Source organism: Soehngenia sp., from assembly GCF_055108775.1.
This window is the reverse complement of sequence record NZ_JBSQIL010000004.1, coordinates 1-55,046: the sequence shown is the minus strand read 5'-3', so window position 1 is coordinate 55,046 and position 55,046 is coordinate 1. Positions and strand designations below refer to the sequence as shown.

Sequence of the window (55,046 nt, the reverse complement as noted above, 5' to 3'; positions counted from 1 at the left end):
ATTGCAAAATCTATTGAATTTTTAATTTTAGCTGTGGATAACTCTATATATTTTTAATTTTGTATTCTGCAACTATCTATATTTATAATAACGTTTGCTTAAATTATATCACATTTTTAAAAAAATAGTAGTCAAATTGATAAAATTATCAATAATTTAACAAAGTGTTATTCTAATCAAAAAGCTTATCAAGGTAAGGCCTTACAATTCGGATAAGAGAGGTTGCGACAACTAGGCCACAAGCTATAGCAATTGCAACAAAAATAGATTCTAAGCCTGTACTTAAAGCATTTGAAATATCGTTATTTAGAATATGAAACATTGTATAATATATTCCGTATCCAGGTACAAATGGGATAATCGCTGGAATTATAAATAAAGTAGCAGGTTGTTTATTATAAACTGCAAGCATCTCTCCCAATAAACCTACAAATAAAGACCCTATTAGTGGGGGAAGCACGAAATTAGAATTTAAGTTTTGGATAAAGTAAAATATCAACCAGCCTAACATTCCATTTATGCTTGCTAATAGAATTAAACGTTTAGGAGTATTGAATATTACAGCAAACCCAAACACACTGAAGAAAGAAAGCAAAATTTGTATTAAAAAGTTCATGAATGGCCTCCTATATAAAAGCAAATGAAATTTGTAATGCTATACCTACACCAAATGCCAGAGCTATAGCTATAAAAATTGCTTCAAGGATTTTTGCTCCACCTGCTACTAATTCACCTGAAATCAAGTCTCTAATGCCATTAGTTAAAGCTACTCCAGGAACTAACGGCATTAATGGACCAATAATTATTCTGTTATATTCTAAATTCAGCCCCAATTTACTGAATATATAATAAGATAAAACTCCCATGCTCGCAACTAAAAAGCCGCCTATTATATTTCTGATAAAGAAGTTAGGATTGAACTTTGATAATCTTTTTAAAATAAAACCTACAAACAAAGATATTGAAAAAGCTAAAAAAATCTCTAAAAATGTTCCTCCAGTTAAACCTGTAAATAGACCCCCAGCTAAACCTGTGAAAAACAAAGTCGTTTTATTTGAAAATTGAGGAATATCTGTAAGGCTTGTTATAAGGATATCTAACTCTTCATCGCTTAAATCATTTTGAGTATATATTCGTGAAAAAGAGTTTGCTCTTGATATAGCTTCTAAGTTTAGTTTATAGGAACGAACTCTTTCTAAATGGGTTATTGATTTGACACTAGATTTTGTACTAACAATTATTCCTGTTGGCAATACAAAGACATCAACTTTAGAATCTATTTTAGAAGAAATCATTCTTTCTATAGTCTCTTCAACTCGATATATCTCAGCCCCACTTTCAAGCATCAATTTACCTACATTTATAGCAAGATTTATTATAAAATTTTCATCATGAGAATTCATATTAAACACCTTTCTAAAAATTATATTGATATTTTATCACAACATATTTAATTTGATAATAAAGTAAGTTTATTTTTATAATAGGTTAAAAAAATGCAATTATCTCCGATATTAAACTTAGGCTATTATAGTTATCTTAAGGGGGATTAAAATGGGGGTTTTTAACAGATCAATTAGAACAAGAATAATAAGTGGATTTTTATTAATTTCATTTTTTACTATTATTGTTGGTTCGGTAGCATTATATAGCATCAATGAAATTCAGAAGAATGATGATAGACTTTATAATGATAACACAGTTCCCCTTGGTGAATTGGTAATCATGGTAGAATCGTTTTTAACTATGCAAAGTGAAGTAAAAGACATTTTAATTGTAGGACAAATGGCTGTAATAGATGAAAAATCTATTCAAAGTAAAAATGATCAATTTAATAAATTACTTGAAAATTATGCAAAATCTGCTGACACAACTGAAGAAATTGAAGCTATCAATCAATTAAGATCTTATAAAGCTCAATATGATGAGGTGATAAATAAAATAATTAACTTTTCAAAAGCAAACAAACCAAATGAAGCTAAAATTTTAATGTTTGGAGAAGCAAAGGAATTAGAAAAAAAAATTACAGATACATACACTTATTTAATGACAACAAAGATAACTCAAGCAAGAATTGCATCTGAAACCAACAAAGAAATTGCTAATAGAGATCTTTTAATCACTTCAATCATACTGGTAGCATCAATTATTTGTTCGGTATTTTTAGGATTTATGATTTCATCTAACATAGTAAAGCCTATCAAGTCATTGCAAAAAGCTACCAATTTAATGGCTGACGGAGATTTTAGTTTTCAATTTGAGGATAATTATGGATTGAGAAAAGATGAAATAGGAATTTTAGTTAACAATTTTAAAACAATGACACAGAAAATAAATATGTTAATTGAAGAGATTGAATTATCAGTTGAAAAGACTACGGATGCTAGTGAGCTTTTATCTAAGGAAATAGGGTTGGTTTCTGAACAAGGAGTTAATATAAATAATTCTATAAATCAAATAGCTGCTGGTATGGAGGAAACAAGTGCTTCAGTTGAACAGATAGCTTCATCTTCTGACATGATATCAGAAAAAACAAAGGAATTATTAACAAATGCTCAACTAGGAGAAGAAAAAGGCAAAGAAATTGAAGAAAGAGCAAAAGAAATGTTGGAAACAGCTATAAAATCCAAAAAAAATGCTAGAGAAATCTATTTAGAAAAGCAAAAAATGATAATGGAATCAGTAGAAGAATCAAAGGTAGTTGAAGAGATAGCTAAAATGACAGATATTATTTCTGAAATAGCTAATCAAACGGATCTTTTGGCATTAAATGCAGCTATAGAAGCAGCAAGAGCAGGAGAAGCTGGAAGAGGATTTTCGGTAGTAGCTGATGAGATAAGAAAATTGGCAGAGAACTCAGAGCAAACCACATCGAAAATAAAACAAATCATCGATAAGGTAAATAAATCTGTAGAAAGTTTGGCACATAATGCAGAAGAAGTACTAAAATTCATTGATGAAGATGTTACAAACGATTATGACAAATTAGAGAACACAGGCAATTTATATTTTGAAGATGCGCAGTTTGTAAAAGAACTGACAAAAGATTTTTCACAAAAAACTTCAGATATTTCATTTTCTGTAGAGGAAATTGGAGCATCTATTGATTCAGTAGCAGCGGTTATAGAAGAAGCAAATGCATCAAGTCAGGAAATTAGCTTAGGAAGTGAAGAAACTGCAAATTCGCTATTAAAAATCAAACAGAAAGCAGAAGAACAAAGAGAAATGGCTAATAAATTGAGTAAACTCCTTAAGCAATTTAAAATTTAAAATGGAGATGAAATAATTTATGAAGAAAAGAGAAAGAAAGGCATCGGATAAAAAAGAAAAAGCTTCTAAATCAATCAGTAGAAAAATATCAACTGTAATGATCTTAATTACAATTCTTTCTATTGTATTGGTTGGGGGAATAAACTACTATAATTCATATAATCTATATGAAGAAAAATTATTGGATTCAAGCTACCAAACTCTTGAGTATATTGAGTTAAGCATAGACAACTATCTCATAGACATAGAAAAGCAACTCAAAGTATTAGCTAAAGACGATAAAGTCGTGGGATATTTCAATGGTGAATTAACTGAAGAAGAATTCATGAATAAACTTAAGGATTACAAAGACTTAGATAAAAATACATTAACTGTCTATTTTGGAACTTCAGATAAAAGGATGGCACTTTTTCCCAAAGTTCCACTTACTAATTATGACCCAACTATAAGAGAATGGTATACTACAGCAGAAGCTAATAGAGACAATGTAATATGGGTAAACCCATATGTAGATGCGGGAACTGGTAAAATAGTAATATCTGCGGCTAAAGCGGTACTAGATAACAATAACCTGATAGGGGTTGTTGGAATAGATATTGATTTATCAGTATTGTCTAATCAATTAACTAATCTTGTTATAGGTAATTCTGGGAATATTATAATAACAGATCCAAACGGAGTAAATTTGATAGCAAAAGATCAAGAATCAATTGGTAAACAGACTATTTTGGATTTGAAACTATGGGAAGATATGAAAGTTAAGGCTGATGGGTTTTCTAACTATAAAGATCCTTCAGGAGAAAATTTCTATGGCGTGTTTAGCACAAATCAGAGGACTGGCTGGAGAATAGCAGCTCTCATACCAGAAACCGAATTGACATCTAAAATGAGCGTATTATTAATAAATACTTTAATAGTAGCAATATTAACCATATTAATAGCTAGCATTACAACTTATATTATTAGCAAAGATATAAGCAAAAAAGTAAAACATTTACAAAAATCTTTTGAAACAGTAGCAGAAGGCAATTTAAATGCAGATGTTAAAATAGAATCTAAAGACGAATTTGGCATAATTTCAATCAGTTTTGAGAATATGCTAAAAAATATAAGAGAAGCATTAAAAAAAGTATCGGATTCATCTGAGGATGTAGTAGAAGCATCAGATATGATTTTGGATATGACAAAAGAATCAAATTCTGCTCTTAACGAAGTATCTCAAACTATATACGAGATTGCAAAGGGGAGTCAGGAACAAGCTGAGGATATAGAAAAAAATTCTCAAAACATCTTAGAGTTTTCAAAAGTCCTCGATGGTGTTTCTGAATCAATAGAAGCAGTAAATGAGCTCTCAAAGCAGACAAATGAGTATAGCAACTTAGGCTTGATGAAAGTAGAAGAATTAACAGATAAAGCTAAGAAAACTGAGGAATCAACAAAATTAACTAATGAAATAATAACTGATGTAAAAAATAACGCTAATGAAATAAATATAATAACTGATACAATAAATCAAATTGCTGAACAAACAAATCTATTAGCTTTAAATGCGGCAATTGAAGCAGCTAGAGCAGGAGAAGCAGGAAGAGGGTTTTCTGTGGTAGCCGAAGAGATAAGAAAACTTGCAGAAAAATCACAAAATGCTACAAAAGATATTGCTAATTTGATAAAATCAATGAATGACAGATCTGATGAAGCTGTAGTAGCTATGGCAAAAGCAAAAGAAGTGGTAAATGAACAAGTGGATACTGTAGAAAGCACAAAAGATGCCTTTATCCGTATACTTGATTCTATAAATTCATTAAGCGAAAAGGTTAGTGGCATAGCTGATCTTGTTGTAGATTTAAAGAATAGAAAAAATGAAATTTTAGAAAACACTCAAAATATTTCAGCAGTATCAGAAGAAATTAGTGCAAGCACACAAGAAGTATCGGCATCTGCTGAGGAGATAACTGCAACCACTGCAAGTTTTGTTGAATATGCAGAGAAGCTTAAAGAAATATCGAATCAGCTTAAAAAATTGATTTCAAACTTTCAAATTTAAAAAATAATTACTGGAGGGACATATGGAACAGTATATAGTTTTCATTTTAAACAATCAGAGATATGCAATAGACATATCGAATATAGATAGAATAATTGATTTTTCAGAACCCAAAAAAATCCCTGAAACATATGATTATGTTCTTGGTGTCATTAATTATGATGATAAGATCTTACCAATAATTGATTTAACTAAAAAATTATATGGGATTAATATTAGATTTAGCTTAAAAAACAAAGTTATAGTGACAATGTGGAAATCAAGGATGCTAGGTTTTTTAGTGGAGGATATCGAAGGGATAGAAAGATTTGATTCAAAACAAGTTGAATTAAATCATGAACAGTATGAGATATCTAAAAAATATATCAATGGATTTATAAAAACAGAGGATGACATCATAATTATTTTAAACATTCAAAAATTGTTTGACTATGAGCAAGAGATTGAACTATTAGATATTGAAGAAAAAATTGATGAGCTCAAATAATTGAAAGAGGATTAATAGATGGTTGAAACTATAAAAGTAGGAATTTCTGATTATAAAATATCTACATCACCCAATATTTTGATGACATTAGGACTTGGCTCGTGTGTTGGGATTGCAATATATGATAGCATAAACAAAGTAGGCGGGCTAAGTCATATACTTTTACCCGATAGCACTAGTTTTAGTAGAAATGTAAAAGATGAGAAATTTGCAAATTTAGCTATCCCGAAAATGGTAAAAGAATTAAAAACTAAATATGCAAGCACAAACCTTACAGCAAAAATAGCGGGTGGTGCAAGCATGTTTGAGTTTACTTTTAAAGGCATAGAAAATGGGATAGGCGAACAGAATGTTATAGCTGTTAAGAGGATACTAAATGAACTAGGGATTCCTATAATTGCAGCACATACTGGAGGTAGTTCAGGAAGAACCATGATTGTAGATTTAAGAGATTTCACAGTGACAATAAAGTCTGCAAACAGTGAAACAATAACTATATAGATAGGAGTAAAATATGGCGATAAAGCTTTTAATTGTTGATGATTCAGCTTTTATGAGAAAAATCATCTCAGATATGCTAAGGGATATAAATGAAATAACTATAGTTGGAACAGCTAGGAATGGAAAAGATGCACTAGAACTCATTCCACAATTAAGACCTGATGTAGTAAGCCTTGATGTAGAAATGCCAATATTGAATGGACTAAAAACTCTAGAGATTATAAAGGAAAAATATGATATTCCTGTAATAATGCTAAGTTCTAATACAAACTCTGAAGTAACAATAGAGGCTCTAGAAAAGGGTGCATTTGATTTTATAGAAAAGCCTAAGAACTTAAATGAGAACTTAGAAGACTTAAGAAATGACTTAGCAAGTAAAATTTTAGCAAGTGTTTTAAAGAAAAAACAAGGAAAAGAGATAAATGTTTTTCAGGAATATAATAAAAAGAAAATTTCTAAAAATAAAAGTAATATTCTGATTAAAGCTATTGCTATAGGGGCTTCTACTGGAGGACCTAAAGCTTTGGTGAGTCTGGTTAGAGCGTTGCCAGGAGATATGGGAGTACCAATATTTATTGTACAACATATGCCTGCTGGTTTTACTACATCTTTAGCTGCACGAATGGATATGGAGTCAAAATTAAAAGTAATTGAAAGCAAAGATGGTATGGATATTGAAAAAAACATAGTTTATTTAGCGCCGGGGGATTTTCATATGACAATAGAAAATAAGAAAATCAGACTGGATAAACGCGAAAGACTAAATGGGGTTAGACCTTCGGTAGATTATCTTTTTGAATCAGCAGCAGAAAGTTATAAAGAAAATTTGCTCGGCATTATATTAACCGGGATGGGTAAAGATGGATCTACGGGAATGAAAAGGATAAAAGATTTAAATGGTTATACAATAGCTCAAGATAAAGAGAGCAGCACTATTTTCGGTATGCCACAAAGTGCAATAAAATTGGGAGTAGTAGACGAGATATTAAGCCTAGACGAAATTCCCAACAGAATAATAGAATTATTGAGGTGAAACCATGGAAAATGAATTCGATTATTTTTATGATTTTGTGTACAGGGAACTCAACATAAATTTGCGCTATTATAAGGATACACAAATGCAAAGAAGAATACTCTCTGTGATGCGAAAATCAGGAGCTACTAACATGATAGAATATTCTAAACTAATCAACAAAGATGAAAAAATAAGAAAAGAGTTTATTGACCAAGTGACAATAAATGTTACGGAATTTTTTAGAAATAAAGATATGTTTGAACAACTTGAAAACTTAATTGTAAAAGAACTAAGTTTAAAATTTAGCAAATTAAAGATCTGGAGTGCAGCGTGTTCTAATGGTTCAGAACCTTACAGCATTTGTATCATGTTGGATAGAAACAATTTATTAAACAAGGCTGAAATATTAGCCACAGATATAGACAATGAAATGCTGTCTAAAGCAAAAAAAGGGATATACAAAGAAAGTGAACTTAAGGGGCTTGATGATAGTCAAAAGAAAAAGTATCTTACTAAAGAAGGAGAGGATTATAGAATATCAGATATCTTTTCAAAGAAAGTAATTTTCAAAAAGCATGATTTGTTATTAGATAAGTACGAAAAAGATTGCCATTTAATAATCTGTAGAAATGTAACTATCTATTTTAAACCAGATGTAAAAGATGAAGTATATAAAAAATTTAGTGAATCTTTAGTAAGTGGTGGATTATTGTTCATCGGAGCCACAGAAGGAATTTACAACCCAAGAGAGTTTGGACTTAAAAAGGTAGCAACTTGTATATACGAAAAAATGTGATATAGAGGTGAGAGTAGAAGTGGATGACAACAGCAAATACAAAGAGTTGTTTTTTGAAGAAACTGAGGAGTATTTACAGCTGCTTAATGATAATATGCTAAGAATTGAACAAGACATAAATGACATAGCTTCTTTGGAGGAAATGTTTAGAGCAGCTCATAGTTTAAAAGGGATGGCTGCAACTATGGGTTATAAATCGATGACGGATTTAACTCATAGAATGGAAAGCTTGTTAGGTTTATTAAAAAGTGGGGAAAGCTTTGAAGAAAACAATATTATCAATTTAATTTTCAGGTGTTTAGATAAACTTACTGAAATCGTTGAAGACTTGAAAAATGACAAAGATAATACTTATGTACAAGATATAATCGAAGAATTAGAACAAGTAATCTCAAAAGACAATACACCTAAGAATGTAAAAAAAGAAGAATTGGAAGATTTTACATTATCGGATACAGACGATAATGTAATAAAGAGTGCTTATGAAAGAGGATACAATGCATACGCAATAGATGTAACTGTAGATGATGGCTGTGTATTAAAAGGACCAAGAGCATATCTTGTAATAAATAATTTAGAAAAAACAGGCGATGTTATATATACTTATCCAGATGCTCAAAGTTTAGAGAATGGGGAATACAATAAAACATTTAGACTTATACTGTTGACTAAGGAAACGATTGAGGACATTAAAGAAAAAATAGAAAATATTTCAGAAATAGAAAATGTAGAAATAATTGAAATTCAACCCAATTATTCTATAGAAGAAAATAATATTAAGAAAAATATCAAAGAAAACAAGAAAGTAGAAACTAAACTATCTAATAGCACTAATTTAAATCAATCAATAAGAGTAGATATTCAGAAATTAGACAGTTTTATGAACCTTGTTTCTGAATTAGTAATCTATAGAACTAGACTTGAAGATGTCAGCAAGAGAACAGATATAAATGAAATAGATGAACCTTTAAGTCATGTGGCAAGAATTACATCAGAGCTTCAAGACTTGGTTTTAAAAATAAGAATGCAGCCTGTTAGCGTTGTTTTCAATAGATTTCCAAGGATGATAAGAGATTTATCAAAAGAATTGAATAAAAAAATCAATTTAATTATAGAAGGTGAAGAAACAGAACTCGATAGAACAGTAGTTTCTGAGCTTAGCGAACCACTTATCCATTTAATTAGAAATGCTGCAGATCATGGAATTGAACCTGTTGAGACAAGGAGAAAATTAAATAAGCCGGAAGAAGGAGAAATCAAATTAAATGCTTATCAGGAAGGGAATCGAGTTATAATTGTCGTTTCTGATGATGGAGCAGGCATAAATACTCAAGCAATAAAGGAAACAGCAGAAAGAAGAGGAATTAATACAGAAAATTTAACTGAAGAAGATTTACTACAACTTATATTTGATCAAGGTTTTTCGACAGCTAAGGTAGTTACAGACGTATCGGGTAGAGGAGTAGGGATGGATGTTGTCAAACAAAAGATAAGCTCACTTGGAGGTACAATCGAAGTAATAAGTGAATTGAATAAAGGGACATCATTTATCATAAAATTACCTTTAACATTATCTATAATTCAAGCTTTGTTAGTAAAAATAGGAGGAGAAACTTTTGCTATTCCTTTGGGTATTATAGAAAAGGTTGTAAAAATAGAAGAAAAGGAAATATTAAAATCTCAGCTTAGCGAGCTTTATATGTATAGAGATATGGCTGTTCCAGTAGTAAGGATAAATAAGAAATTAGGATTAGAAAAATCCGGAGAAAATCAGCATTTAATTCTAACGCTTTTAGGAGATCAATATTATGGGTTGTTAGTCGATGAATTAATAGGCCAGCAAGAAATCGTTATAAAGAAACTAAATGGAATACTTGGAAAGATGAAAGAATATCTAGGGGCAACAATACTTGGAAATGGCGATATTACTTTGATTTTGGATGTCGGAAGTATATGCATGAGATTGTAAAATCTAAAAATTATTTTAGGAAGGAAGATATATAAATGGCAAAAAGAGTTTTAGTTGTTGATGATGCAATTTTTATGAGAATGAAATTAAAAGATATTTTAGAAAAAAATGGGTTTGAAGTAGTTGCTGAAGCTCAGAATGGTATTGAAGCTATAGAAAAATACAAAGCAGAAAAACCGGATTTAGTGACTATGGATATAACTATGCCTGAAATGGATGGAATATCAGCACTAAAAGAAATAAAAAAAATAGATCCAAACGCAAAAGTTATAATGTGTTCAGCAATGGGGCAACAATCAATGGTCATGGAAGCAATACAATCAGGAGCAATAGATTTTATAGTTAAACCTTTTGATGTAGATAGAGTATCGCAATCTTTGACCAAAATTTAAGATAGAGGTGATGAAATGCAAGTTATTGTCTTTAGTCTTAATGATAAATTATTTGCTATTCCTACAAACAAGATAATAGAGATAACAAAATCTATGGACTCAATTAAAGTACCTAATGCCCCAGAATTTATTGAAGGGCTTATTAACTTAAGAGGCAATGTAGTTACTCTACTAAATTTAGGCAAAATTCTTTCTATAGATGATAATATATGTTATAATAACATTATTATTTTAAATTATGAAGAAGATATGCTTGGATTACTAGTTGATGAAGTTGAACAGGTAATGGAGATTGACGAGCAAGACATACAAGTTTTAAAGAAAGAAGAAAATCAAAATATAGTTGGAATTGTTGAAATAAATGGGAAAATTGTTGACATTCTTGATATAGAAAAACTTATTGAACAGATTGAAGATAAAGTAAAATGATATTAACAGTAAATGAGGGATTTACTTGAAACAAGTGCTTTCACAAGAAGAAATAGATTCTTTACTCAATGCCTTAAGCAGTGGAGAGATAACACCAGAAAATGTGACGGTAGAAGAGGAAAAAAACAAAATAAAACCATATGATTTCAGACGTCCATTTAAGCTGTCTAAGGAGCATATTAATTCATTGTACATGATATTTGAAAATTTCTCCAAGATAGCTGGAAATACGATATCGAATTTAATCAGAAATAATGTCGAGATAAAAATAGTTGCAGTCGAACAGATTAGTTTTGATGAGTTCACTAGATCTGTTCCGAACCCTACTATGCTGAGTATTTTTAAATCAAAACCATTAAATGGCAATTTGCTATTTGAAATAAGTCCTCAAGCATGTTATCAAGTAATAGAATTGATGTGCGGAGGCTTTGAAATAAAAGATGCTCCAGTATTTAAGAAAAAGGAAAATTTCACAGAAATTGAATTATCAATTCTTGAAGAACTTTCCGCAGTTGTTTTGAAGGCTTTTGATATCGCATGGAATGATATAGTAGAGGTTGAATCTGAGTTAGAATTTATAGAAAGCAATCCTCAAATTGTTCAAATTGCTTCTCCAAATGAACCAGTTATACTAATAAGTTTTACTTTTGAGTTACTCGAACATAAAAACTTTATAAATATATGCATCCCATATATATCTTTAGATGCAATCATAGAGAGATTGAACTTTAAAAACTGGTTCGAGTCTGATAATGAGCAAACTGATGATTATAGAGCAATAGTGGAAAAAAGAGTTTTAGGAGTTCCTGTAAATTTAGAGGTGGAGTTAGGTAGAACTTATATTAGCATCAGAGACTTTCTAAATTTAGAAGAGGGCGATTGTATAAGGCTTGATAATAGGATTGATGAACCACTTAGCATGCTTGTCGAAGGAAAACCTCATTTTTTGGTAAGACCCGGTAAGTTAAACAGCAAATTGGCAGTAGAAGTTTTACAATTTATAGAAGAGGATGTTATAGAATGAGTGATAATTTTATATCTCAAGAAGAAATAGATGCTTTGTTAAAGAAAAGCCAGAATAATACATCTGATGATTTTACCTTGACTGAAGAAGACAAAGATATAATCGGTGAAGTGGGCAATATATCGATGTCTACTGCAGCGACTACTCTCTCTACTTTACTCAACAAAAGGGTTTTGATAACTACACCAAGAGTCTCTTGGATACCATTTAAACAAGTTATAGAGGATTGTAACGTTCCTAAGGTAGTTGCAAATGTTAGATTTAAGAAAGGTCCTAAGGGTAATAATTTGTTAATGGTTGATGTTGAGGACGCATCTATAATAGCTGATTTAATGATGGGTGGAGATGGTAGCAATGCAAAGAAAGAATTGTCAGAATTTGAAATGAGTGCTGTAGCTGAAGCTATGAATCAAATGATAGGTTCTGCTTCAACATCAATGGCTACTATGCTCGGAATGGAAATAGATATTCTGCCACCTGAGGTTACACTTTGGGATACAAATGAAGCTAAGAGTTTTGGTGGCTTAGATCCTGAGATGAACATATGTAAAATTGCATTTAAACTTGATGTAGAAGGCAGTATTGAAAGTGAGATAATGCAACTATACACAAGAGAAACGGTAGAAGAAATAGTAAAAAAGATGAAAGGTGAAAATTCATCTGAAAATACTAATAATGAATCTAAAGTTAGGAACGAAAAAAATATTGAATATAGCAATGTTAGGAATGCTGAAACCAATCCAACAGAAAATATTAAAAAAGAAAAAGTAAATGTTCAAAAGCCTGCTTTCGAGGAATTAACAGTATCACTAGATGACAAGAAAGGTCCAAAGAATTTAGATTTAATATTGGATGTTCCACTTGAATTTAGTGTCGTATTAGGAAAATCGAAAAAGACCATTAAAGAAGTATTGTCATTTGGGAATGGTTCAGTCATAGAATTAGATAAACAGGCTGACGAGCCTTTGGAAATATATGTAAATGGAAAATTGATAGCTCAAGGGGAAGTAGTTGTAATAAATGAAAATTTCGGTATAAGAATCACCAACATAATGAGCAAAGAACAACGTCTAAAAGAGTTAAAATAAGTCATAGTATATACTATGACTTATTTTTTAAATAACTATTAAATTATGTTTAATTTATCCGATTATACTTACAAGAGGAGGAATTTTTATGAAGATAAGTAGAATACAAAACCAAAATATTGTAAATAACATATACAAAGAAAATGAGAGAAAAATAGACTCTAAGGATGATAAAAATGGATATAAAAACTCTAAAAGCGTAAATATAGAAATTTCAGACTCTGCAAAGAAGTTGACAAGCAGAATAAATAGTGCACCAAATGTAGATTACAGTGAAAAAGTAGAGAAGATAAGAAAGCAAATTTTGGATGGAACATATAAAGTAGAGCCTGAAAAAATTGCAGACAAGATAATTTCTATGTTGAATATGCAGAAAGAAAGTGAAACTGATGGGAAATAAGAAAGATTTAATAAAGACTTTAGATAAGCTTAAAAATATATTGAATATAGAAAAAGATGCTTTGATAAACAACAAAACCGAAATTATTGAAACTATTTTAGAGGAAAAGGTGAAAGTGATAGATAACTTAAATTCCTTTGATTTAAATACTATAGAGATAGATGAAGACATAAAGAAAAGTTTTTCAGAGTCAATAGAGATGCAAAAAACCAATCAAATGTTAACAGAACAAGCAATAAGTTATCAAAAGAATTTAATGGAAAGTATAGCTAAAGTGCTTTCTAAAGGAAACACTTATAAGAAAAACGGAATTGAGAACAATGATGTTTCTACATTCATAGATCAAAATGCGTAGGAGGATAATATGTCTGGTATATTTGGAACTTTAAATACTGCAACAAAAGGGCTTTTAGCACAGCAAACAGCACTACATACTGCTAGCCACAATATTTCAAATGCTAACACTGAAGGATTTTCTAGACAAAGAGTACAAATGCAAGCAGATCTTTCTTATACACTAGCAGGTGTTGGGCAACTTGGAACAGGCGTCAAAATGGCAAGCGTCGTAAGGATGGTTGATGACTATGTCAATAAACAGATAAGAAATGAGAATAGTGCATATGAACAATACAATGCAAAATCCCAGACTCTTGATCAATTAGAAATAATTTTAAACGAGCCATCTACTACAGGTATTAATTTTACCTTAAATGAAATGTTTAATGCATGGCAAGAGTTGAGCAAAAATCCAGAAAACTTAAGCTCAAAAACAATTGTTGTTGAAAAAACTAAAGCTCTGGTTGAAACAATAAATCATATTTCTAATCAAATAGAATCATTAAAATTTGAGACGAATGATCAGATAGATAAAAATATATTAGATTTTAATTCAACCGTCGAAAAAATAGAAGCTTTAAACAAACAAATATTCAACATAACTGTAAAAGGAGAAGTGCCAAATGATTTGCTTGATCAGAGGGATCTATTACTAAAAGATTTATCAAGCATAGCAAAAGTAGATGTAAGTTATGACGAATACGGTAGAGCTAAAATAGAGCTTGATGGGAAAACTGTCTTAAATGCTGAAGTAAGGAATGAACTTAAAAGAAATTCAGACGGCAAGTTTACCATAGGTGCGGATGAAATAAAGATATCTACTGGAAGAATAAAAGGATATTTAGAAAGCATCGATATTTTAGATGATGTAGAAAAGAAACTAGATGATTTTGCAAAGGAAATGGCTACTCAAGTGAATTCCGTGCATAATCCAGGACCACCTCATGATGGTTATGATATTTTTGTAGATATAGATTCCTCGAAAAGTATTAGTATTAATAAAGATATAGACGAAGACAACTCGTTGATTTCAGCAGGAGGTACTTCGGAAATAGGTGACGGGGACAGAGCGTTAGAAATATCAAAGTTGAGAAATAAAGTACTTTCAGATGGCTCTACTATACCTAGAAAATACAACGACATAGTTACTAGGGTTGGTATATCTAAACAACAGTCAGATAACATTGTGGCTAATCAAGAGGTTCTTTTAAATCAGTTAATTTTAAAAAGAGAATCAACATCGGGAGTTTCCATAGATGAAGAAGTAACAAATGTATTAAAATATCAAAGAGCATATGAAGCAAATGCGAGAGTTATATCAGTGCTAAACGAAATGCTAGATGTACTCATTAATAGAACTGGGGTGTAAAAATTGAGAATAACAAATTCAACTTTAACTACTAACTATCTTAGAAATCTAAATAGAAATTTAGCATCAATGCAAAAGCTCCAGAATCAGTTATCCTCAGGGAAAGTAGTATCTAGACCTTCGGAAGATCCGCTTTTAGTTTCAAAGATAATGGATTTGAGAAATACTATTTCGATAAATGAACAATATAATACAAACATAAGGGATTCAATTGGATGGGTAGATACCCAAGATGGAGCTTTACTAGGGGCAACGACAACATTACAAAGGATTAGAGAACTTGTGATATACGGAGCTAATGACACATTGTCAAATGATGATAGAAATGCTATTGCACAAGAGGTAAATGTCAAAGTAGGAGAACTAGCAGATGTTTTAAATACCAACTTTGATGGTAGATATATTTTTTCGGGAACTAAAACCACTGAAAAACCTTTCGATTCTTCATTAGTATATCAAGGCAATGACGAAAATATAAAAAGAGAAATTTCTACCGGGGTTGTAATTGAGCTAGCAGTAAATGGAAAAGAATTTACCACTATAAATAAAGTTCAACCTGATGGACATATCTATGAACAAGAACTTAGTGAATTATTACAAGAGATAATAACTGCATTAGAAAATAGCGAAACTGACTCTTTATCAGGGGATCTTCTTGGAGATTTAGATAAGCATATTGATAATCTTCTGGGTTTTAGGACTAAAATAGGAGCTATTTCTAATAGATTAGAAGCAGCCAAGGAAAGAAACGAATCTGAAAACTTGAATCTTAAAAATCTTCTATCTGAAAGAGAAGATATTGACTTAGCGCAAAAGTACACAGAAGCAAATATTCTAAACTCTGTATATCTAGCTTCATTGTCAATAGGCGCAAGGATATTGCAACCAAGTTTGCTTGATTATTTGAGGTGAATAAATATGGAGAAAATAATATCAACTAAATATTTAGGCAATATTTCGATAGAAGATGAGAATATAATAAATTTCCCGAATGGAATATTAGGTTTCGAAAACAGCAAACGTTTTGTGATGATAGATTTTCCTAACAACACTTTATTTAAATTTCTTCAAGATATTGATAATGAAAATGTGTCTTTTATTTTAATAAATCCATGGGATTTCTTCGAGGATTATGAAATTGACATACCAGATAAAGAACTAGATACAATTGACTTAAATCCTCAAATTGAGAACACTTTAGAAATTTACTCAATAGTAACACTTGGAAGCAGTTTAAAAGAAAGCACTGCAAATCTACTTGCTCCGATAATTATTAATATAAAATCAAAACTAGGGAAACAATATGTATTAACATATACATCTTATACAACAAAACATAAGTTGATAGCTGAAGGAGCTGGTGAATAATGCTAGTGCTAAACAGAAAAATCGGAGAAGGAATAGTTATCGGAAATAATATAGAAATAAAAGTACTTGAAGTCCAAGAAAATAGAGTAAAGATAGGGATAGAAGCTCCAAGACAAATCAACATATTAAGAAAAGAAGTCTATGATGAGATAGTAAACGAAAACATTAAATCATTAGAAATACAAATAGATCTAGAGGAATTGCTAAAAAATAATTTTAAGATGGAGTGATTCTGATGGTAAATTCAATTAGACAAGTAGCAGGGATTAAAGAAATAAGCAAAATCAACAGAGTAGAAGAAAAAGAAAGTGCTATTAAGGGAAATTCTATAATTGACAACACTTCTTACAATAAGGAGATCAAAATAAAAACAGATATAGAAGCAAATTTAGATAACTCTAAAGGTTATGATAAAGATAGACTTTATGAAGCGGTAAAAGAAGCTAATAAATATTTATTTAAAAATGAAGGGCACTTTGAATTTGAAGTGCATGAAAGAACAGGCAGAATAATGGTTAGACTAATTGATAATGAATCAAAAGAGGTAATAAAAGAAATTCCACCAGAAAAAATTCTTGATTTGGTTGCTAGCATTTGGGATCTGGTCGGAATATTAGTTGATGAAAGGGGTTGAAAAAAATGCCATCACCTATAAATTTTATTGGAACTTATTCAGGGATAGACCAAACTTCTATAGATAAACTCATGCAGGCAGAAAGAATCCCACTAAATAAGCTTAATGACAAAAAAACTGTAATAACAAATAAACAGAATGCATGGAAAGACATAAACACTAGATTAAATTCTCTATTTGAAAAAATAAAAGTTTTACAAGATTTAAATACTTTTACAGCTAAAAAATCCACTTCAACAAATGAAAACATCGTTACAATGTCTGCAAACTCAAAAGCTATAGCTGGAACATATAAAATAAATGTTAATTCTTTAGCAACATCTACCAATATAATTGGAGGCAAAGTATTAGCTGAAGGACAAAAGATAAATGATCAACTTGGATTAACAGGAGACTTAAAGATTATTAATCATAATGGAGAAGAGTTCCAAATTTCAATAGAAAGCAGTGATAGTTTAAAGACAATCACAAACAAAATTAATGATAAGACAAATACAACAGGAATTAGTTCCAGCATAATAGACGGAAGGATTGTTTTGAGTGACAATAAAACTGGAGATAGGAATATTGAGGTTACTGGAAGTCTAGTTGAAGATCTTAAACTAGGAACGGAAAAAACTATAAATTCAGGAACGAATGCTAAATTCACTGTTAATGGGATTGAGGTTGAAAGAGATACAAACGAAATAAATGATGTAATTGAAAATGTTAATATCAGTTTAAAAAAGACTCATCAAACTGCAACTGATTATGAGGTAATAAATATAACTAATGACAATGATAAAGTAGTTAAAGCTGTAAAAGATTTTGTGGACCAATATAATTCAACTATGCAATTTATTGAAGAAAAATTAGCTGCTGGGAATCCTGATGTGGAGGGTTCGAGAGGTGTGTTAGCTGGTGATTCATCACTACAAATACTTCATTCTACACTTAGAAGGCTAGTGACATCCCCAATTCAAAACCCTAATTCCGAGTTAAAGGATATATCTCAGTTGGGGATAACGACAAAAGATAGATCTGGAATATTGACATTCGATGAAACGAAACTTATAGAAAATCTAAATAAAAATCCTGAAGATGTAATTAACTTTTTTTCAACAGAAGTTAATGGCAATAAAGTAGGATTTGGAGTAAAACTAAATAGTTATATTGACTCGTATATATCTAAGTCAAATGGAGTTATCAAGAATAAAACTGAAAGTCTAGAGAGATCCCTTAAGGAGATAAATAGGCAAATAGAAGTATTTAACAGAAGAATGGAAAAGAAACAAGAGTATTATATAAACATGTTCTCTAAATTAGATACAGCAATGATGCAGGCAGAAGATCAGATGAACTGGCTCGTTATGCAATTAAACACGTTTAATTATAGCAAATAGCAAATGAGGTGTTAAAATGAATCAATCTCAAGCGTATAATGCTTATAAACAAAATGAGGTTTATACGGCTTCAAAAGTAAAACTAGTAATTATGCTTTATGATGGAGCAATAAAAAACCTTAAATTAGCAGAAATCGCAATAAATGAAAATAAAATAGAAAAAGCTAATGAATGTATAAAAAAAGCACAGGATATAATCATAGAGTTTATGAATACATTAAATTTTGAACAAGGTGGTCAAATAGCAACAGATTTATATAAATTATATGATTATCTATATTTTAGATTAGTAAGAGCAAATGTTGATAAAGATATCGCGGGGGTTAAAGAAGTTAAGAGATTTTTGGAAGAACTTAGAGATGCGTGGGCTCAAATATGATAAATAATAATAATCTAAGAATAGAGTTATTAAATAAGATAATAGAAAATATAAATAATTGGGATGGAGAACTTGAATCTGCTATCGAACTGATTAGTCTAAACAACAATATATTAGAGCAATTAAAGTCAATGAGCTCTGAAAATAATGAAAACTCTATTTATGAAGCAAAGTTGCAAGAAGCAATAAAGTTGCTGGATGATTTTTTATTAAAATTAAAAGATGAGAGAACACTTTTATTGGATAAAAACAAACAACTAGGACAAAAAGATAAGATTTTAAAGAATTATTTTACACAAATTGATGAATCTATTTTCATAGATAAAGATATTTTGTAAAGCCAAGATTAAATTCTTGGTATTTTTTTTAAAAATTTATTGCATTATTGAATTTACAATGGTATTATTAAATCAATCTAGATACTGTAATGAAAATGTAACAATTTTAATTTTAACTTTTTTTCGAAATGGCACACCTATCGAAAGGTAGGGTCGCAAAGCTATAGGGCCTTTTTATGAGGCAGCCAGTTATCGAAGAAAAAAGTTTTTTGTTTATTTAAAATAACCTAGGACGGGGGAGTGTTAAATGAGTGATCTAACTTATGAGCTTATCAAAAAAGGATTAGATGTTTCATCTCTTAGACAGAAAGCCATTTCTAGTAATATATCAAATATAAATACCCCAAATTACAAAGTTAATAAGGTTGAGTTTGAAGAACATCTACAAAAGGCTATAAAAGGAGTTTCCTTAAGGAAAACTAATGAGCTTCACATAGGGTTTAGCAAAATTAGCGATTTTGATCCTGTTATGAAAAAGAGAACCAATACTTCATACAATGACAATGGGAATAATGTAGACATAGATCTAGAAATGACAGAATTAGCAGCAAATGAGATATATTATAGCGCACTAACACAAATAATAAATGCTAAACTATCAAATTTAAATTATGTTATAAACAGATAAAGGAGAATTATTATGAGTGTATTTAGATCAATGCAAATTAGTGCTAGTGGGTTGTCGTTGGAAAGACTTAAAATGGATGTAATATCAACTAACATAGCGAATATAAATACTTCACGAGGTGCGGATGGGCAACCTTTTAGAAGGAAAGTAGTCGCATTTAGTGAAAACTTAGAAAAAGAAATAAATAGAATAAATGGAATTTCACGAAAAGTAAGCAGTGGGGTTAAGGTTGATGAAATATTAGAAGATGATAGCGAGTTTAGACTTATTTATGATCCTACACACCCTGATTCAGATGAGAATGGATATGTTCAGATGCCTAATATAAATATGGTAGATGAGATGATTTCTCTTATAAACACACAAAGGGCTTATGAAGCAAATGTAACTACTTTAAATGCTAACAAAGCGATTCTAAAAAAAGCATTAGAGATTTCTAAAGGCTAGGAGGTAAAAAATGGAAATTAATAGAGTTGGTTTATCTAATATTAAGCCTACAAATTTAAAAAATACTACTGAAAACGGATCCAATTTCAAAGAAATAATGAATGAACAAATTCAAAAATTAAACGATAAACAAGTAGAAGCAGACAATTATATCAAAGATTTGATTAGTGGGAAAGATGTTGATTTACATCAAGTCATGATAGCTACTGAAGAAGCTAGGCTTTCGCTTGAATTGGCTGTACAAATAAGAAATAAAATCATAGAAGCATATAAAGAATTAAACAACATGCAATTATAAATTAAGGGGAAGCTTAGATGGATGCCGTAAGATCAACCGTTAACAATGTCAGAAGTGGCTGGGAAAAGACTGATAAAAAAAAGAGAACGAGAATGATAGCTACAATTTTAATTGTAGCAACATTTGTATTGATATTTACCTATTTTGTAAATAGAGTTACATATCAAGTTCTTTTTACAAATCTAGAGCTTAACGATGCAGGGGCAATAGTAAGTGACCTTGAGTCAAAAAAAATCAAATATAAAGTTGCTGACGGTGGAACAACTATTCTAATCGACGAAGGCTATGTAGATACCTATAGAATGCAACTAGCTATGAATGGGATGCTACCTGAGAACTCCATTGGGTTTGAAATATTCGACAGTACCAGCATGATGATGACAGAAGAAGATAGAAAAATAATGTACCAAAGAGCTTTAACTGGAGAACTTCAAAGAAGTATCATGTCATTAGATGCTATAAGCAATGCCAAAGTACATTTGGTTTTACCACAAAAGACGATTTTTGATTCTGAAGAAAAATTAGGGTCAGCTTCTATTGTGATAGATGTAAAGCCTACTAAGAAAGTTACGGAAGATATGATTAGAGGAATAGCTGCTTTGGTATCTGGTGCAGTGGATAATATTCCTTTAGAAAATATACAGATTATAGATTCTTCAGGGAGATTACTTAGCTCATTTTTATCAGATGGAGGAGATAACTTAGGGACATCAACCTTAATAAGCAAACAACAAGAAATAAGAAGACAATTTGAGAAAGAACTAGAAAGCAAATTAAACAATCTCTTGGGAAGTGCATTTGGATTTGATAAAGTAAGGGTTTCAGTTTTTGCGGATTTAGATTTTGATTCCACTGAAAGCACTATAATAGAATATAGAGACCCAGTTGTGAGAAGCGAGCAAGTAGATGCAAGTGGAAACAATATTGACATACAAGATGTTACTGGTGGAAATATCAATGATAACATAAGCAATGTGGTACAAGGTGTAGAAGGGGAAAATTCAACCTACTCAAGAATAGTAAATAACGAACTGACAACTGAAACAACATCAATAATTAGAGCTCCTGGGAAAATAAACAATATCAGCACCTCCATAATTTATGATGGGCAATTAAGTCAGGCGAATATTGCGAATATTCAAAATATAGTTGCGACTGCTATCGGATTTAATGCTGAACGCGGTGATTTAATCAACGTAGTAGGAATTGAATTCAATAAAGACTTAAGCGAAGATATCCCGATATCAGGGACAGAAGAAAATGGGTTTATTCAAAATAATTTGCCACTTGTAATAGGGATAGGAGTAGGAGCTTTAGTATTGATTGGAGGGTTAATATTTATTTTGATTTCTAGAAGAAATAGAAAAGATGATAAGGAATTTCAAGAAACTCTTGCAAAAGGAATTGGAGTTGATGAGAATCTTCAAGCAATGCAAGAAAATGAATCAAGTGGAAAGATTTCAGTCCAACCTGATAGCAAAGCACAGATGGCTAAAGAATATGCCAAAGATAATCCTGAATTAGCAGCAGAACTTATTAAGGCATGGTTAAGGGAGTAGATTAGTAATGAAAAATCCTAGGAAGGGAACAACAAAGGCAGCTATATTTCTAATATCTTTAGGACCTGAGATATCTGCCCAAGTATTAAAACTTTTGCCAGATAATATGATACAACAAGTTACTTATGAGATAGCAAATATAGATTATGTGGAGCCTGGTGAAAAAGATAAAGTAATAGATGAATTTATAGATATGGCTTCGGCTAGACAGTTTGTTTTAGATGGTGGTATTGATTATGCAAAAAATCTTCTTACTAAAGCATTAGGTGTTCAAAGAGCTAAAGAGGTAATAGATGTTTTATATCAATACAAACAAATCGAGAAACCTTTCTCTATAGCTAGAAAGGCAGACCCTCAACAACTAACAAACCTTTTAATAAACGAGCACCCACAGACGACTGCCTTAATTTTATGTTACATGCAGCCTGACAAGGCAGCTACAGTTTTATCGCAGTTTCCAGTTGAATTGCAGGCTGATATAGCTCAAAGAGTAGCAACAATAAATAGAACATCTCCACAGGTAATTAAAAGGATAGAAAAAGTTATGGAAGAAAAATTCTCAGGACTTATCGATAGTGAGCAAGAAACAATAGGCGGAGTAAAAACCTTAGTTGAAATATTAAACTCTGTAGATAGAAACACAGAAAAGAATATAATATCAACTTTAGAAATAGAACAACCAGAATTAGCAGAAGCTGTAAAATCAAGCTTGTTTGTATTTGAGGACATAGTAAACTTAGATAAAAATTCAATTCAACGCATCTTAAGAGAAGTAAGCAACGAAGATCTAGCATTGGCATTAAAAGGTGCGTCTGAAAAGGTAACAAGTGTAGTCTTTGCTAATATATCACAAAGAGCAGCTGAAATGCTAAAAGAAGACATTCAGTTCATGGGACCAGTTAGATTATCAACAGTTGAAGAAGCTCAAAGGAAGATAGTAAATATAATTAGGAGATTGGAAGAGGCAGGCGAAGTCGTCATTGCAAGAGGGGATCAAGATGGAATCATCGTATAGAGTGATAAAAAGAAACGAAATAAAATTAGATGATGATGCAATTGAAGTTAAAGAAGTTATTTTAAGAAAGAATGAGATAGAAGAAGTTATTGAAACAAATTTTGAAATCGATGAAGAAAATGAAGAGTTTGAAGAAGCATTATCTATCAAACAGAAAATATTAAGAGAAGCTGAAGAAGAAAGAAATTCAATTTTACAAAAAACTTTTGAAGAAATAGAAGACATAAAGAGAAAGGCAATTGAAGAAGGATATAAAAAAGGTTATGATAAGGGATATTCTGTTGGGAAAGATGAAGCATATAAAGAAGCTCAAGATATTAAGCTAAATGCAATTAATCTTTTAAAAAATGCTCAAAAAGAGAGAGAAGAGTATTTTATAAATTTTAAAGAAGAGATTATTAAGCTCTCAGCTACAATAGCAGAAAAACTTGCAAATATATCAATAGATACCTCTGATGAAAATATTTTGAATATAATATATCCCATATTAGAGGAGATGGAGAATGAATCAAATATTATTATTACAGTAAATCCTTCTAAATATGAATTTGTTAAAAAACATTTACCAAAACTAAGAGAAGAATATAAAAACCTATATTTTACAATTTTGAAAGATTCAGATATTGAAAATAATGGCTTTATCATTGAATCTGGCAATAGAATAATAGATGCTCAATTTAGAACTCAGATAACATCGATTATTAACGAACTTATCAATTCAGGGGATTAATTATGAATTTAGATTTTGAAAACATGACAAAAATAGTAAAAAACAAACAACATTATCAAGTAATGGGAAAAGTTACTGAGGTAATAGGGTTAATAATAAAAGCTGAAGGAATAGAAGCCTTTATTGGTGAAGTTTGTGAGATAATAATCCGCTCAACTAAAGTTATTGTTTTAGCTGAGGTAGTAGGATTTAAGGATGATTGTGTCTTATTGATGCCACTAGATGGGATAGGAGGAATTGGTCCCGGATGTTTAGTAAAACCAACTGGAAAAAGGTTAAATATTAAAATCAGTGATGACTTATTAGGGCATACTATTGATGGATTAGGCAGACCTCTTGATAGGAAGTTAAACATAAATGGTGAATTTTATAGTGTTGATAGAGAACCTCCAAATCCCTTTGATAGAAGAAGGATATCTACTATAATGAGTACTGGAGTAAAAGCTATAGATGGAATACTTACGGTTGGAGAAGGTCAAAGAGTTGGAATTTTTTCAGGCAGTGGAGTTGGTAAAAGTACTCTATTAGGTATGATTGCAAGGTACTGTGAAGCAGATGTAAATGTTATTGGACTCATCGGTGAAAGAGGTAGAGAAGTTCTTGAATTCATACAAAAAGATTTAGGGACTGAAGGCTACAAAAAAAGTGTAGTTGTCTGTGCAACCTCTGATCAGCCACCTTTAGTTAGATTAAAAGGAGCATTTGTAGCGACTGCGGTTGCAGAATACTTTAGGGATCAAGGTAAAAAAGTAATGCTTATGATGGATTCTGTAACAAGATTTGCTATGGCTCAAAGAGAGATTGGGCTTGCGACAGGAGAACCACCATCTACAAAAGGATATACACCATCAGTTTTTGCATTGTTACCTAAACTTTTAGAAAGAAGTGGAATGAGCAAGGAAGGGTCAATAACAGCTTTTTATACTGTACTTGTCGAAGGTGATGATATGAATGATCCTATAGCTGATGCAGTTAGAGGAATATTAGATGGGCATATCATTTTATCAAGAGAAATCGCAGCTAAAAATCACTTTCCATCTATTGACATACAAAATAGCATTAGCAGGGTTATGAAGGAAATTGTTACAGAGGATCACTATTTATTAGCTGGGGAGTTAAAAGAAAATGTTGCAGTTTACAATGACTCTGAGGATTTAATAAATATTGGAGCATATGTGAGTGGAAGCAATCCTAGAATTGATAGAGCAATAGCTTTAAATTCTAAAATAAAAAATTTTTTAAGACAAAATATAACAGAGAGTTACACCTTTGAAGAAACTCTTGAATTGTTGAAAGAAAGCTTAAAAATCTAATTGTTAGAGGGGCTAAAAATGGAGAATTATATTTTTTCTATGGAAAAAGTACTAGATTATAGAGAGGATATCGAAATAAAGAAAGCAGAAGAATTTGCAAAAATAAAATTTGAAATATCTAAAATTGAAGAGGAAATAAATAAATTGACAATGGAATTGAGCCATTTAAAAGAAAAAATTGGCTCAATAAATAAAGTCAGTGAACTTATGCAAACACAACTATATATTCAACTACTAGAAGAAAATATAGATATGAAAAAATTGTTGCTTTTAGAGAAGAATAGATCACTAGAAGAAAAGAGAATAGAGCTAACAAAAGCTCAAACCGACAGGAAAGTTATGGAAAAATTAAAAGAAAAAGATTATAGAGAATTTAAATATAAGAAAAACATTAAAGAACAAAAAGAACTAGACGATATTTCTATAATGAAATTTAAAAGAGCTAAAAATTAATTTTTTAGATAAATTGAATATAAGGGGGTGAAATTATGGACGTTGGGAAAGTAGTTATCAGCAATACAATAAATAAGAAGGCTTCTAATTTCGAATCATCAAATGATTTAACTGATGAATTTAAGTCTGTATTAAAAGATTTTATTTCATTAGAGACTCAATCTAAAAACACAATAGATGGCAAAGCATTAAAATCTGAAGAAAATAAAAAATCTCAAATCAACAATGAATTAGACATGACTAAACTATTGGCTATGTTAAATTTGCTAAATATTTTAGAAACAAATAATAATTCAATAAATTTAAATTTAGACATAAGCGACAATAGAATATATGATCTTATCAAAGATTATAATATCAGCTTTATCAACAATCAGGATATGATAGAGATTTTAAATCGTATTTCCGAGGATATAGACTTTGAACAATTTGATAATTTATCAAATAAAGAAGACTTAAAAGATTCAAATTTAGCTATGATTCTGGGCAAAGATATAAAAATGGATTTGAATTATTTATCTAAGGATTCTGATACAATAAATTTTGTAGAAATTAAAACTCATTCAAACAATTCAGATGAATTGCTTTATAATGGGAATTCAAAACAACTAAACATTGAATTTAAAGACGAACTAAATTCTCTTTTGAATTCAGAAAATATTAAAACTAATCCGAGTAATGAAAAACAAGAAAAGCTATATACAAAGACACAAAACGAGATTAATATTACAAATTTAACAATTAAAGAGAATAATGATTTTGAGATTAAAGCCGAATCAAAGAATTTTGAAACAATAAAGACAATGCTGGTACAAACACAAAAGCCTAAAATTGAGGGGGAAACCCAATCAATTAGTATAAAACTAAAACCAGATAGTTTAGGAGAACTAAAAATAGACTTAAAACTTGAGAATGGAGAATTAAAGGCTTTTTTGGTAGTACAAAATGATTCAGCGAAAAATTTAATACTAAACCGACTTGAGGAATTATCTGCAAGTTTACTAAAACATGAGATCACAATCACTAAATTTGATGTAAAAGTTGACAGCAGTATGATGAATTTTGATTTATCAAAAGACCAATCAAATTTAGGACATGAATCAAACAGTAGAAACAATAAAGATAAACATTTTTGGAACAAAAATATCCAAAAGGAAATAACCCCTTTAGATTATTCTTCGAGCTTAAATTTAAGTAAAGCTGGAATCAGCATTTTAGCTTAGGAGGTGAAAAAATGGAAATCAGAGGAATTAACAATTTTACTGCCAACGAAAATTCTATAAATAATAAATCTTTATCCATCGATGATTTTTTAAAGATAATGGCTGCGGAAATGAAAAGTCAAAACATATTTGGAGGAGAAAGTGGAGGGGGTAGTAAAACTGATTATTTAGGACAAATGGCGCAATTTACAATGTTAGAGCAATTAAATCAAATTCATGATGCTATATATCAAGCTAACATGTTAAATCAAGTAGGGCTAGTTGGAAAAGAGGTTAAAATTTATGGTGAAGAAGGGGACATAGTAGGAGTAGTAGAAAAAGTTAAATTTGCAAACTATAATGTGTATCTGCAAATTGATAATAAAGACTATCCAATAGGATTGCTTATTGAAGTTTCAGGGGAAGTGTAGATATGGATATAAGAATTCAAAACAATTATCAAATAAGGAATGAATCAGAGAAACAAAAAAATAATGATATAAGGAATTCTCAATTCAAAGATATTCTCAACGAAACGATAGCATCAAAAAAAGAGGTCAATATATCTAACCATGCTCTTCAGAGAATGAACGAAAGAGGAATTAAGCTAAACATTAAAGATATAGAAAATATCAACCAAGCGATGGACAAACTTGAAGAAAAAGGAGCAAAAGAGAGCTTAATTCTATACAAAGATTTAGCTTTTATTGCTAGCATAACTAATAGGACTATAATCACATCAATGAATAATTCAGAAATATCTATTATTACAAATATTGACAGTACAATGGTTGTAAAATAATGGCTGGACCTTATGGGAGCCATAAATTCGCTGACTGACTGAAGCGAATATTAAAGGGAGGAATATATAAATGTTAAGGTCGTTATATTCAGGTGTAAACGGAATGAAGGGTTTTCAAACCAAAATGGATGTTATAGCAAATAATATTGCTAATGTGAATACTACAGCATTTAAATCTAGCAGAGTAAGATTTCAAGACATGTTAAGTCAAACTATGTCAAATGCTCAAAGTCCATCTGCAAATGGTCTAGGGGGTATAAATGGCAAACAAGTTGGATTAGGTGTCAAGGTTGGAGCAATAGATATGATGATGACAGATGGAGCTTTACAGCCTACAAATAGAGGATTAGATTTTGCGATTGAAGGAGAAGGATTTTTTGTAGTTTCACCAGATAGCACTGGGAATACAAAGTATTATACTAGAGATGGTGCATTTTTTACAGATTATGAAGGAAATTTAGTAAATTCAAATGGAGAAAGAGTATTAGGATATACACCAACTGGACTGTCAAAGAATCAACAAAACTATAGTCATAGTGGAAATGATGCCCTAGATGGAGTAAATGATTTAGGAAAGTTAAAACCAATGGTAATACCAGAAAAACTTATTGTAAATGGAAATACAGTAGTAGACTTAGAGAGCTTTTCAATAGATGGATCAGGAAATATTAACGGAGTATATAGTAATGGTAATTCTTATATATTAGGTAAAATTGGGGTAGTAGGTTTTAAAAACCCTGAAGGATTAGAAAAAATTGGGAATAACAACTATGTCGCATCAAATAACTCTGGTTTACCTGAGGCAGGGACTGCAGGAGAAAAAGGTCTTGGTGTTATAAGACAAGGATTTCTTGAAATGTCAAATGTAGATTTAGCTAATGAATTTACTGAAATGATAATTGCAAGCAGAGCATATCAAGCTAATTCAAGAAGCATAACAACTTCAGATGAAATGCTTCAAGAATTAATAAATTTAAAGAGATAATATAATTGGCATCTTAAGCTTCTAGCTTAAGATGCCAAATTGGAGGATAATATGATAAAATTAACTGCTATTAATGGAAATCCATATTATTTAAACTGTGACTTGATTTATAAAATCGAAGCTGCATCTGATACTATTGTTACCCTGGTCGATGGGAAAATTTTAAGAGTTAATGAAACTCCAGAACAGATAGTAGATGAAATAATAGAATATAAACAAAAGATATTTTCTAAATATTCGGAGGTTAAAAATGAAGAAGAACTTAGTTCCCTCGATAGCTCTATTTGCGGGAATAACTCTGATCCTGATATCGATTAATTCTAGTGGAGAATTAAAAAATTTTATAAACGTTCCATCGATGATAATAACAATAGTAGGTTCTTTCTGTGCCTTGCTTATTAGTTTCCCATTTAAAACATTAAAGAACATACCAAGCATGCTCAAATTATTACTTGTATCCCCAGGAGATGATAGATTAGGATATGTTGAGTTATTTGCTGAATTATCTAGAAAGGCTAGAAAAGATGGACTATTAGCCCTTGAAGATGAGCTTACTAAAATTGAAAATCAGTTCCTAGTAGCTGGACTTCAACTCGTAATAGATGGTGTGGACCCAGATAGCATAAGAGATATTTTAGAATTGAAAGCAGAAACAATAGAGAGAAGGCATTCAAGTGGCCAAGCTGTTTTTATTAAATGGGGCGAATTAGCTCCAGCGTTTGGTATGATAGGTACACTAATAGGACTTATAACAATGTTGGCTAAACTAGATGACCCTACTGCAATTGGAGCTGGAATGGCAACTGCGTTAGTAACCACATTTTATGGATCGCTAATGGCTAATCTAGTTTTTATACCAATAGCTTCAAATTTAAAGGAGCAAACGGATGAGGAACTTTTTACAGCTCAAATGATAATAGAAGGCATACTTGAAATTCAAGCAGGAACCAATCCTAGACTTCTTGAGGAAAGACTTGTATTATACTTAACTCCTAAAGAACAGAAGAACGGTAAAAACAAAGAAAACTCAAATGAGGTAGTAAGGAATGGCTAGAAAAAGTTTAAAAAGAAAAGAAAACTCATCAGGAGCAGCTCCATGGCTTACAACTTTTTCTGACTTAATGTCACTTCTATTGACTTTTTTTGTTTTACTATATTCTATGTCTAATATTGATGCAGAAAAATTTAGGAATATTGCATATTCATTACAAGCAGCTTTAGCAGGACAAGGGCAGGATTATGTGTTTGATAACAGCAATTCTGATAGTGATTTATTACCCCCAAATTCTGAAGAGGAAGAAAATATAAAGGAAGATATATTAGATGATCAATCGATGCTAAATGAGCGTATATCTCCAAATATAATAAACATGTATACTAAAGTAGTAGATTATTTAAAAGAAAATAACTTAGATGCGGAAGTTTCTGTAAAAATGCAAGCAGATGGAGTTTATGTAGAAATAAAAGATGCAATACTTTTTGAATTTGGGAGTGCACAACTTAAAGAGTCTGGTATAAAAATCCTAGATGAATTAGAAGGATTGCTAAAAGATTTTGACAACAAGATTGTAGTCGAAGGACATACGGATAATGTACCAACTAATAACTATATCTACCCTACAAACTGGGAGTTATCAACAGCAAGAGCTGTTTCAGTTCTGAGATATTTAGTTGAAGAAAAGGGAATAGATCCAACAAGATTATCAGCAAGAGGATATGGCGAATATTCCCCAATTGCACCAAATGACACACCTGAGAATAGAGCCAAAAATAGAAGAGTAAATCTATTAATTGTATTTGAGGAGTAGATAAAATGACAGAAACTACAAAAGAACCAAAAAAGAAAAAATCTAAATTAAAGTTGATCATTATTATAGTTGTAATTTTAGCTGTATTATTTTTAGCAGGATTTATTTATCTAAGAGTAGCAAACACAACTGTTGGAGAAATAATAGAATCATTTCAAAAAGAAGAACAACTTACTATGAATCTTGATGAATTTGTTGTGAATTTAAAGTCACCAGCAAATACTAGAAATTATTTAAAGGTTAAAATCAGCATAATGTATACTGATAGTTCAAAAACAGAAATGCTTATGAACAGTACCAGCAAGATTAGAGATATTATTCTAGATAATTTAAGAGAAAAAGAATATGAAGATGTTACCACAAATGAAGGTATTGCAAAATTAAAAAAAGAGATAGTAGATGAATTAAACAACTCATTTGGAGAGACAATCATAAAAGAAGTTTATATTACTGATATTATTGTTCAATAGAAACGGAGTCAAATATGGATATAGAAATGTTTTTCTCATTTGTTAAGATGGTGTTTGTTTTAATACTTGTAATATTAATTGCTAATGTTAGTTTGAAGTTTTTAAACACAAAAATCAATTCGCAAAGCCGGATGATTAGAATAGTAGAAAAAGTAAATGTTGATGCCCATTCATCAATAGGTATTGTTGAGATTATGAGTAATTATTATCTTATGAGTTTTACTGAAAAGGAGAATAATATATTAAAGGAACTGAGCAAGGATCAAGTAGAAGAATATTTAGCTAAATTTGAGAATGAAGTTTCTTATAAGAAAAAAATAGATTTTAGCAAGTTGACAAAGAGGTATAAAGGTGAATAAGAAAGCAAAATATTTATTGTTTAGTTTATTTATTTTATTAACAATTCCAGATTTAACTTATGCAACAGGATTGGATAACATTGTAATAGGGAATGACCCAACAGCTACAGTTGATTCTGTTAGATTATTAATTTTTATGACTGTATTGACTTTGATACCCTCAATATTGATAATGACTACTGCATTTACAAGAATTATAGTCACTTTATCTTTTTTGAGAAGTGGGTTAGGTTCTCAACAAACACCTCCAAATCAGATTCTAATCGGGTTAGCCTTGTTTTTAACAATATTCATAATGCAACCTACTATTCAGACAATAAAAACTGAAAGTTTTGATCCATTTACTAACAATGAGATAACTCAAGAAGAAGCTATTGAAAGAGCTGAGATTCCTATGAAGGAATTTATGTTAAAACAAACTCGCGAAAAAGATATAGCTTTATTTTTAAGGGTTTCAAATAATGAAAATGTAAACGATCCTTTGGATTTGCCGATAAGTGTTGTCATACCAGCATTTGCAATTAGTGAATTAAGAACTGCATTTAGCATTGGATTTATTATATATATACCTTTTTTAGTTATCGACATGGTAGTAGCTAGCATACTCATGTCCATGGGAATGTTCATGTTGCCACCTGTTTTGATTTCGCTGCCTTTTAAACTTTTGTTATTTGTTTTAGTAGACGGCTGGTATTTAATAGTTGAATCTTTAGTGGAAAGTTTCATATAATGGGGGATTTTAATGACTCAAGCATTGGTTTTAGATGTATTAAGAAATGCTTTTTTAACTATAATAGTTGTAGCACTTCCGGTATTATTAACTTCTATGGTAGTCGGCCTTGTAATTAGCGTATTGCAAGCAACGACGCAAATACAAGAACAAACATTAAGTTTTGTTCCTAAACTAATTGCAGTTATGTTGGCTATTGTTATATTTGGAAACTTCATGCTAAATAGAGTTATTGAGTTAACAAATAGTTTATTCAATTTAATTCAGAATATAGTCTAGGGGTAAATATGGTTATAGACTTACAGAAAGCAATTTTAATTTTAATAAGGATAACTTCATTTATTGTAGTAAGCCCAGCTTTTTCATTAAAAGGGCTTCCTAACACTGTAAAGGTAGCTTTATCAGCAGCTCTTAGCGTATTTACATATTCAACTATAACCGATTTTATGCCAGTAGATAATATGTTCGTATTTTTCACTTATTCAGTTAAAGAAGTTCTTATAGGATTAGCTATGGGATATGTAACAAATTTGGTTTTCACTGCTTGTGAAATGGCTGGACAGTTAATAGATTTTCAAGCTGGATTTACTATGGCTACAGTATATGATCCGATTACTGGCAACAATGTATCAAACTATGGTAAAGCTTATTACTGGATAGCAATAGCAGCATTATTTTTATTAGATATGCATCATTTTATGATAAATGGAATTGTCCAATCATTCAACATGATCCCCTTAGGAACTTATATTTTTGATGGATTAGAAATTCGAGCCATTATAAAAATATTTGGAGCTGTTTTTGAAACAGCATTAAATTTTGCAGCACCTATGATAATTGTTTTGTTAGTATCTGACGCAGTATTAGGAATAATATCAAGAACTGTTCCTCAAATCAACGTGTTTATGTTAGGGATGCCTTTAAAATCACTACTTAGTTTTGTGGTGTTTTTAGTTTCGATCTCTTTTGTATTAGGAAGAAGTGGTGAGATCATAAATCAAATACCCTCCTATTTTAATGGGTTTATGAATATGATAGGAAGATAATAGGTGAATAGAAAATGGCAGATAAAGAATCTAAAACTGAAGAAGCCACCCCGAAAAGGCTAAAAGATGCCAGAAAGAAAGGGCAAGTCGCAAGGAGTTCAGAATTAGCACCAGCTGTGAGTTTAATAGTATTTGCTATGACAGCTAGTTTCATTGCTATGAGTTTATTTAAAAATAGTTTATTGTATGTACAAAGTAGTTTAAGGGCAGATTTTGGCAGAGAAATTACAACTAGCAATTTATCAACTTATTTTCCCAATTTGATAGATTTATTTATTTTGATTCTTCCTTATTTAGTTATAGGACTTTTAGTTGGAGTAGCTGTTAATATATTTCAAACTGGATTGTTGTTTACAACAACACCTTTAAAACCAGACTTCAAAAGAATAAATCCAATTAGTGGATTTAAAAATATATTTTCCAAAAAGGCTGCATTTAGTTTAGCAAAAAATATTGTAAAGTTGATTTTAGTTGCTTTTTTAGCTTATAACTACTTAGCAAATTCGTTCAATAAGATATTAAATGCTGGAAATTTAGGCACTGAGAAGCTGTTTCCATTTATAATGCAGTTTGTGGTAGATTTAGTAATAAATATCGGGATTATAATGTTGGGATTAGCAATAGTTGACTTTGTATTTCAAAAAAGAGATCACAAAAAGAACTTAAAGATGACTATGCAAGAAATAAAAGACGAATATAAAGAAACTGAAGGAAATCCTCAGATAAAACAAGCACGTTCCCAAAAGCAAAGGCAATTAGCTCTAAGCAGGATGATGAGTGCAATAGAGAAATCAAATGTTGTAATAACAAACCCTACACATATTGCAGTTGCAATAAAATATGACGATAAAGAAGACAATGCTCCAATTGTAGTAGCTAAGGGCGTTGATTTTCTGGCACAAAAGATCAAAGAAAAGGCCAAGGAAAACAAGATACCAATAGTTGAAAATAAAGAGCTAGCAAGGGCTATATACAAAGACACAGAAGTTGGTGATTACATACCTGTTGAATTGTACAAGTTAGTAGCTGAGGTATTGGCATATGTTTATAATCTAGAAAAAAAGAAGAAAAAGAAAATATAATTGAGGGATTACAATGACAAAACTTTTTAATAATGTTTTGAATACTTTTAGCAAATATACTGAAGCAATTATTGGATTTTTAGTTGTAGGCATTATTGGCATAATTATTATCCCTATGCCAGCAATGTTATTGGACTTTTTATTGGTATCAAACATCACGATTGGAATAATAATACTATTACTTACATTGTCAACAAAAAATGTACTTGAATTTTCAACATTTCCTACATTGTTGCTTATAACTACATTGTTTAGATTATCTTTAAATATATCTTCAACTAGATTAATATTAAGTGAAGGAAATGCTGGAAATGTAATCAATGCATTTGGCAATTTCGTAACTGGAAATAATTATATAGTAGGTGCAGTAATATTCTTAATAATTGTAATTGTTCAGTTAGTTGTTATAACCAATGGGGCTAGTAGAGTTTCTGAAGTTTCAGCTAGGTTTACACTTGATGCTATGCCAGGGAAACAAATGGCTATTGATGCTGATTTAAATACTGGGCTTATAGATGAACAAACAGCCAAACAAAGAAGGTTAAGTCTGCAAAGGGAAGCTGACTTTTATGGGGCAATGGATGGAGCTAGCAAATTCGTTAAAGGAGATGCCATAGCTGGAATCATTATAACTGTTATAAACTTAGTTGGAGGAATATTGATATTTACTTTACAACATGGAATATCTGCTATGGAAGCATTAGATAGATTTGGGAAACTAACAATTGGAGATGGACTTGTTAGTCAAATTCCGGCATTGTTAATCTCAATATCATCTGGAATTTTGGTTACTAGATCTGAGGATGGTAATACATTCGGTAAAAGTCTTACAAGTCAAATTTTTTCAACTCCAGATGTATTAATGGTTTCAGCTGTTGTATTATTGGTAATATCATTAGTGCCAGCTTTTCCGACTATACCATTTCTATTGATTTCACTATTGGTTGGAAGTGCAGGGTATTTGCTTAAACAAAATGAAAAGGAGCAAGCTCTTATAGCAACTGACATGGAAAATATCCAGGTGGCTGTAGAAAAAAGCAAAGAGAACGAGGACTTTAGGGTATCTCAAGTAGAACCTATAGCCCTTGAAATAGGATATGGACTGATACCTTTAGTGGATGAAGGAAAAGAAGAAAATCTAGTTAATCAAATTACAGCTATTAGAAGGCAGTGTTCAAATGAACTTGGTATTATTGTAAATTCTATACGAATTAGAGACAATTTGCAACTTCAGCCTAATGATTATGTTATAAAAATAAAAGGAAATATTGTAGCAAGTGGTAGTATTTATTTAAACAAATATTTGGTTTTAGATCCTGGCACTGGAGAGTTTAATCTAGAGGGCATACCAACAAAAGAGCCTGCATTTGGGATTGATGCGATTTGGATAGATGAAAATCAAAAGGATAAGGCAGAGTTAGAAGGATACACTATTATTGAACCATCTACTATACTAGTTACACATTTAAAGGAAGTAATAAAAGAACATAGTCATGAATTGTTAGGAAGACAAGAAGTGAAACAATTGTTAGATTCTGTAAAAGAAAAATATGATGTAGTAGTAGATGAACTTATTCCAGATATAATGACATTAGGGGAAGTTCAGAAAGTTCTACAAGGATTGCTGAAGGAAAAAGTACCTATTACCGATTTAGTAACTATTTTGGAAACTCTTGCTGACAATGCTCCGATGATTAAGGATACTGAAATGTTAATAGAACAAGTTAGACAAGCATTAAAACGGACTATAACCAAGAGTTATTTAAATAGCGAGGGAAAATTACCAGTTATAACTCTACATCCAAGTATTGAGGAAATAATAAGTGAAAACACCCAAAAAACTATGTCCGGCTCAATTCCTATATTGAAACCTGATGTCATTAACAAAATATTTGACAACTTAAATAAAGCTATTGAAAAGGCTCAAATCAGAGGAATAGACCCAATAATATTAACCTCACCTAAAATTAGAGTTGCTTTTAGAAATTTGATATCTTATAATTTTCCTAATATACCTGTTATTTCAATAACAGAAATACCAAATGAAGTAGAAATTGAAGCTGTGGGAATGGTGGAAAAAATATGATTATAAAAAAATACACAGTAATAGATATGAAAGAAGCATTTGTGAGAGCAAAATATGAATTAGGGCCTGATGCAGTTTTAGTTGATCAAAGGGATGTAAGAGTTGGGGCTAAGTTCAATCCTTTTAAAAGGAAATTAATAGAAGTAACTTTTGCATTAGAAGAAGAAAAGGAGTTAGAGAAGCCTAATATTAAAAAAACTTTAGAAAACACAATAAATGCTAATAAACCAAAAAGCGAAACTGTATTTAAGATAGATGATAAAATTGCTAAAGAGAAGCTAAAACATTTTTGCGAACTTCATGATAAAACTCCTGAAAATTTAACAATAACTGAAAAAAAACAATTTCTAGAAATACTTTTTAAAGACACGAATTTAAATGAAGAAAAAGTACTTTCTAAAATAAACATATTGGTAGGGCCAACTGGTGTTGGAAAAACTACTACAATAGCAAAGATAGCAGCTAGAGAAACTATTTTAAACAAAAACAAAGTAGGGCTAATAACAATCGATACTTACAGGATCGGAGCTGTCGAGCAGCTAAGGACATATGCAAGAATATTAAATGTACCATTTGAGGTTGTAAATGACTCTACAGAGATAAATGATAAATTAAATACTTTAATGAATTGTGATATTATTTTAATCGATACCCTGGGGATGAGTCCAAATGATGACAAAAAACTATCTGAGGTAAATAAATTTATAGAAAACTGTAAATTAGATTATAAGACCTATCTCGTAATTAGTTTGACTACAGATAGGATGACCATAGACCACATTTTGAATAAATATAGATATCTTAATTATGATTCAATTATAGTTACTAAGGTTGATGAAACTAATGATTTGTCAAATCTATGGTATATAATAAATAAATCCTCTAAACCTATACAGTATATTTGCAACGGACAAGATGTTCCAAATGATATAAGAGAAGCTAATATAGATAGTATTTTTGAATTAAGCGAAGGAGAACTAATCTTATGATAGATCAGGCTTCTAATTTGAGAAAGATAATCGATGAAAATTCAAAAGAAACAGAGAAAAAGAATATCAAAATATATTCTGTACTGAGCGGCAAAGGTGGAGTAGGAAAGACTAATTTTAGTGTAAATTTAGGCATAAAATTCACTCAAAAAGGCAAGAGAGTATTAATTATAGATGCAGATGTTGGTATGACTAATGCAAACATCGTACTTGGCATACCAATTAGAACTAATCTTTTTGACTTAATTAAGGGGAATAAAACTGTAGGTGAGATTATAACTAAAAGCCCTTATGGCGTAGATTTAATCTCAGGTGGATCTGAATTACTAGAAATGGAGAAATTAAACTTCGAGAAGCAAAAGTGGGTTTTGGAAAATCTTAGGCATTTAGAAAATTATGATATCATAATAATTGATAATGGAGCTGGAATGACAAAACAGACTATTTCTTTTTCATTGCTTTCCGATGAAATAATTCTAATTACTACACCAGAACCAACCGCACTGACAGATGCATATAGAGTGATTAAAGTGATATCAAATAACAATATTAAAGATAAAGTTAAAGTTATAATCAATCAAGTTGATAGCAAATCAACTGGGGACGATACTTTTAACAAATTATTGATGACAGTAAATACATTTTTAGATATAAGCATTGAAAATACGGGATATATATATAGTGATATAAGGGTTAACAAAGCCATAATGGAGCAGAACCCATTTGTTATAAAATATCCAAATTCTTTAGCTTCAGAAAGCATAGAGAATATTTGCTCTAAACTAATAGATGAAAATATTTTTATAAAAAATATTTCAAACGCAAAAGAACTTAGGAATAAAATCTATAGAATTTTTGGGTGATAAAATGATACCGATAATTGTAAACTCTAGTGTTGAACTTAAACTACAAAATGGAGAAATTTTTAGAGGATTAATTTATGATGTAATAGATGATAAGATCTACGTGACAAGTGTATCTGACAGTAAAGATTTTAAACTTATAAATGTAGGAGAAAAGGTAAACGGAATAGCTAGTAATGGAGTCAATTCATATGCTTTTGATGCGATTATTAGTGAAAGGAAAAAATTGGAATACCCGACTTATATTCTTAGCAATATTGCTAATATAGAAAAAGTACAAAGAAGACAATTTGCAAGAGTGAATTACACGAAGGAAATTCATTTTTCTGATCACAGTATGCTGTTAGAAAAAGGGAATTTAGAAGCGAATAGATTTTCACATGATAGGTTAATGGGATATCTAAAAGAAGGGATAATGCTAGATATCAGTGGTGGAGGAGTAAAATTTAAATCCGATCATAGGCTTTCTGAAGGGGAAAATATCTTAATATATTTAGAACTTGAAGGTGAAAAATTTGTAGTTAAGGGAAATATTGTCCACAGAGAAGTGGATATAGTAAAGGAAAAAGCCCTTTACTCCTATGGAGTAGAATTTATTGACCTAAGTGAAAATACAAGAGAAAAAATTATTCGAAAAGTATTTGTTTTGATGAGAAAGAATAAGATCTAAAGGGGGAGACTGATGTCTCAAACCTATATCAACAAAAAAGATGAATTGATAATTAAATATATACCATTAGTAAATAGAATAGTTTCAAGAATTGAGATTTTTGATAATGCCCTTGACTATGAAGATCTAGTGAGCATTGGAATAATAGGATTGATGGATGCTATAGATAAATTTGATTCATCAAAGAATGTTCCATTTGAAGCATATGCTACAATCAGGATTAGGGGAGCAATAATTGACGAACTCAGAAAATCAGGAAAGGTTTCACGGGATAGACTGTATAAATTAAATGAATATTATTCTGTTAAAGACAATCTAGAGAGAAAATTAAATAGGGAACCTAAAGAACAGGAAATAATGAAAGAGTTGAACTTAGAATCTAAGGATATGTATAAAATATATGAAACCCTTCATTATTTAGCAAATATATCTTTAGAATCTACACTCTACACTAAAGAGGGCGAGGAGTTTAATCTACTAGATACTATAAAAGATGAAAAGATTAAATCACCAGAAGATGAATATATTGATAAAGAAAAAAAAGAGAAATTAAAAATTGCAATAGAAAAGTTAGATGAGAGAGAACAAATTATTTTGAATTTATACTATGTAGAAGAACTCACTTTAAAAGAAATTGCATATATATTGGATATATCTATAGCTAGAGTGTCTCAAATCCATGGGAAAATACTACTTAAGTTAAAAAGCTATATTAAAGATTTTATGGAGGATTAGGATGTTTAATTTTCTTGTTATAATAGCATTCATTTTAATATTATTTGGAATATACATAGAGAGAATTAGCATTGATAATCAACAGGCTTACAAGAAAGAAGAAAGAACCTCTGATGAAGATAGATTTAAGGATTTAGAGAAAAGGTTAGATGAGATAGAGGAAATCATATTTAGTTTTGAAAACTCAGCTACAGAAGAAAAATCATCAAATGATGATGAGGTAGATTTCCAAAACACATTGAATGATATAAAAGAACAACCTATTGAAATTCAGTCTAGTGATATAGATGATAACAAATTTAAGATAATAGAAGCTTTCATAAATGAAGAAATTGACTTAACTGAAACCTGCAGACTTTTAGGGATGAATAAGGGGGAGGTATTATTATTAAAAAATTTATACTTAGAGTCAAAGAATTAAAAATAAATCCTTTTATCCCGTTAGGATTTGGTATTTTGATTGCTGCATTGATGATGAATTTAAGCAATGCTCGTATGAGCGACAAAGACATAGAAATTGCCGCGAGAAAACTTGGAATGGTTTATCCTGAAGAAATTAAGGTTTCCATTGAAACAAGCAATGAGATTGGAGGAGAACAAAATGATTAAATCTCTTTACACTATAAATAGAAGTTTAAATGTAATTCAGAAAAGGCAGGAAAATACGAGTGCTAATCTTGTAAATGCTAACACATCTGGGTATAAATTTCAAAAAGTAGTTCAAAGCACAATGGAAACTAGAGAAATGATTAACTATACCGGAGGAGCTAATAAAAATGTTAGAAACCCTATAGGACAATTTGTGTTCGGAAATCAAGTTGATGAATATTATCGAAATTTCAGTAGTGCTCCAATTTACGAAACGGGAAACAGCACAGATTTTGCAATAAATGGAGATGGATTTTTCACTGTAGAATTAAATAATGGACAAATTGCTTACACAAGAAATGGAAACTTTAGAGTAAATGAAGCTAATGAATTGGTCACAGTTGAAGGATATAGAGTGTTGGGAGAAAATGGATATATAAATATAAATGACTTAAATTTTAATTTTGTAATTTCAAGTCCTGAAGATTTCAATACCCTAATAAGCATAGGAGACACTCTGTTTACATCACAAGCACCTATGAACCAAATAGAAGCAGACGTGAAAAGAGGATTTCTTGAAGCTAGCAATGTAAATTTAGTTGATGAAATGGTAAAACTGATAGAAATAACAAGGGAATTTGAAGCTAATCAAAAACTGATGCATGCAGCAGATGAAACTTTAAATAAAGCAGTAAATGAAGTCGGAAAGGTATAGGTGGTAAAAATGAACATATCTTTGCACATTGGTAGGACAGGGCTCAATGCTAATCAGTATAAAATGGATTCAATAGCAGATGAAATATCAAATGTAAATACTATAGGTTTTAAGAAGAAAGAGTTGAGCTTTAGAGAACTTTTAAATACAGATAATATTAGCGCTGGAACAGCTAGTTTAGTATCTAAAGTTAATTTCAATCAAGGAATATTTATTGAGTCTCAAAGTCCTTACCATTTAGCTATTGAAGGGGATGGATTCTTTGGAGTTGAAAGTAATGGAGAGATTTTATTGACACGTGACGGAGGCTTTACGATTGATAGTGAAAACAATGTTGTAGATAAAGATGGGAATAGACTTGTGATTGATTATACAGTAGAACCGAATGAGTGGTTAAATGGCGATATAACGATAAATAATGATGGATATATTTATCAAAATTACGATGGAAATGTAACACAACTAGGCAGGATAGTTCTGTTTTATCCTGAAAATCTTGATTCCTTGATTCCAGTAGACGGAGGAAAGTTTTTGCAAAATGGGCTAACATTTAATTCTTTAGAAAATGAATTTAATTTTGGTAATATAAAGCAGTATTATTTGGAACAATCAAATGTAGATTTAACAAAATCATTGACAGATATGATAATTACTCAGAGGGCTTATTCCATGAGTGCTAAGGTAGTAGAAACAGCTGATGAAATATATAATATGACAAATAATTTAAAAAGATAATGAATTTGGTTGCATATGCAACCAAATTTTTATTTTTTACCTGTTATAATAAAAACATAATTATAAAGGAGATGAGATTTATGATAAGAAGAATAATAAATATAGATGAAGAAAAATGTAATGGTTGTGGATTGTGTGCAAATGCATGCCATGAAGGAGCTATAGGAATGATTGATGGCAAAGCAAAACTATTAAGAGATGACTATTGCGATGGATTAGGAGATTGTTTACCTGTATGCCCAACAGGAGCTATTACATTTATTGAGAGAGAAGCGAAAGAATATGATGAAAAAGCAGTTTTAGCAAATAAATTATCAGAAGATAACCACACTCATGTATGCCCTGGATCAATGGCTAAAATAATCAAGCAGAATGAAAAAGATGAAAAAAGGTTAAATGCATCTCATGATAATATTAATGTAAAGAGCATGTTGAAACAGTGGCCTGTACAAATAAAACTAGCACCTATAAAAGCACCATATTTTGATAATGCTAATTTGCTAATTGCAGCGGATTGTACTGCATATGCATATGGTGATTTTCATAGAGAATTTATGAAAAATAAAATAACTTTAATTGGATGTCCCAAATTAGATATGCTAGACTATTCGGAGAAGTTGACAGAAATAATAAAGCAAAATCAAATAAAAAGTGTTACTATCGTTAGGATGGAAGTGCCATGTTGCGGAGGCATTGTAGAAGCAGTGAAGAGAGCTTTGATGAACAGCGGTAAGTTTATACCATGGAGTGTAACTACAATATCAACAGAAGGAATAATTTTAGACTAATATAAAAAATAACCTTCATCATACTTAAATTTTATCAGATTAAATTTAATATGACATTATCATAGAATATTTATAAACAAATTATTTTTATGTTGACTCATTAAAACAACTGTGTTAATATATGCATTGTAAATTAAATATCTTGATGCCTTATCAAGAGCGGCGGAGGGACAGGCCCATTGAAGCCCGGCAACCTTATAAAAGGTGCTAATTCCTGCAGAGTTAATAATTCTGAAAGATGAGGACGATTTTTAAAAAAGTGCCTTTCCTTTTGGAAGGGCTTTTTATATGTAAAATTAAGGAGGAATAAAATGAAAAAATGGTATTTTACATCTGAGTCTGTAACAGAAGGGCATCCTGATAAAGTTTGCGATCAGATATCGGATGCTATATTAGATGAAATTTTAAGGCAAGATCCTAATGCTAGAGTTGCATGTGAGACATTGACATCTACTGGTCTTATACTAGTAGCAGGTGAGATAACAACTGATTGCTATGTAGATATACCAAAGATTGCAAGGCAAACAGTTGAAGAGATAGGATATGTAAGAGCTAAATATGGATTCGATGCTGATACTTGTGCAGTTCTTACATCCATTAATGAGCAATCTCCAGATATAGCTTTAGGAGTAGATAAAGCTTTAGAGCTAAAGGAGAATTTATCTCATGATGAATTAGATAAAATTGGAGCAGGAGATCAAGGAATGATGTTCGGGTATGCATGCAATGAAACTCCTGAGCTTATGCCAATGCCGATTTCATTAGCTCATAGATTAGCAAGACGTCTAGCTGAAGTCAGAAAAAATGGGCTACTTGATTATTTGAGGCCAGACGGAAAAACTCAAGTTACAATCGAATATCACGATGATAAACCAGTTAGAGTAGAAAACATAGTAGTTTCTACACAACATTCTCCTACTGTAACATTAGAGCAAATTCGAGAAGATATAATAGAACACGTGATTTCCGTAATAGTACCAGCAAATATGATAGATGACAATACAAAGATATATGTCAACCCAACAGGGAGATTTGTAATAGGTGGACCTATGGGAGATTCAGGGCTTACCGGTAGAAAGATAATTGTAGACACATACGGCGGATATGCAAGACATGGTGGTGGAGCATTTTCGGGTAAAGATCCAACTAAAGTTGATAGATCTGCTTCTTATATGGCTAGATATGTTGCCAAAAATGTCGTTGCAGCAGGACTTGCCGACAAATGTGAAGTAGCTGTAGCATATGCAATAGGAATTGCACATCCTTTATCAGTAAATGTGGATACATTTGGTACTGGCAAAATTAGCGATGAAGAAATTGTTAATCTTATTAAGGAAAATTTTGATTTAAGACCAGCAGCAATCATTAAAGATTTAGATTTGAAAAGACCAATCTATAGGCAAGTAGCAGCTTACGGACACTTTGGGAGAACTGATTTAGACTTAAGCTGGGAGAGAACAGATAAAGCAGAGATTTTAAGAAAAGCACTATAGGATAACTCACTCCGATTAACGGAGTGGGATTTTTTTTATTTCTGCGGTATAATATAATCAAGATCAGTTGGAGGTAAATTATGTTTATAGAAGGAACTGTTGAAGATATAATATTTAGAAATGAAGAAAATGGATATACAGTTGCTAGGCTTGTTACTTCAGATGGGCCTGTTACTTTCGTTGGAAAGACTTATTTCATAAAAAAAGACCAGTTTGTTGAATTAGAGGGAGAATGGATATACCATGACAAATTTGGAGAACAATTTCAATTTACAAACATAAAGGAGAAATTACCTTCGACTATAAATGGAATAGAAAGTTATTTAGCTTCGGGGCTTATACCTCACATTGGCAAAGCTACTGCAAGAAAAATTGTTGATAAATTCAAAGAGAATTCACTTGACATAATACAATATTATCCTGAAAGATTACTAGAAGTAGATGGCATAGGCAAAAAGAAACTTGATAAAATAATGGAGGCTTTTGAGGAGCAAAGAGAAATCAGACAGATTATAGTTGAACTTAAAGAATTCGATATTTCAACTAATCAAATATTAAAAATATATAAGCAGTATGGGAGTGAATCGACAAATATAATAAAAGAGAATCCATATAGATTGACAGAAGATATAAGGGGGATAGGATTTAAGATATCTGACGATATAGCTAACAAAGTTGGTGTTGACAAAAATTCACCACATAGAATTAAGGCAGGGCTTAAATATATTATGAATGAAGCAATAGGGCAAGGTCACACTTTTTTACCAGAAAAACTATTGATTGATGAAGCACAAAAATTGTTGACAGTTTCAAAAGATAAAATTGTCGATGAAATCAAAAGTCTTTTGATTTCAGATGTTTTTGTCAAATCTAAAATAGACGATAAAGACATAATTTATCATTATCTATATAATATTTTTGAAAACAATATTGCTAGAAAAATAATAGAATTAAGTAATTATAAATTAGATGATATTAACATAGACATACAAAAGGAAATCAACGAAATTCAAGAAAAATCAAATATTAAATTTGCCAATAAACAAAGAGAAGCTATAGTTAGTTCGATAAATAATGGAGTTTTGATATTGACTGGAGGGCCTGGTACTGGGAAAACAACTATTATCAAGGCTATAATTGAAATATTCAAAAAAGAAGGTAAAACTTTTGTATTAGCAGCGCCTACTGGTAGAGCAGCAAAGAGAATTAAGGAATATACAGGATATGAAGCAAAAACTTTGCATAGATTATTAGAGATTTCTTATGGAGGTGATGAATTTAATTTTTTAAGAGATGAAGAAAACCCAATTGAAAGTGATATCATTATAGTGGATGAAGCATCTATGATAGATATTTCTATGATGAACAATCTAATAAATGCAATAAAACCAGGTTCGAGATTGATATTAGTGGGCGATGTTGACCAACTACCTTCTGTAGGGGCTGGGAATATACTTAGAGATATCATTAATTCAAATGTTATAAAAGTGGTTAGATTGGATGAAATTTTTAGACAAGAAGAAAAAAGCATGATAATAGTAAATGCTCATAGGATTAACAATGGATTAATGCCTATTTTAAATGAAAAAGATAAAGATTTCTTTTTTATTTATAAACAAAATCCAAAAGAAGCTCTTGAGGAAATAAAAGAGCTAGTAGTCAATAGATTACCTAAATATTATGGGTTTGATCCAATCAACGATATACAAGTCTTATCTCCTATGAAAAAAGGGGATTTAGGAGTAATTTCTTTAAATCAAAAACTTCAAGCAGTTTTAAATCCTGAAAACAAACTTAAACCTCAAAAAAGCTTGGGAAGTTTTTCTTTTAGAGTTGGAGATAAAGTGATGCAAATTAAAAACAATTATCAAATTGAATGGAGTATATCAAAGCAAGGTGAGATAGAAAAAGGAGAAGGCATTTACAATGGGGACATTGGAATTATTACAGAGATTTCTGATGAAGAAAATAAGATTAAGGTCTTGTTCGATCAAGAAAAAGAAGTAGAATATGATTATAAAGACTTAGATCAATTGACATTATCCTATGCTATAACAATTCATAAATCCCAAGGCAGTGAATTTAGAGCAGTAATCATACCTGTAACTTCTGGACCCAAAATGCTTTTAACTAGAAATTTAATTTACACAGGTGTAACACGAGCAAAGGATTTAGTTATATTAGTTGGAGACAAAAAATATATTTATGAAATGGTAAGAAACAATCAGATAGAGAAGAGATATTCAGCACTAGATATGAAGATAAAGCAGTATGATATGTATATTCGGAAAGAAGGAATAAATTTTGATTGATGAGTTATTATTTCCAACAAAAAACATTTGCAGTTTCTGTAAAGATTATGATGATGACTTAGAATTAGGTCTTTGCAAAGAATGTAGAGATAGAATAGAAGAATTGCACCAACCAATCAAAGCTGATATAGAAAATATAGACAAAGTTTATGTATCAATTTACTACAATAGATTTATAAAAAATTTTATTCATCAATTTAAGTTCAACAATTCTAGCTATTTATATAAAACTTTTGCATTATATATGATTAAGACAATAGAAATTCAAGAAATATTTGATTACGATATAATTTTGCCTGTACCACTGCACAGAAGGAAAGAGGCCATCAGAGGATATAATCAATCATATTTATTGGCAAAGGAAATAGCTAAATTAAATAATAAGCCTATATCTAATAATGTACTAATAAAGAGAAAATGGACAAAAGAGCAAAACAAACTTAATGTTTTCGAAAGGAGATTAAATTTAAAATCCTCTTTTTTTGTTAAAAACAATGATATGATATATAACAAAAAAATATTGTTAATAGATGATATTATCACTACAGGTATGACTCTTGAATTCTGTAGTAAAGAGTTAAAAGAAAATGGTGCAGATAAAATAATTAGCATATGTTTATCTACACCCAAAATTTGATTAATCTTTTATAAAGTCGTACAAAAAACTATTATCTTCTCTAAAAACTAAATCATTTTTTTTATAATAAAGATAAATAGCATTTATCTCTCCACCTAATATTATCACCATACTAATTATATAAAGCCAAACTAAAAAAATAATTACTCCACCTAAGCTGCCATAAGTAACAGCATAATTTGCAAAATTATTTACATAATAGGAAAACATTATTGATGCAATTATCCAACCTAAAGTTGAGAATAAAGATCCAAATAATGTATATCTTAATTTAATTTTATCTTCTTTTTTTGTACTTGGCGTATATTTATATATTAATGCAAATATTATCACCATGTATAAGATTGGTATTATGAAACGAAGGTAGTGCCATAAATTAATGAACAATACTTCGCTGTCTATTAGTGTGAATATCCACTTACCTATTAGCTCCCCTATTACAAGAGTAAAAAATACCATCACTAGAAGTATTATCAACGCAAAAGTAAATAGCAATGACAACAATTTACGCTTTACATATGACCTTTTTTCTTTAAAACCATATGCAGCATTAATAGTTCTCATTGTTACCATCATTCCGCCAGATGCAGTCCAAAGTCCTGCAACAGCAGCTATAGAAAGCAAACCTTGGCTGCTATATGTTGTTATATCACTTATAAAACCCTCAATTATGTTCGTAACTTCTTGAGGCAAAAATTCAAGGAATTCCAATGGGATTTCACCCCTTACAAGAGGGGTAAGGCTAATTATATTTAGTAAAACTATTAAAAACGGGAAAATCGAAAGTACTAGATAATAAGCCATTTGTGCTGCATAACCAAAAATATAATCATTACGTAATTTAAATATAAAATGGTCAATGACTATTATAGCCTTATGTTGTAAAAGCTGATCTATTATTTTTTTCAAATTCACACCAACTCTACTTTAAATACTTGTTAAACCAATTTGTGATCTCTTCCAATCTCTTTATTCTATGTTTGGGTTTTCCAGACCTTGAAAGTTCGTGGTTTTCTCCCTTGAAAATCACAATTTTTGACTCAACTCCGTGATACTTTAATGATGTGAACATCTGATATCCTTGATCAATCCAACACCTATAATCCTCATCTGAATGTATGAATAAAGTAGGAGTAACTACATTATTAGCATATTTCAAAGGAGAATTATCCCATAGCTTTTCATGATGATTCCATGGGTTTGTACCAACTTGATCTTGAACAAAGTAGTATCCAATATCTGAAGTTCCAAAAAAAGATATCCAATTAGATATACTTCTCTGAGAAGCAGCCACTTTAAATCTATTTGTATGACCAATAATCCAGTTAGTCATATATCCTCCATAAGAGCCGCCAGTAACTCCAATTCTTTCCCTATCAATATTAGGATACAATTCTAATATTTTATCTGTAAAAGTCATTATGTCATCAAAATCAATACTCCCATATTTTCCTCTAATATCTGCAAAATCATCACCATATCCATCACTGCCTCTTGGGTTTAAGAAAAACACAAAATAACCTTGATTAGCCCAAACTTGCATCTCGTGGTAGTAAACACTGCCATAGCAAGTTTTAGGACCACCATGAATATCAAGGATTGCTGGATATGATTTTGTATCATCAAATCCTATTGGTTTTATTACAAAACCATCTAATGAAACATCATCATTCTTAACATTTATATATATTGGTTTAGAAAGTAATCTTTCTTCGCATACCCAGCTGTTGAAATCTGTAACAGTTTTTTCACAACCATCTAAAACATAGAGTTCTTGTAAGTTTATATCTCTTAATCCAGAAAAGAAAACTTTATTTTCTACCACGTCGAAATCGTCAATTGAGCCATTTGGCTCAGTTATTTTTTCTAGTTTTCCATCTAAATCTAATTTGTTTATAAAGGAATTATAACCACTTGTTGAAATAAAATATAATAGATCTCCATCAACTTTAAAATATCTAGAGCTCCCATATCTACAGTCAGACCCAACAGAGTTTCCTATTCCTTCATCTAGGTGCAGAAGAAGCTTGCAATTAATCCCATTATCTTCCATCAAAAATATATCAGGATTTTGATTAATACCATGCTTTTTCATGTCAGAACCAAAGAAAACAATTTTATCTTTAATAAAACAAGCGAAAGCATAGTTAAATTCACTATATGGGGAAATTTTTTCTATACCTAGGGTATTTAGATCTAGAATATAGATATCGCTATATAAATTCATTTTATCTATAAATGAAGATGTTATAAAAAGAGCTTTATCTTTTTCTTTAGATAAATGAACTTGATGAACGTTAGTAAACTCATCTGTGATAGGAATCAACTTATTTTCATTTTTTATATAATAATAGAGCCTAGCTCTCTTTTTATTGGTGAAACCTTCTCCATTAGACCAGAATGGAATTTCATCTAAAATTTCATAATCAGAGTTATCTTTTTTTTCTTTGATTTTTTTATCCATTTCTTCTTCAGTAAGGTTAAAGTATTCTCCTAAGTCTTGGTCATATAAAGCAGTAAATAGATAATGGTTTTCATCGATTATCTCAGTAGAAAATACATTTAATGGTATGCTGAAAATCTTGTTTGCTTCACCGCCATCAATATTTATCTCGTAAAAAGAGGTAATTGGGTAGCCATTTTCAGCCTTTTCTTTATCTTTTTTTTCTCTTAATGAAGTAAATATAATGGTTTTTTTATCTTTCCATAAAAACTTTCTTTCTTCATTAAAGCTAGTCAATTTTTTTATTTTATAATTCTCGTCTGCAATATAGATATTAGACAAGTATTTGTTTTCCTCAATATCTATTCTAGTCACAACGAAAGCACAATTTTTAGCATCTGGGGAAATATTTACAGAAGAAATAAACTTAAAATTTGTAAAGTCATCTAATTTTAGATTTTTCATGGTTACCTCCATATTATTAGTTTTTTAGCGTAAAAATTAATATATTATCCATTTTCCTCCTACTCCATTGATTTATAAAAGGAAAACAAATCTTACCCAATCGTGTTAGAGTTAAATTATTATTTTTTAGATCTACTAAACCTATTGTATATAAAATATAGATTAGAGTTGACAACTCTTTTTTTAGCACAGCTATCTCATCAATTATGAGATTTAAAGGCATAGGGTTTCTCATTAACTTAGCCATCAATTTTAACAATAGCTCTTTTGATTTTTCGGCATTTTTTATATCAATATTCAAAATGGAACTTATAAAATCTATTTTAAATATTTCTGATAATATGACTTGCATTTTTTCTTCGTTAGATAATATTAAATAATCTTCAACTATATTGCTCGGAATCAGTTTATTATCATTAATCTCAATAATGTTAAGTGACAAACCCAATGCTTTAAAAATATCTATAATGTCTGCGCTTGAATATAAATCGTTAAATTCATATGTTTTAAACAAATTTTCTATTAAAATCATTTTATCAGATTTTTTTATTTTCTGCTTTTTATCAGTTAATGATAAATTATTTGAAATTAGATATATTAAGAATACATCAAAATCTTTAATAAAATCATCGTTAAATGTTAAATCAAATTCATTTAGTTTTGAAACAAGATATTTGTCTTTATAGAAATGACTTTCGCCTTTATTTATTTCCCTAATAAAATCGAATCTATTTTCCCTAATTTGTTTGATTTGCTCTAAAGAATCGTGAAAATCATTGGTTTGATTTTCTTTAAAGAGAATATATTCTGTCAACACATCTAAATATAAGGAAAATGTTTCGCTTGATGATATGAATCCATCATAGATAGTATTTAAGAACAATTCATTTAAGTCAATTCTGTTTAGATCTCTGAGGCTTAAATCCTCAGGACTCAGATAATAATCATATAGCTCAAGTAATTTATTGATGTATTTATCTGTTAAAAGAGGATCTTTTTTATAGTACAGATAATTTTGAAATTCTTCAATATCATCATAAATAGATGAAATATCCTCTTCAGAAGGATCGAAGTGCTCATATACATTAATATAGAACAAATCGTAGAATTTAAAGCAATTATCTTTCACATAATCTTGAAAAGAAAGGCTGAAATCTTTTGATAACGCATAATTATAGTCATAGAATACCTCTTTTATAAAATAAGGGATCACAGATTTTGGTGTATATATCAATTGACCTGAGAATATATTATGTCCTAATATATTTTCGATACGTGCGATAAAACAGTCTCCTTGCTTTAGAATGCGCTTTGCTGAAGGCTCTAAAATCTCAATAGTTTCTGTAGTAAACAAATTTTTTGCAACGATTTTGTCATTAACAATATTTAGTATCTCATACAATGAAGGATATGACTTTTTCTTTTGAATTAAAATTTCTCTCTCAAGATTGTTAATTATACGCCTTTCATTTAAATATTCATCAATCAAGGTTTCGCCTTTTTCATTTTTATAATCGCATATTAACCATAAATTAAATATTGTGTTTTCCTTATCCAAAGTTATGACTGGATACTCTATACTTACTTTGTTAAATAAAACTTTTCTAATATTTTTTTTATCGATATACTTATCTAAATCATAGTAGATATCGCTATTAATCTGCATCAAAAAATCGTAACTTAATTCTTTCATTTTGCCCTCCAAATTAATAGTTTAATTGAGACTTGCTAAATTTTTCAAAAGTGATGAGAGATGATAATTGTATATTATATCTTCATTGCTTGTTTCATTGTCGCACTTCACGAAAAGAGTCATTTTTAGTATCTCCTCCAGCGTGCTCTTGTTTATTTCATTCACACAACTTTTAGAATTTAGTGCTTTTATAGAAGATAAATCAGTAAAAATAATTTGCATTTTCTTTAATTTATTTAAATTATCATCAATCTTAGCTTTATCAGAAATCTTGTATCTCGTTTCATCTATTGACAATTCGTAAATAGATTCTAATTTATCAAGATCAGATTTAAATTTAGCTAAATCTATCTCTTTTCTTTCTGTAATTATATCATAAACTATACTTTTAATATCATTTTTCATGGATTTAAATAATGAATCAAACTGATAATCACTATGAGGAGCAGAAATCAAATAATTGACTAATACCCCAACCAAAATACCTACAGAGGTATCAAGAACTCTGTTAAAAGCATAAACAATCATTTCATCATCAGTATTCATATAAACCGCTATAAAAACCATAGCAGCAAGTGAAATTGCTTTTTTCCAATTTAACAGGTTTAAAATATGTATCAAAACAATGATACCAATTCCCATTAAGAAATAGTTAACAGGAAAAAGATAATTCATAATTAAAGCAACTAATGCACCGGTAACTGTGGATAACATTCTATTTTTTCCTGATTGAAAAGATTCAGAAACACTAGATTGCATTGTGTTTATGACACCAAGACCCACAAAAAGAGGGGAATATAGCCCCATTTTATCTGCGACAAACATGCCTAAGGCTACAGCTAAACCTGTTTTAATTGTTCTCATACCTACTTTATAACTTCTCGTATTCATAGATAACTCCTTTTTAAATATTCTAAAGATATTATAACATTAATTTAAAATTATCAAGAGATTAATCCACAAATAAAACAACAGAAATATAAGTTTTCCACAAAACAATCCACATTATCCACAAGCTGATAAAAATATATCAACAAAATTAACAACATATTTTCCACAATCAATTATTATTTACAAGATTCACAAAACTTTGTTTAACACATGCTTTTTTTAGGTATAATATATTTAAATATATAAGTAATGACTTATATGAAAGGAGCTGGGTTTATGAAAATAAATTTTACTGGAAAGAATATGGAGGTAACAGACGCTTTAAAATCTGTAACTGAAAAAAAGCTCAGTAAATTGAACAAGTATTTTCAAAATGACATCGTTGGGAACGTAACTTTTAGTACTGAAAAAAATAGAAAAATAATAGAAGTTACCATAAACCTTCCCGGGACAATTTTGAGAGCAGAGGAGTCTAGTGATGATATGTACGCATCAATAGATAGAGCAGTTGATGTATTGGAAGCGCAAATGAGGAAACATAAAACTAAACTACAAAAGAGATATAAAAGTGGAGAAACTATTAGATTTGAAAATTTAACTCCAATAGAAGAAAATGATGATGAAAAGCCAAAATTAGTCAAAAATAAAAGATTTGTATTAAAACCTATGACAACTGACGAAGCAATTTTACAAATGGAATTACTAAGACACAATTTCTTCATTTTCATGGATGCAGATACAGAATCAGTAAATGTTGTTTACAAGAGAAAAGATGGTAATTACGGGCTTATCGAACCAGAAATTTTATAATATAAAGATAAAACAGGGGAAACCCTGTTTTTTTTATGCAAAAAAATAAACCCGAAAAAAAACTATAATAAAACCGAAATAAAACTGAAATAAAACTAAAATAAAACCCTAAAATGGTATCATTACAAAAAGAAAAGAAATTGGAAGTGATAAATATGGAGTGTAAAGTGAATACTGATTTTTACTTTAGCTTTATTCCTATATACAATGATGAAAATAAGTTTTCAGATTTTCTTTTAATTGAAGTTAGTGATAATTTTGAAGAAATATTTAATTTAAATGATATCGATAATAAGCCTATAGTTGGGAAAAGAATCTCCGATATTATATTTTATTTTAATGATTTTTTTCCTTCTTTTAAGGAAGTATACTATAAGCTTTTGCCAGAATCAAATAAGAAATACAAAAAATATATTTATGAATTAAATAATTATTATTTGATAAATATGTTCGCAACTGCAGATCTAAAGACATACTTATATTTTTCAGATATCAGTTTTATAAATTAATAAAAATATTATTTTTGTAAATTGGCAAACTTATCGAAAGGTAAGGACGCAAAGCCATGAGTCTAAAGCTATTAGCCAGGACAGTCAAGCTGCTTTTTAAAGCAGCTTTTTGTTATAAATAGATAAAATTTATGGGAGGGATTGAATGAACAATAGAATTAAAACAAATTCATATATAAAAAAAAGAAGGAGGTGTGATCTATCATGAAATTGCTTGTTAAAAAAAGTTTATCAATAGTATTAGCATTTGCGATGATATTAACAATGACATCAGCAACATTTGCACAAGAGATAGAAGAAATATACCAAGAAGAGAAAATCGGCATAGAAAATAACAGCATAGAAAATACAAATGAAATAGAAGAACCAGATGCAGTAAAAGAAGAAGTAATCACAGAACCTTTTCCAATGATGACAATAATGGCACTGAGCACACAAGAATTCACTGCTCAAAGTGGTATACTAACTGCATATGGTCAATCAACAAATGGGCACCTAACAGCAAAATATGCATGGATTAGCCCTGAAGGGGAGATATTAGTTGCTTTTTCAGTAACAGGACCCACATACCAAAAGAATTTAATAAATATATCTTACAATGGTGTCGAACTTTTCCCAGGGAAAAATAACAAACCACTAGAAGGCGTCAACTATTTTAAAGTAAGTGACCTCAAAGTAAATGGAAGTACTCTAGGAACAACATCAAGTGATTGGTTAGTAGTTAATTTAGGAATACAGAATTTATCAGCACCGATGAGGGTTGGTCTAGACTATTCTGAAAATGGATTTGACGCATGGGGTGAAGGTGCAATAATAATTGACTTTCAGGAATATACAGTAACCTATAATCCAAACGGAGGAACAGGAACAATAAATGACCTAAATAATCCTTATGTAGAAGGAAGAGAAGTAACAGTATTAGCTGGAGATGGATATACAAGAGTAAATCATACTTTTGCAGGATGGAACACTAAAGCAGATGGAAGTGGAACAGCTTATCAACCAGGAGATAAATTCAACATATATAGTGATGTTGTATTGTATGCTCAATGGATACCAGATAATATGTATCAAGTCTTATACAATGCAAATGGAGGGACAGGAACAGTAATTGATTCAAACAGTCCTTACTTTGAAGGAGCAGAGGTAACAGTACTAAGCGGTGAAGGTTTTACAAGACAATACTACACTTTTGCTGGATGGAACACGGCAGCAAATGGAAGTGGGACAGCTTATCAACCAGGGGATAAATTCAACATGCCAGCAAGCAATGTCATACTTTATGCACAATGGGAAAAGAATATTGCTCCTCAGCTAGAAATAACAGGTTACACTGGAGTATATGACGGAGAAGGACACAGCATAACAGTAGGAAATTTAGTAGAAGGCGATAAAGTATACTACAGTGAAGACGGAGAAAACTGGGCAGAAGAAAAACCAAGCTACACTGATGTAGGAGAATATACAGTATATGTA

64 protein-coding genes and 3 riboswitches are annotated in these 55,046 nt (G+C 30.4%); of the genes, 58 read left to right on the top strand and 6 right to left on the bottom strand.

From position 1 onward, the window contains the following. Positions 1 to 172: 172 nt before the first annotated feature. Together ACTB1H_RS01415 and ACTB1H_RS01410 are read right to left on the bottom strand one after the other, a co-directional pair. Positions 173 to 616, bottom strand: coding sequence for a threonine/serine exporter family protein (locus tag ACTB1H_RS01415; protein ID WP_463261048.1), 444 nt, complete (start codon positions 614 to 616; stop codon positions 173 to 175). 10 nt (positions 617 to 626) lie between these two features. Beyond that, positions 627 to 1,403: a threonine/serine exporter family protein gene (locus ACTB1H_RS01410; RefSeq protein ID WP_463261047.1), complete on the bottom strand. Its 777-nt coding sequence runs from the start codon at positions 1,401 to 1,403 to the stop codon at positions 627 to 629. 151 nt (positions 1,404 to 1,554) lie between these two features. Here ACTB1H_RS01410 and ACTB1H_RS01405 point away from each other — a divergent pair, with 151 nt between their 5' ends. From ACTB1H_RS01405 to ACTB1H_RS01135, 55 genes are all read left to right on the top strand, one after another. Continuing rightward, positions 1,555 to 3,270 carry a methyl-accepting chemotaxis protein gene (locus ACTB1H_RS01405; RefSeq protein ID WP_463261046.1) on the top strand — a complete coding sequence of 572 codons (1,716 nt, stop codon included), beginning with the start codon at positions 1,555 to 1,557 and terminating at the stop codon, positions 3,268 to 3,270. A 19-nt stretch (positions 3,271 to 3,289) separates the two neighbouring features. Beyond that, positions 3,290 to 5,314 carry a methyl-accepting chemotaxis protein gene (locus ACTB1H_RS01400; RefSeq protein WP_463261045.1) on the top strand — a complete coding sequence of 675 codons (2,025 nt, stop codon included), beginning with the start codon at positions 3,290 to 3,292 and terminating at the stop codon, positions 5,312 to 5,314. 22 nt (positions 5,315 to 5,336) lie between these two features. Further along, positions 5,337 to 5,801 carry a chemotaxis protein CheW gene (locus ACTB1H_RS01395; RefSeq protein ID WP_463261044.1) on the top strand — a complete coding sequence of 155 codons (465 nt, stop codon included), beginning with the start codon at positions 5,337 to 5,339 and terminating at the stop codon, positions 5,799 to 5,801. Positions 5,802 to 5,819: 18 nt separating this feature from the next. Further along, positions 5,820 to 6,302, top strand: a complete 483-nt coding sequence (locus ACTB1H_RS01390) for a chemotaxis protein CheD (protein ID WP_463261043.1) — start codon at positions 5,820 to 5,822, stop codon at positions 6,300 to 6,302. Positions 6,303 to 6,315: 13 nt separating this feature from the next. Then, positions 6,316 to 7,335 (top strand): protein-glutamate methylesterase/protein-glutamine glutaminase, encoded by a 1,020-nt coding sequence (locus ACTB1H_RS01385; protein WP_463261042.1) that lies wholly within the window; start codon positions 6,316 to 6,318, stop codon positions 7,333 to 7,335. Between the two features lie 4 nt (positions 7,336 to 7,339). After that, positions 7,340 to 8,113, top strand: a complete 774-nt coding sequence (locus ACTB1H_RS01380) for a CheR family methyltransferase (RefSeq protein WP_463261041.1) — start codon at positions 7,340 to 7,342, stop codon at positions 8,111 to 8,113. Positions 8,114 to 8,120: 7 nt separating this feature from the next. Continuing rightward, positions 8,121 to 10,082, top strand: a complete 1,962-nt coding sequence (locus ACTB1H_RS01375; RefSeq protein WP_463261040.1) for a chemotaxis protein CheW — start codon at positions 8,121 to 8,123, stop codon at positions 10,080 to 10,082. 35 nt (positions 10,083 to 10,117) lie between these two features. After that, on the top strand, positions 10,118 to 10,474 hold the full coding sequence (locus ACTB1H_RS01370) for a response regulator (RefSeq protein WP_463261039.1): 357 nt from the start codon (positions 10,118 to 10,120) through the stop codon (positions 10,472 to 10,474). A 15-nt stretch (positions 10,475 to 10,489) separates the two neighbouring features. Further along, positions 10,490 to 10,903: a chemotaxis protein CheW gene (locus tag ACTB1H_RS01365; RefSeq protein ID WP_463261038.1), complete on the top strand. Its 414-nt coding sequence runs from the start codon at positions 10,490 to 10,492 to the stop codon at positions 10,901 to 10,903. 34 nt (positions 10,904 to 10,937) lie between these two features. Next, positions 10,938 to 11,927 (top strand): flagellar motor switch protein FliM, encoded by a 990-nt coding sequence (gene fliM / locus ACTB1H_RS01360; RefSeq protein ID WP_463261049.1) that lies wholly within the window; start codon positions 10,938 to 10,940, stop codon positions 11,925 to 11,927. Then, a complete protein-coding gene (fliY, locus tag ACTB1H_RS01355) occupies positions 11,924 to 13,015 on the top strand; it encodes a flagellar motor switch phosphatase FliY (RefSeq protein ID WP_463261037.1) in 1,092 nt (363 codons plus the stop codon). The genes fliM and fliY overlap by 4 nt, the downstream gene beginning before the upstream one ends. 88 nt (positions 13,016 to 13,103) lie before the next feature. Beyond that, a complete protein-coding gene (flgM, locus tag ACTB1H_RS01350) occupies positions 13,104 to 13,415 on the top strand; it encodes a flagellar biosynthesis anti-sigma factor FlgM (RefSeq protein WP_463261036.1) in 312 nt (103 codons plus the stop codon). After that, entirely contained in the window at positions 13,405 to 13,770 is a 366-nt protein-coding gene (locus tag ACTB1H_RS01345; RefSeq protein ID WP_463261035.1) for a hypothetical protein, read from the top strand. The genes flgM and ACTB1H_RS01345 overlap by 11 nt, the downstream gene beginning before the upstream one ends. 9 nt (positions 13,771 to 13,779) lie before the next feature. Next, positions 13,780 to 15,120 carry a flagellar hook-associated protein FlgK gene (flgK, locus tag ACTB1H_RS01340; protein ID WP_463261034.1) on the top strand — a complete coding sequence of 447 codons (1,341 nt, stop codon included), beginning with the start codon at positions 13,780 to 13,782 and terminating at the stop codon, positions 15,118 to 15,120. A gap of 3 nt (positions 15,121 to 15,123) precedes the next feature. Further along, on the top strand, positions 15,124 to 16,032 hold the full coding sequence (flgL, locus tag ACTB1H_RS01335; protein ID WP_463261033.1) for a flagellar hook-associated protein FlgL: 909 nt from the start codon (positions 15,124 to 15,126) through the stop codon (positions 16,030 to 16,032). Between the two features lie 6 nt (positions 16,033 to 16,038). Further along, positions 16,039 to 16,488: a flagellar assembly protein FliW gene (gene fliW, locus ACTB1H_RS01330; RefSeq protein WP_463261032.1), complete on the top strand. Its 450-nt coding sequence runs from the start codon at positions 16,039 to 16,041 to the stop codon at positions 16,486 to 16,488. Further along, positions 16,488 to 16,718 carry a carbon storage regulator CsrA gene (gene csrA / locus ACTB1H_RS01325; RefSeq protein WP_463261031.1) on the top strand — a complete coding sequence of 77 codons (231 nt, stop codon included), beginning with the start codon at positions 16,488 to 16,490 and terminating at the stop codon, positions 16,716 to 16,718. Before fliW ends, csrA begins: the two co-directional genes overlap by 1 nt. Before the next feature lie 5 nt (positions 16,719 to 16,723). Further along, positions 16,724 to 17,122, top strand: coding sequence for a flagellar protein FlaG (locus tag ACTB1H_RS01320; protein ID WP_463261030.1), 399 nt, complete (start codon positions 16,724 to 16,726; stop codon positions 17,120 to 17,122). Positions 17,123 to 17,127: 5 nt separating this feature from the next. Beyond that, a complete protein-coding gene (gene fliD / locus ACTB1H_RS01315) occupies positions 17,128 to 18,504 on the top strand; it encodes a flagellar filament capping protein FliD (protein ID WP_463261029.1) in 1,377 nt (458 codons plus the stop codon). Between the two features lie 16 nt (positions 18,505 to 18,520). Continuing rightward, positions 18,521 to 18,883, top strand: a complete 363-nt coding sequence (gene fliS, locus ACTB1H_RS01310) for a flagellar export chaperone FliS (RefSeq protein ID WP_463261028.1) — start codon at positions 18,521 to 18,523, stop codon at positions 18,881 to 18,883. Continuing rightward, positions 18,880 to 19,221, top strand: coding sequence for a hypothetical protein (locus ACTB1H_RS01305; protein WP_169578334.1), 342 nt, complete (start codon positions 18,880 to 18,882; stop codon positions 19,219 to 19,221). Before fliS ends, ACTB1H_RS01305 begins: the two co-directional genes overlap by 4 nt. Positions 19,222 to 19,341: 120 nt before the next feature. Beyond that, a riboswitch (cyclic di-GMP riboswitch) is annotated at positions 19,342 to 19,418 on the top strand. A 50-nt stretch (positions 19,419 to 19,468) separates the two neighbouring features. After that, positions 19,469 to 19,849: a flagellar basal body rod protein FlgB gene (gene flgB, locus ACTB1H_RS01300; protein WP_463261027.1), complete on the top strand. Its 381-nt coding sequence runs from the start codon at positions 19,469 to 19,471 to the stop codon at positions 19,847 to 19,849. 12 nt (positions 19,850 to 19,861) lie between these two features. Beyond that, positions 19,862 to 20,296, top strand: coding sequence for a flagellar basal body rod protein FlgC (gene flgC, locus ACTB1H_RS01295; RefSeq protein WP_463261026.1), 435 nt, complete (start codon positions 19,862 to 19,864; stop codon positions 20,294 to 20,296). A gap of 10 nt (positions 20,297 to 20,306) precedes the next feature. Then, positions 20,307 to 20,594 (top strand): flagellar hook-basal body complex protein FliE, encoded by a 288-nt coding sequence (gene fliE, locus ACTB1H_RS01290; RefSeq protein ID WP_463261025.1) that lies wholly within the window; start codon positions 20,307 to 20,309, stop codon positions 20,592 to 20,594. Positions 20,595 to 20,611: 17 nt separating this feature from the next. Continuing rightward, entirely contained in the window at positions 20,612 to 22,153 is a 1,542-nt protein-coding gene (gene fliF / locus ACTB1H_RS01285; RefSeq protein WP_463261024.1) for a flagellar basal-body MS-ring/collar protein FliF, read from the top strand. Positions 22,154 to 22,160: 7 nt separating this feature from the next. Then, entirely contained in the window at positions 22,161 to 23,168 is a 1,008-nt protein-coding gene (gene fliG, locus ACTB1H_RS01280; protein WP_463261023.1) for a flagellar motor switch protein FliG, read from the top strand. Continuing rightward, entirely contained in the window at positions 23,152 to 23,898 is a 747-nt protein-coding gene (locus tag ACTB1H_RS01275; RefSeq protein WP_463261022.1) for a FliH/SctL family protein, read from the top strand. Before fliG ends, ACTB1H_RS01275 begins: the two co-directional genes overlap by 17 nt. Before the next feature lie 2 nt (positions 23,899 to 23,900). Further along, on the top strand, positions 23,901 to 25,211 hold the full coding sequence (fliI, locus tag ACTB1H_RS01270; RefSeq protein ID WP_463261021.1) for a flagellar protein export ATPase FliI: 1,311 nt from the start codon (positions 23,901 to 23,903) through the stop codon (positions 25,209 to 25,211). A gap of 18 nt (positions 25,212 to 25,229) precedes the next feature. Further along, positions 25,230 to 25,664 carry a flagellar export protein FliJ gene (gene fliJ / locus ACTB1H_RS01265; protein ID WP_463261020.1) on the top strand — a complete coding sequence of 145 codons (435 nt, stop codon included), beginning with the start codon at positions 25,230 to 25,232 and terminating at the stop codon, positions 25,662 to 25,664. 35 nt (positions 25,665 to 25,699) lie between these two features. Continuing rightward, positions 25,700 to 26,887 carry a flagellar hook-length control protein FliK gene (locus ACTB1H_RS01260; RefSeq protein ID WP_463261019.1) on the top strand — a complete coding sequence of 396 codons (1,188 nt, stop codon included), beginning with the start codon at positions 25,700 to 25,702 and terminating at the stop codon, positions 26,885 to 26,887. An 11-nt stretch (positions 26,888 to 26,898) separates the two neighbouring features. After that, positions 26,899 to 27,297, top strand: a complete 399-nt coding sequence (locus ACTB1H_RS01255; RefSeq protein ID WP_463261018.1) for a flagellar hook capping FlgD N-terminal domain-containing protein — start codon at positions 26,899 to 26,901, stop codon at positions 27,295 to 27,297. A gap of 2 nt (positions 27,298 to 27,299) precedes the next feature. Then, a complete protein-coding gene (locus ACTB1H_RS01250; protein ID WP_463261017.1) occupies positions 27,300 to 27,668 on the top strand; it encodes a TIGR02530 family flagellar biosynthesis protein in 369 nt (122 codons plus the stop codon). Positions 27,669 to 27,738: 70 nt separating this feature from the next. Further along, the gene (locus tag ACTB1H_RS01245) at positions 27,739 to 28,653 is read left to right on the top strand and encodes a flagellar hook-basal body complex protein (protein ID WP_463261016.1); all 915 of its coding nucleotides are present in this window, start codon (positions 27,739 to 27,741) and stop codon (positions 28,651 to 28,653) included. Between the two features lie 51 nt (positions 28,654 to 28,704). Then, entirely contained in the window at positions 28,705 to 28,971 is a 267-nt protein-coding gene (locus ACTB1H_RS01240) for a flagellar FlbD family protein (RefSeq protein ID WP_463261015.1), read from the top strand. Next, positions 28,904 to 29,707, top strand: a complete 804-nt coding sequence (locus ACTB1H_RS01235; protein ID WP_463261014.1) for a motility protein A — start codon at positions 28,904 to 28,906, stop codon at positions 29,705 to 29,707. The genes ACTB1H_RS01240 and ACTB1H_RS01235 overlap by 68 nt, the downstream gene beginning before the upstream one ends. After that, positions 29,700 to 30,461: an OmpA family protein gene (locus ACTB1H_RS01230; protein WP_463261013.1), complete on the top strand. Its 762-nt coding sequence runs from the start codon at positions 29,700 to 29,702 to the stop codon at positions 30,459 to 30,461. Before ACTB1H_RS01235 ends, ACTB1H_RS01230 begins: the two co-directional genes overlap by 8 nt. 5 nt (positions 30,462 to 30,466) lie before the next feature. Further along, positions 30,467 to 30,931, top strand: coding sequence for a flagellar basal body-associated FliL family protein (locus tag ACTB1H_RS01225; protein ID WP_463261012.1), 465 nt, complete (start codon positions 30,467 to 30,469; stop codon positions 30,929 to 30,931). A gap of 14 nt (positions 30,932 to 30,945) precedes the next feature. Further along, the gene (locus tag ACTB1H_RS01220; RefSeq protein ID WP_463261011.1) at positions 30,946 to 31,290 is read left to right on the top strand and encodes a flagellar biosynthetic protein FliO; all 345 of its coding nucleotides are present in this window, start codon (positions 30,946 to 30,948) and stop codon (positions 31,288 to 31,290) included. After that, positions 31,283 to 32,020, top strand: a complete 738-nt coding sequence (fliP, locus tag ACTB1H_RS01215) for a flagellar type III secretion system pore protein FliP (protein ID WP_463261010.1) — start codon at positions 31,283 to 31,285, stop codon at positions 32,018 to 32,020. The genes ACTB1H_RS01220 and fliP overlap by 8 nt, the downstream gene beginning before the upstream one ends. Before the next feature lie 12 nt (positions 32,021 to 32,032). Next, positions 32,033 to 32,299, top strand: coding sequence for a flagellar biosynthesis protein FliQ (gene fliQ / locus ACTB1H_RS01210; protein ID WP_463261009.1), 267 nt, complete (start codon positions 32,033 to 32,035; stop codon positions 32,297 to 32,299). 8 nt (positions 32,300 to 32,307) lie between these two features. Continuing rightward, positions 32,308 to 33,066 carry a flagellar biosynthetic protein FliR gene (gene fliR, locus ACTB1H_RS01205; protein WP_463261008.1) on the top strand — a complete coding sequence of 253 codons (759 nt, stop codon included), beginning with the start codon at positions 32,308 to 32,310 and terminating at the stop codon, positions 33,064 to 33,066. 14 nt (positions 33,067 to 33,080) lie between these two features. After that, positions 33,081 to 34,148: a flagellar biosynthesis protein FlhB gene (gene flhB / locus ACTB1H_RS01200; RefSeq protein ID WP_463261007.1), complete on the top strand. Its 1,068-nt coding sequence runs from the start codon at positions 33,081 to 33,083 to the stop codon at positions 34,146 to 34,148. 13 nt (positions 34,149 to 34,161) lie between these two features. Next, a complete protein-coding gene (gene flhA, locus ACTB1H_RS01195) occupies positions 34,162 to 36,234 on the top strand; it encodes a flagellar biosynthesis protein FlhA (RefSeq protein ID WP_463261006.1) in 2,073 nt (690 codons plus the stop codon). Then, positions 36,231 to 37,223, top strand: coding sequence for a flagellar biosynthesis protein FlhF (locus ACTB1H_RS01190; protein ID WP_463261005.1), 993 nt, complete (start codon positions 36,231 to 36,233; stop codon positions 37,221 to 37,223). The genes flhA and ACTB1H_RS01190 overlap by 4 nt, the downstream gene beginning before the upstream one ends. Further along, positions 37,220 to 38,086, top strand: a complete 867-nt coding sequence (locus ACTB1H_RS01185) for a MinD/ParA family protein (RefSeq protein ID WP_463261004.1) — start codon at positions 37,220 to 37,222, stop codon at positions 38,084 to 38,086. Before ACTB1H_RS01190 ends, ACTB1H_RS01185 begins: the two co-directional genes overlap by 4 nt. A gap of 4 nt (positions 38,087 to 38,090) precedes the next feature. After that, entirely contained in the window at positions 38,091 to 38,756 is a 666-nt protein-coding gene (locus ACTB1H_RS01180; RefSeq protein ID WP_463261003.1) for a flagellar brake protein, read from the top strand. Between the two features lie 12 nt (positions 38,757 to 38,768). Beyond that, positions 38,769 to 39,491 (top strand): sigma-70 family RNA polymerase sigma factor, encoded by a 723-nt coding sequence (locus ACTB1H_RS01175; RefSeq protein ID WP_463261002.1) that lies wholly within the window; start codon positions 38,769 to 38,771, stop codon positions 39,489 to 39,491. A gap of 1 nt (position 39,492) precedes the next feature. Continuing rightward, a complete protein-coding gene (locus tag ACTB1H_RS01170) occupies positions 39,493 to 39,912 on the top strand; it encodes a hypothetical protein (protein WP_463261001.1) in 420 nt (139 codons plus the stop codon). 53 nt (positions 39,913 to 39,965) lie between these two features. Continuing rightward, complete coding sequence (locus ACTB1H_RS01165) at positions 39,966 to 40,100, top strand: hypothetical protein (RefSeq protein WP_463261000.1); 135 nt, start codon at positions 39,966 to 39,968, stop codon at positions 40,098 to 40,100. After that, a complete protein-coding gene (locus ACTB1H_RS01160) occupies positions 40,093 to 40,794 on the top strand; it encodes a flagellar hook-basal body protein (protein ID WP_463260999.1) in 702 nt (233 codons plus the stop codon). The genes ACTB1H_RS01165 and ACTB1H_RS01160 overlap by 8 nt, the downstream gene beginning before the upstream one ends. 9 nt (positions 40,795 to 40,803) lie before the next feature. Continuing rightward, the gene (locus ACTB1H_RS01155; RefSeq protein ID WP_463260998.1) at positions 40,804 to 41,529 is read left to right on the top strand and encodes a flagellar hook-basal body protein; all 726 of its coding nucleotides are present in this window, start codon (positions 40,804 to 40,806) and stop codon (positions 41,527 to 41,529) included. Positions 41,530 to 41,609: 80 nt separating this feature from the next. Next, positions 41,610 to 42,317, top strand: a complete 708-nt coding sequence (locus tag ACTB1H_RS01150) for an ATP-binding protein (protein ID WP_463260997.1) — start codon at positions 41,610 to 41,612, stop codon at positions 42,315 to 42,317. 147 nt (positions 42,318 to 42,464) lie between these two features. After that, a riboswitch (SAM riboswitch) is annotated at positions 42,465 to 42,562 on the top strand. Positions 42,563 to 42,628: 66 nt separating this feature from the next. After that, positions 42,629 to 43,810, top strand: a complete 1,182-nt coding sequence (gene metK, locus ACTB1H_RS01145; RefSeq protein WP_463260996.1) for a methionine adenosyltransferase — start codon at positions 42,629 to 42,631, stop codon at positions 43,808 to 43,810. Between the two features lie 80 nt (positions 43,811 to 43,890). Beyond that, a complete protein-coding gene (recD2, locus tag ACTB1H_RS01140; protein ID WP_463260995.1) occupies positions 43,891 to 46,122 on the top strand; it encodes an SF1B family DNA helicase RecD2 in 2,232 nt (743 codons plus the stop codon). Then, entirely contained in the window at positions 46,115 to 46,759 is a 645-nt protein-coding gene (locus ACTB1H_RS01135) for a ComF family protein (protein WP_463260994.1), read from the top strand. Before recD2 ends, ACTB1H_RS01135 begins: the two co-directional genes overlap by 8 nt. On the opposite strand, the gene ACTB1H_RS01130 is transcribed toward ACTB1H_RS01135, so the two are convergent. The 4 genes from ACTB1H_RS01130 to ACTB1H_RS01115 are packed head-to-tail and all read right to left on the bottom strand — an operon-like array spanning position 46,760 to position 52,251. Then, complete coding sequence (locus tag ACTB1H_RS01130) at positions 46,760 to 47,668, bottom strand: YihY/virulence factor BrkB family protein (protein WP_463260993.1); 909 nt, start codon at positions 47,666 to 47,668, stop codon at positions 46,760 to 46,762. It abuts the gene before it with no gap. Between the two features lie 13 nt (positions 47,669 to 47,681). Beyond that, positions 47,682 to 49,667: an alpha/beta hydrolase family protein gene (locus ACTB1H_RS01125; RefSeq protein ID WP_463260992.1), complete on the bottom strand. Its 1,986-nt coding sequence runs from the start codon at positions 49,665 to 49,667 to the stop codon at positions 47,682 to 47,684. Between the two features lie 16 nt (positions 49,668 to 49,683). Beyond that, a complete protein-coding gene (locus ACTB1H_RS01120; RefSeq protein ID WP_463260991.1) occupies positions 49,684 to 51,360 on the bottom strand; it encodes a hypothetical protein in 1,677 nt (558 codons plus the stop codon). Between the two features lie 21 nt (positions 51,361 to 51,381). Then, complete coding sequence (locus tag ACTB1H_RS01115; RefSeq protein WP_463260990.1) at positions 51,382 to 52,251, bottom strand: FUSC family protein; 870 nt, start codon at positions 52,249 to 52,251, stop codon at positions 51,382 to 51,384. A 276-nt stretch (positions 52,252 to 52,527) separates the two neighbouring features. Here ACTB1H_RS01115 and hpf point away from each other — a divergent pair, with 276 nt between their 5' ends. The 3 genes from hpf to ACTB1H_RS01100 form a co-directional block, all read left to right on the top strand. Continuing rightward, on the top strand, positions 52,528 to 53,061 hold the full coding sequence (hpf, locus tag ACTB1H_RS01110; protein WP_463260989.1) for a ribosome hibernation-promoting factor, HPF/YfiA family: 534 nt from the start codon (positions 52,528 to 52,530) through the stop codon (positions 53,059 to 53,061). A 155-nt stretch (positions 53,062 to 53,216) separates the two neighbouring features. Continuing rightward, on the top strand, positions 53,217 to 53,570 hold the full coding sequence (locus tag ACTB1H_RS01105) for a hypothetical protein (RefSeq protein WP_463260988.1): 354 nt from the start codon (positions 53,217 to 53,219) through the stop codon (positions 53,568 to 53,570). Positions 53,571 to 53,583: 13 nt separating this feature from the next. Further along, positions 53,584 to 53,667: riboswitch (cyclic di-GMP riboswitch) on the top strand. 107 nt (positions 53,668 to 53,774) lie between these two features. Continuing rightward, a partial coding sequence (locus ACTB1H_RS01100) for an InlB B-repeat-containing protein (protein ID WP_463260987.1) occupies positions 53,775 to 55,046 on the top strand: 1,272 nt, incomplete at its 3' end.

Bases quoted from the DNA above. Each gene is read 5' to 3' on its own strand.
- ACTB1H_RS01365 (WP_463261038.1), top strand. From the start codon at position 10,490: ATGCAAGTTATTGTCTTTAGTCTTAATGATAAATTATTTGCTATTCCT.
- fliS (WP_463261028.1), top strand. From the start codon at position 18,521: ATGAATCAATCTCAAGCGTATAATGCTTATAAACAAAATGAGGTTTAT.
- ACTB1H_RS01415 (WP_463261048.1), bottom strand. From the start codon at position 616: ATGAACTTTTTAATACAAATTTTGCTTTCTTTCTTCAGTGTGTTTGGG.
- fliI (WP_463261021.1), top strand. From the start codon at position 23,901: ATGAATTTAGATTTTGAAAACATGACAAAAATAGTAAAAAACAAACAA.
- ACTB1H_RS01155 (WP_463260998.1), top strand. From the start codon at position 40,804: ATGAACATATCTTTGCACATTGGTAGGACAGGGCTCAATGCTAATCAG.
- fliG (WP_463261023.1), top strand. From the start codon at position 22,161: ATGAAAAATCCTAGGAAGGGAACAACAAAGGCAGCTATATTTCTAATA.
- fliW (WP_463261032.1), top strand. From the start codon at position 16,039: ATGGAGAAAATAATATCAACTAAATATTTAGGCAATATTTCGATAGAA.
- ACTB1H_RS01370 (WP_463261039.1), top strand. From the start codon at position 10,118: ATGGCAAAAAGAGTTTTAGTTGTTGATGATGCAATTTTTATGAGAATG.
- ACTB1H_RS01400 (WP_463261045.1), top strand. From the start codon at position 3,290: ATGAAGAAAAGAGAAAGAAAGGCATCGGATAAAAAAGAAAAAGCTTCT.
- ACTB1H_RS01240 (WP_463261015.1), top strand. From the start codon at position 28,705: ATGATAAAATTAACTGCTATTAATGGAAATCCATATTATTTAAACTGT.
- ACTB1H_RS01395 (WP_463261044.1), top strand. From the start codon at position 5,337: ATGGAACAGTATATAGTTTTCATTTTAAACAATCAGAGATATGCAATA.
- ACTB1H_RS01260 (WP_463261019.1), top strand. From the start codon at position 25,700: ATGGACGTTGGGAAAGTAGTTATCAGCAATACAATAAATAAGAAGGCT.
- ACTB1H_RS01185 (WP_463261004.1), top strand. From the start codon at position 37,220: ATGATAGATCAGGCTTCTAATTTGAGAAAGATAATCGATGAAAATTCA.
- ACTB1H_RS01345 (WP_463261035.1), top strand. From the start codon at position 13,405: ATGGGAAATAAGAAAGATTTAATAAAGACTTTAGATAAGCTTAAAAAT.
- ACTB1H_RS01150 (WP_463260997.1), top strand. From the start codon at position 41,610: ATGATAAGAAGAATAATAAATATAGATGAAGAAAAATGTAATGGTTGT.
- ACTB1H_RS01220 (WP_463261011.1), top strand. From the start codon at position 30,946: ATGGATATAGAAATGTTTTTCTCATTTGTTAAGATGGTGTTTGTTTTA.
- ACTB1H_RS01305 (WP_169578334.1), top strand. From the start codon at position 18,880: ATGATAAATAATAATAATCTAAGAATAGAGTTATTAAATAAGATAATA.
- fliJ (WP_463261020.1), top strand. From the start codon at position 25,230: ATGGAGAATTATATTTTTTCTATGGAAAAAGTACTAGATTATAGAGAG.
- flgK (WP_463261034.1), top strand. From the start codon at position 13,780: ATGTCTGGTATATTTGGAACTTTAAATACTGCAACAAAAGGGCTTTTA.
- ACTB1H_RS01380 (WP_463261041.1), top strand. From the start codon at position 7,340: ATGGAAAATGAATTCGATTATTTTTATGATTTTGTGTACAGGGAACTC.
- ACTB1H_RS01245 (WP_463261016.1), top strand. From the start codon at position 27,739: ATGTTAAGGTCGTTATATTCAGGTGTAAACGGAATGAAGGGTTTTCAA.
- ACTB1H_RS01175 (WP_463261002.1), top strand. From the start codon at position 38,769: ATGTCTCAAACCTATATCAACAAAAAAGATGAATTGATAATTAAATAT.
- flhB (WP_463261007.1), top strand. From the start codon at position 33,081: ATGGCAGATAAAGAATCTAAAACTGAAGAAGCCACCCCGAAAAGGCTA.
- ACTB1H_RS01125 (WP_463260992.1), bottom strand. From the start codon at position 49,667: ATGAAAAATCTAAAATTAGATGACTTTACAAATTTTAAGTTTATTTCT.
- ACTB1H_RS01405 (WP_463261046.1), top strand. From the start codon at position 1,555: ATGGGGGTTTTTAACAGATCAATTAGAACAAGAATAATAAGTGGATTT.
- fliQ (WP_463261009.1), top strand. From the start codon at position 32,033: ATGACTCAAGCATTGGTTTTAGATGTATTAAGAAATGCTTTTTTAACT.
- ACTB1H_RS01115 (WP_463260990.1), bottom strand. From the start codon at position 52,251: ATGAATACGAGAAGTTATAAAGTAGGTATGAGAACAATTAAAACAGGT.
- ACTB1H_RS01275 (WP_463261022.1), top strand. From the start codon at position 23,152: ATGGAATCATCGTATAGAGTGATAAAAAGAAACGAAATAAAATTAGAT.
- ACTB1H_RS01170 (WP_463261001.1), top strand. From the start codon at position 39,493: ATGTTTAATTTTCTTGTTATAATAGCATTCATTTTAATATTATTTGGA.
- ACTB1H_RS01385 (WP_463261042.1), top strand. From the start codon at position 6,316: ATGGCGATAAAGCTTTTAATTGTTGATGATTCAGCTTTTATGAGAAAA.
- fliE (WP_463261025.1), top strand. From the start codon at position 20,307: ATGGAAATTAATAGAGTTGGTTTATCTAATATTAAGCCTACAAATTTA.
- ACTB1H_RS01255 (WP_463261018.1), top strand. From the start codon at position 26,899: ATGGAAATCAGAGGAATTAACAATTTTACTGCCAACGAAAATTCTATA.
- ACTB1H_RS01225 (WP_463261012.1), top strand. From the start codon at position 30,467: ATGACAGAAACTACAAAAGAACCAAAAAAGAAAAAATCTAAATTAAAG.
- ACTB1H_RS01180 (WP_463261003.1), top strand. From the start codon at position 38,091: ATGATACCGATAATTGTAAACTCTAGTGTTGAACTTAAACTACAAAAT.
- fliR (WP_463261008.1), top strand. From the start codon at position 32,308: ATGGTTATAGACTTACAGAAAGCAATTTTAATTTTAATAAGGATAACT.
- hpf (WP_463260989.1), top strand. From the start codon at position 52,528: ATGAAAATAAATTTTACTGGAAAGAATATGGAGGTAACAGACGCTTTA.
- metK (WP_463260996.1), top strand. From the start codon at position 42,629: ATGAAAAAATGGTATTTTACATCTGAGTCTGTAACAGAAGGGCATCCT.
- ACTB1H_RS01160 (WP_463260999.1), top strand. From the start codon at position 40,093: ATGATTAAATCTCTTTACACTATAAATAGAAGTTTAAATGTAATTCAG.
- flgC (WP_463261026.1), top strand. From the start codon at position 19,862: ATGAGTGTATTTAGATCAATGCAAATTAGTGCTAGTGGGTTGTCGTTG.
- flgB (WP_463261027.1), top strand. From the start codon at position 19,469: ATGAGTGATCTAACTTATGAGCTTATCAAAAAAGGATTAGATGTTTCA.
- csrA (WP_463261031.1), top strand. From the start codon at position 16,488: ATGCTAGTGCTAAACAGAAAAATCGGAGAAGGAATAGTTATCGGAAAT.
- ACTB1H_RS01250 (WP_463261017.1), top strand. From the start codon at position 27,300: ATGGATATAAGAATTCAAAACAATTATCAAATAAGGAATGAATCAGAG.
- fliY (WP_463261037.1), top strand. From the start codon at position 11,924: ATGAGTGATAATTTTATATCTCAAGAAGAAATAGATGCTTTGTTAAAG.
- ACTB1H_RS01235 (WP_463261014.1), top strand. From the start codon at position 28,904: ATGAAGAAGAACTTAGTTCCCTCGATAGCTCTATTTGCGGGAATAACT.
- ACTB1H_RS01410 (WP_463261047.1), bottom strand. From the start codon at position 1,403: ATGAATTCTCATGATGAAAATTTTATAATAAATCTTGCTATAAATGTA.
- ACTB1H_RS01190 (WP_463261005.1), top strand. From the start codon at position 36,231: ATGATTATAAAAAAATACACAGTAATAGATATGAAAGAAGCATTTGTG.
- fliD (WP_463261029.1), top strand. From the start codon at position 17,128: ATGCCATCACCTATAAATTTTATTGGAACTTATTCAGGGATAGACCAA.
- ACTB1H_RS01105 (WP_463260988.1), top strand. From the start codon at position 53,217: ATGGAGTGTAAAGTGAATACTGATTTTTACTTTAGCTTTATTCCTATA.
- flgM (WP_463261036.1), top strand. From the start codon at position 13,104: ATGAAGATAAGTAGAATACAAAACCAAAATATTGTAAATAACATATAC.
- ACTB1H_RS01230 (WP_463261013.1), top strand. From the start codon at position 29,700: ATGGCTAGAAAAAGTTTAAAAAGAAAAGAAAACTCATCAGGAGCAGCT.
- ACTB1H_RS01320 (WP_463261030.1), top strand. From the start codon at position 16,724: ATGGTAAATTCAATTAGACAAGTAGCAGGGATTAAAGAAATAAGCAAA.
- flhA (WP_463261006.1), top strand. From the start codon at position 34,162: ATGACAAAACTTTTTAATAATGTTTTGAATACTTTTAGCAAATATACT.
- recD2 (WP_463260995.1), top strand. From the start codon at position 43,891: ATGTTTATAGAAGGAACTGTTGAAGATATAATATTTAGAAATGAAGAA.
- fliF (WP_463261024.1), top strand. From the start codon at position 20,612: ATGGATGCCGTAAGATCAACCGTTAACAATGTCAGAAGTGGCTGGGAA.
- ACTB1H_RS01120 (WP_463260991.1), bottom strand. From the start codon at position 51,360: ATGAAAGAATTAAGTTACGATTTTTTGATGCAGATTAATAGCGATATC.
- ACTB1H_RS01390 (WP_463261043.1), top strand. From the start codon at position 5,820: ATGGTTGAAACTATAAAAGTAGGAATTTCTGATTATAAAATATCTACA.
- ACTB1H_RS01165 (WP_463261000.1), top strand. From the start codon at position 39,966: ATGAATTTAAGCAATGCTCGTATGAGCGACAAAGACATAGAAATTGCC.